We start from the raw sequence: 56,729 nt of genomic DNA, 5'->3' as shown, positions 1-56,729 counted from the left end.
CATCATGCGTGGCAGTCGCAACACCACCACGTTCAGGAAACTGCCAATGCACAGGCCCAGCAGGCCCAGGGCCCAGGGACTGAGCAGGTACTGCCAGTCCGGCGCGATCACGAAGGGCATGTGTCAGACCACCTGACCCAGTTTGAAGATGGGCAGATACATGGCGACCACGATGCCGCCGATCATCCCGCCCAGCAGGACGATGATGAAGGGCTCCATCAGGCTGGACAGCGCCTTCACCGCCTCGTCCACCTCTTCCTCGTAGAACTCGGCCGCCTTGGCCAGCATGTGGTCCAGGGAGCCGGACTCTTCGCCGATGCCAGCCATCTGCAGCACCATCACCGGGAACAGGCCGGTGGACTGCATGGAGGCCGTGAGCGCGGAACCCGTGGAGACGTCGCGCTGGATCTTCTCGGTGGCTTCCGTGAACACGGCATTGCCGGAGGCGCCGCCGACGGAGTCCAGCGCTTCCACCAGCGGGACGCCGGCGGCAAACATGGTGGCCAGGGTGCGCGTCCAGCGGGCGAGGGCCGACTTGAAGAGCAGGTCCCCGAACACCGGGATCTTCAGCAGCAGGCGGTCCATGGTCTTCTGCATCTTTTCGGAGCGTTTCCAGCTCTGGAAGAAGAAGTAGAGCCCCCCGCCAATGGTGCCGAAGACCAGCCACCAGTAGGACACGAAGAACTCGGACAGCGCAATGACGAAGAGGGTCGGCGCCGGCAGGTCGGCGCCGAAGGACGTGAACACATTCTTGAACGAGGGCACCACGAAGATCATGATCACGGCCAGCACCACGAAGGCCACGACCATCACAGCGATCGGGTATGTCAGTGCCGACTTGATCTTCTGCTTGATGGCGACGGTCTTTTCCTGGTACATCGCCAGGCGGTCCAGCAGCTGCTCTAGGATACCGCCCGCTTCGCCGGCCTCTACCAGGTTGCAGTACAGGGCGTCAAAGTAGACCGGGTGCTTGCGGAAGGCTGAGGAGAGGCTGGTGCCGGTCTCGACGTCCTGGCGGATGTCATTGAGCAGCTTGGTCAGGCGTGGATTGGTGGCGCCTCGGCCGACGATGTCGAAGGCCTGCAGCAGCGGCACGCCTGCCCTCATCATGGTGGCCAGCTGGCGGGTGAAGACGGCGATGTCCTTCTGCTTGATGGACCTGCCGCCGCTGGCCCGGCGCTTCTTGACCTTGCTGACCAGGATGCCCTGACGGCGCAGCGAGGCGCTCACCATGGCCTCGCCGCCGGCGCGCATCTCGCCGCGCACGACCTTGCCATTGCGGTCCTTGCCTTCCCATTCGAAGACCTGCTCGTTCACCCCCTTGGTGGTGCTGGGGCTCGCGCTTGTCGCCATATTCACTCCCGGGCGTCAGAGGCCCTGTTGTCGTTGCCGCCGCTGTGGTCAGCGGTACTGCTGTCTGTGTTGGACTGGGTGGCTATTCGTTGGTGGCCGCCAGGACTTCTTCCAGCGTGGTGACGCCCGCCCGGACCTTGACGAGCCCGGACTGACGAAGATCCCGCACGCCTTCCTTTCGTGCCTGGTCGGCAATGTCGATGGCCGTGCCCTGGCTGAGGATGATGCGCTGGATGGCCTCGGTGATGGGCATGACCTGGTACAGGCCCACCCGTCCCTTGTAGCCGTTGTTGCAGGCGGAGCAGCCCACCGCGCGGTAGGGGCGCCAGGAGCCGTCCAGGTCTTCGTCCTTGAAGCCGGCACGCAGCAGGGCTTCGCGGGGATAGTCCGCCTGCGCCTTGCAGTTTTCGCACAAACGACGGGCCAGTCGCTGGGCCGTGATCAGCAGCACGGAGGATGCGATGTTGAACGGCGCCACGCCCATGTTCATCAGGCGGGTCAGCGTCGTCGGGCCGTCGTTGGTGTGCAGGGTGGACATCACCATGTGGCCGGTCTGGGCGGCTTTGATGGCGATGTCGGCCGTCTCCAGGTCCCGGATCTCGCCCACCATGATCACATCCGGATCTTGGCGCAGGAAGGACTTCAGGGCCGCGGAGAAGGTGAGGCCGGCCTTGTCGTTGACGTTGACCTGGTTGATGCCGGGCAGGTTGATTTCGGCAGGGTCCTCCACCGTGGAGATGTTGACGCCCGGCTGGTTCAGGATGTTCAGGCAGGTGTACAGCGACACCGTCTTGCCTGAACCCGTGGGGCCGGTGACCAGGATCATGCCGTAGGGCCTGTTGATGCAGGCCATCAGGCGGTCCTTCTCGGCCTTTTCATAGCCGAGGGCATCGATGCCCAGCTTGGCGGAGGACGAATCCAGGATACGGATCACGATCTTCTCGCCGAAGAGCGTGGGCAGCGTCGAGACCCGGAAGTCGATGGACTTGGAGCCGAACTTCAGCTTCATCCGGCCGTCTTGCGGCACCCGGCGTTCGGCGATGTCCATGCGCGAGATCACCTTGATGCGGGAAGCCAGCTTGTCCTTGATGGCCACGGGCGGCTGCGTGATCTCACGCAGCTCACCATCGACGCGGAAGCGGACGCGGTAGTTGTACTCGTAGGGCTCGAAGTGAAGATCGGAGGCCCGCATGTTGATGGCGTCCACCAGCATCTTCTGCAGGAAGCGCACGACAGGCGCGTCCTCGACATCGGCGATCTCGGGCGTCTCTTCCTGCGGGGAGGCGTCTTCCTCGGCGATGTCGAAGTCGAAATCGCCACCGGCGATCGACTCCAGGGCCTCGACCGTGTTGGTGGTCGTCCCCTGCAGCATCTTCTGCAGCTTGTCATGCTCGACGATCACCCATTCCGGCGAGAGCTGGGTGGCGAACTTGATGCGCTCGACGACTTCCGGTTCGGTGGGGTCCGCCCCACCAATGAAGAGACGGTTGCCGCGACGGCCCAGGGCAAGCACCTGGTACTGCTGCGCCAGCTTGCTGTCGATGATGTTGTGCGGGAGCCGTTGCGCGTCCAGGGCGCTGAGGTCCAGCAAGGGCACGGCCAGCGCGCTGGAGAGCGTGTGCGCCAGCTCGCTGGGCGAGATCAGGTTGGCGCCGATGAGCGCGTTGACGAAGCTGATCTTCTTTTCGCGCGATTGGCGAACGAGATCCTCGGCCTGCTTGGCAGGCAGCTTGCCGGCATGCACGAGCACGCGCGCAACCCCGGACAGCATGGATGATGGATCGACCAGCGGTGATTCGGCTTGCATGACGAGCGGTGAGCTTCCCAACGAATATCAGCGTAGGCCTTTTCGGGGCGCCTGCATGCATGGGCATACAGGCGCAAGGACTGCAACTGGCACTGTAAACCGAGCCCGGACCCTCTGCGGCACTGGAAAGCCCGGGAATTCCTCGCAATCACACCACATTGGCCGGAGATTTGCGACCAGTTGTGTCTCGTGAGTCCAAACGAAAACGGCGCCCGAAGGCGCCGTTTGATGTCGTCTGGGGCTTGAGCTGGCCTGTTGCCCGGCGAACCAGGGGTTCGTGTCCGGAAAAAACAGGCGTCAAGCCAAAAAATCTGGTCGGGGTGAGAGGATTCGAACCTCCGGCCTCTACGTCCCGAACGTAGCGCTCTACCAGGCTAAGCTACACCCCGATGTTCTTATCAGTCTGAACAAGCCCCCTGGTGCAGTGATGCAGCTCAGGCTTTTCAGCCTTTGCTTCTTCTTTGCTTCTCAGTTGGACCTGTTCACCGACAGAAACGCGAATTCTAGCAGAGCTTCCTGCCACTTGTTAAGAGGGAGTAGAGAAAGTTTTTCGCGGGCATGCTCGGCCTCCTGTCGTGCCGCCTCGCGGGTGGCTTCCAGTGCCCCCGTGCTGCGCACGATCTCGATGATGTCCGGCAGGCGTTGCACTTCGCCATGCTGGATGGCGTGGCGAATCAGTTCCCGTTGTGCGGCGCTGCCGCGCTCCATGGCCACCAGCAGGGGCAGGGTGGGTTTGCCTTCGCGCAGGTCGTCGCCCACGTTCTTGCCCAGGGATTGGGTGTCGCCTTCGTAGTCCAGGACGTCGTCGATGAGCTGGAAGGCGGTGCCCAGGGCGCGGCCATAGGCTGCGCAGGCGTCCTCGATGTCGGGCTTGGCATCCGCCAGCACGGCGCCCAGGCGGGCGCTGGCCTCGAAGAGCTTGGCGGTCTTGTAGCGGATGACGCGCAGGTAGTCCTCGACGGAGATGTCGGGGTCGTGCATGTTCATCAGCTGCAGGACCTCACCTTCGGCAATGATGTTGGTGGCCTCGGCCAGCACGTCCAGCACGCGCATCCGGTTGGTGGAGACCATCATCTGGAAGGCGCGCGAATAGAGGAAGTCCCCCACCAGCACGCTGGCAGCGTTGCCGAAGAGTGCGTTGGCGGTCTGCTTGCCTCGGCGCAGCGAGGATTCATCGACGACATCGTCATGCAGCAGTGTGGCGGTGTGGATGAACTCCACCACGGCGGCCAGCTCGAAGCGCTCCGGCCCCTGGAAGCCCAGGGCGTTCGCGAACAGCAGGACGAGCTTGGGTCGCATGCGCTTGCCGCCAGCATGGACGATATAGCCTGCGATCTGGTTGACGAGGGCGACGTCAGAGGTCAGGCGACGGGCGATGACGGCATCCACCTCGCGCATGTCCGCGTCCAGCGCGGCGAGAACCTCTTGAAGGGGGGACGAGGCAGACAGGGCGTGCACTCTGGGCTCACTATTGGGCGAAGCCGGGATTATAGGAAGCGCGGCGGGGGGTGTTCGCCTTGTATCCCGCCGCCCCTGCTGGCGTCGGAAGCTTCCCACGGCAGCATCGGGGTGCTTGAGTAGGGGTAAGCGATCATGTTATAGTCATCGGCTCTGCGCGCAATGCGTGCGGAGGCTTAGGCCTGCGGGCCTGGTGCTGCGGTGCTCAGTTCGAGCGCCTGGTGGTGGTGCCGGCAGGTAGTTTCATTGAAAGGGCTGATATGTACGCGGTCATAAAAACCGGTGGCAAGCAATACAAGGTTGCTGCTGGCGAAAAGATCAAGGTAGAACAGATTGCTGCGGAAGTTGGCCAAGAGATCGTGATCGATCAAGTTCTCGCCGTGGGTAACGGCGCGGAACTGAAGATCGGCACTCCCTTGGTTGCTGGCGCGAGCGTCAAGGCCACTGTCGTGGCCCAGGGCAAGCACGACAAGGTGCGCATCTTCAAGCTGCGTCGTCGCAAGCACTACAAGAAGAGCCAAGGCCATCGCCAGACCTACACCGAGCTGGAAATCAGCGCGGTCAACGGCTGATCCCTCGCTCTAGCAACAGTTCAAGGAGTAATCCATGGCACAGAAAAAGGGCGGCGGCTCGACCCGAAACGGCCGCGATTCCAAACCGAAGATGCTGGGCGTGAAGGTGTACGGCGGCCAGGCCATCTCGGCCGGTTCCATCATCGTGCGTCAGCGCGGTACCAAGTTCCACGCCGGCACCAATGTCGGCATGGGCAAGGACCACACCCTGTTCGCGCTGATCGACGGTACCGTGTCCTTCACCACCAAGGGCGAGAACAACCGCTCGACCGTGGTCGTGACGCCGGTCTGAGTCCTCTGACCCGACCGAATAGACGATGTGGTGGCAGCAGCCGGCCACATCGTTCACACTGAGCGTTCAGACTGAGCCCCGGCATGCCCGGGGCTTTGTTTTTTCGGCTGCAACCCTGGTGAGACCCGTGCTGCGGGCCTGCCTTACCATGGCTCCTTCCGCGAGCCCGAGAAGCAAGACATGAAGTTCGTAGACGAAGCCACCATCGATGTAGTGGCCGGCAATGGTGGTGCCGGCTGTGCAAGCTTTCGCCGCGAAAAGTTCATTCCCTTCGGCGGGCCGGACGGCGGCGATGGCGGCCGCGGCGGCAGTGTATATGCCGTCGGCGACCTCAACCTGAACACGCTCATCGACTACCGCTACGCGCGCCGCCATGAGGCCCGCAATGGCGAGGCCGGGCGCGGCTCCGACCAGTACGGTGCGGCGGCCGAGGACATCGTGCTGCGCATGCCGGTGGGCACCATCATCACCGACGTCGAGACAGGGGCGGTCATCGCCGAGCTGCTCGAGCCTGGCGAGAAGATCATGATCGCCAAGGGGGGCGACGGTGGTTTCGGTAACCTGCACTTCAAGAGCAGCACCAACCGCGCGCCGCGCCAGAAGACCCCCGGCTGGCCGGGGGAGGCCAAGAAGCTGAAGCTGGAGCTGCGCGTGCTGGCCGATGTCGGTCTGCTTGGGCAGCCCAATGCCGGCAAGTCCACGCTGATCACGGCGGTCTCCAATGCCCGCCCCAAGATCGCCGACTACCCCTTCACGACCCTGCACCCGAACCTGGGCGTGGTGCGCGTGGCCCCCGAGAAGAGCTTCGTCGTCGCCGACATCCCCGGCCTCATCGAAGGTGCTGCGGAAGGCGCCGGCCTGGGCCACCAGTTCCTGCGCCATCTGCAGCGCACCCGGCTGCTGCTGCATGTGGTGGACCTGGCTCCCTTCGATCCTGAGGTCGATCCGGTGGCCGAGGCCAAGGCCATCGTCGCCGAACTGAAGAAGTACGACGCCTCGCTGTACGAGAAGCCGCGCTGGCTGGTGCTCAACAAGCTGGACATGGTGCCCGAGGAAGAGCGAGCCAAGCGGGTCAAGGACTTCGTCAAGCGCTACAAATGGAAGGGGCCGGTCTTCGAGATCTCCGCTCTGACGCGCGAGGGCTGCCAGCCGCTGATCCACGCGATCTATGACCACGTGGCTGCCGAGCAGAAGCACCATGTGGAGCCCGATGTGCGCTTCACCTCCGCGGAGGGCGAGGGCGGCGAGGCGAGCGCCTCATGAGTGCCGTGCTGAGGGACGCGCGACGCATCGTCGTCAAGGTGGGCTCCAGCCTGGTGACCAATGAGGGCCGGGGTGTGGATGCCGAAGCCATCGGCAACTGGTGTCGCCAGTTGGCTGCGCTGACCCAGCAGGGGCGCGAGGTGGTGATGGTGTCCAGCGGCGCCATCGCCGAAGGCATGAAGCGCCTGGGCTGGGCTTCGCGGCCCAAGGAAGTGCACGAGTTGCAGGCTGCCGCGGCCGTCGGCCAGATGGGCTTGGCGCAGATGTACGAGAGCAAGTTGCGCGAGCAGGGCCTTGGCAGTGCTCAGGTGCTGCTGACGCACGCCGACCTGGCCGACCGAGAGCGCTACCTCAACGCGCGTTCCACACTGCTGACCCTGCTGCAGCACCGCGTGCTGCCGGTCATCAACGAGAACGACACCGTCGTCAATGACGAGATCAAGTTCGGCGACAACGACACCCTGGGCGCCCTGGTCGCCAATCTGGTGGAAGCCGACGCCCTGGTCATCCTGACGGACCAGAAGGGCCTGTATTCCGCCGACCCCCGCAAGGATCCGGACGCCCGCTTCATCGACGAGGCCATCGCCGGCACGCCCGAGCTGGAGGCCATGGCAGGCGGTGCGGGCTCCAGCATCGGCCGCGGCGGCATGATCACCAAGATTCTGGCTGCCAAGCGCGCCGCGGGTAGCGGAGCCAGTACCGTCATCGCCTGGGGCCGCGAGCCCGACGTGCTGCTGCGCCTGGCGGCTGGCGAGTCCATCGGCACGGCCCTGCTGGCCAGTACCGCCAAGCAAGCAGCACGCAAGCAGTGGATGCTGGACCATCTGCAGATGCGAGGCGCGGTCGTCGTTGATGCCGGTGCGGCGCTCAAGCTGCGCGAGGAAGGCAAGAGCCTCCTGCCCATCGGCGTGCGCGAGGTGCAGGGCGAGTTCCATCGCGGCGACGTGATCGCCGTGCGCGATCCCGCCGGTGCCGAGCTGGGCCGCGGCCTGTCCAACTACTCCAGTGCCGAAGCGCGGCTGATCGCCCGCAAGCCTTCATTCGAGATCGAGGCGGTCCTGGGTTATGCGGCCGAGCCGGAGCTGATCCACCGCGACAACCTCGTGCTGCGCTGAAGCGCCGCGCGGAAGCTCCACAAGACAAAGGCCCGCTTGGCGGGCCTTTGTCATGGAGGCGGACGCTCAGTGCTCGGCAGCGTCCTTGCCGGGGTCCTGTGGCGCCTCAGTGGCGCTGTCGTCGTTGGCCGAGGGGCCGCGACCCGGGCCGTGATCCTGCCGGTGCTGCTGAGGCCGCATGCCTGCGCGCAGGTAGCGGTTGTGGTGGCTGGTGCGAGGCAGGAAGCGCGCCAGCTCGGTGAGCGCCATCTGGTAGACCCCGCGTTTGAATTCGATCACCGCCTCAAGCGGCACCCAATAGTCATTCCAACGCCAGGCGTCGAACTCGGGGTGGTCGGTGGCGCGCAGGTTCATGTCGCTGTCGCGACCCATCAACTGCAGCAGGAACCAGATCTGTTTCTGGCCCCGGTAATGGCCACGGGCGTCGCGGCGTATGTAGTGCTCGGGCACCTCATAGCGCAACCAGTCGCGTGTGCGCGCGATGATGCGCACATGCTCTGACCTCAAGCCCACTTCCTCGTGGAGCTCTCTGAACATCGCCTGCTCGGGCGTTTCGCCATGCTTGATGCCCCCTTGCGGGAACTGCCAGGAGTGCGTGCGAATGCGCTTGCCCCAGAACACTTCGTTCCGGTGGTTGAGCAGGATGATGCCGACGTTGGGCCTGAAGCCTTCACGGTCGAGCATAATCAACCTCAAATCTTTAGTTGGATTGATTATTGCATCGGGCCTCACCCCTTGCATGATCCTCGCTAACCCCAAGCCCAGGCGCGCCAGCCGGGCGCCCGCTGTCAGCTGGGTGCCGGGACGGCGCGCTGCCGGTTCTTACTCCGCAGTCTCCGCGATGAAAGCCACTCAGTTCTTCGTCTCCACGCTCAAGGAAGCCCCCGCCGACGCCGAAGTCGTCAGCCACAAGCTCATGATGCGAGCCGGCATGATCAAGCGCCTGGGCGCCGGCATCTACAACTACATGCCCATGGGCCTGCGCGTGATCCGCAAGGTGGAAGGCATCATCCGCGAGGAGATGAACCGCGCCGGTGCCGTCGAGCTGTTGATGCCCGTGGTGCAGCCGGCCGAGCTTTGGCAGGAGACCGGCCGCTTCGACAAGATGGGCCCCGAGTTGCTGCGCGTGAAGGACCGCCATGGCCGTGACTTCATCATCCAGCCGACCAGCGAGGAGGTGGTGACCGACATCGCCCGCCAGGAGCTGCGCTCTTACAAGCAGCTGCCCAAGAACCTCTATCACATCCAGACCAAGTTCCGCGACGAGCGCCGTCCCCGCTTTGGCGTGATGCGCGGCCGCGAGTTCACCATGAAGGACGCCTACTCCTTCGACCGTGACGTGGAAGCCGCTGGCCGCAGCTACGAGAACATGTTCCAGGCCTACTGCAAGATCTTCGATCGCCTGGGCCTGGAGTACCGTGCCGTGGCCGCCGACACCGGCGCCATCGGCGGCGACCGCTCGCATGAATTCCAGGTGATCGCCGAGACGGGCGAGGACGCCATCGTCTACTGCCCCGACAGCGACTACGCTGCCAACATCGAGCTGGCCGAGGCCCTGCCCCTGCTGGCCGATCGCGCCGCCGCGGCCCTGGCCCTGGCCAAGACGCCTACGCCGGGCAAGAGTACCTGCGAGGATGTGGCCGCCCTGCTGGGCCTGCCCCTGGCGCAGACCGTCAAGTCCCTGGTGCTGGCCACCGACGAGCTCAACGAGCATGGTGAAGTGGCCAAGACTCAGGTCTGGCTGCTGCTGGTGCGCGGGGACCACGAGCTCAACGAGGTCAAGGCTGGCAAGATCGAGGGCCTCAAGGGTGGCTTCCGCTTCGCCACCGTGGGCGAGATCGAATCGCACTTCGGCTGCAAGCCCGGCTACCTGGGCCCCATCGGCCTGAAGCAGCCGGTGAAGATCGTGGCGGACCGCACCGTCGCGCAGATGGCCGATTTCGTCTGCGGCGCCAACGAGGCCGACTTCCACTTCACTGGCGCCAACTGGGGCCGTGACCTGCCCGAGCCCGATCTCGTGGCCGACATCCGCAATGTGGTCGCTGGCGACCCTTCGCCCGATGGCAAGGGCTTGCTGGCCATTCAGCGCGGCATCGAGGTGGGCCATGTGTTCTACCTGGGCACCAAGTATTCGGCAGCCATGAATGCCACCTTCCTCGACGAGACCGGCAAGCCCAAGCCCTTCGAGATGGGGTGCTACGGCATTGGCGTGACCCGCATCCTGGGCGCCGCCATCGAGCAGAACCATGACGAGCGCGGCATCATCTGGCCGGATTCCATCGCCCCCTTCACCGTCGCGATCTGCCCCATCGGCATGGACCGCAGCGAGGAGGTGAAGGCCGCCGCCCAGCAGCTGTACGAGCAGCTGCAGGCGCTGGGTATTGACGTTCTGCTGGACGATCGTGGTGAGCGCCCCGGGGCCATGTTCGCTGACTGGGAGCTGATCGGCGTGCCGCACCGCGTGGTGCTGTCCGACCGTGGTCTGAAGGAAGGCCAGGTCGAGTACCAGGGCCGCCGCGATGCCGAGGCGACCAAGCTGGCCCTGGCCGAGGTGGTGGCACATCTGCAGGCCCGACTGAAGGCCTGAGGTGCCGATGCAGCCAGCATCCCGCGCCCGGCGCGGCCTTCTTGCTGCATCGCTGCTGAGCCTCCTGCCTGCGGGCCGGGCCTGGGCTGGCGCCCAGGTCGAGGAGCCCCTGGCGGATTCGGTGCGTTCGGCGCTGTCGGCCTCGATACGCAACAGCGCGCCACCGCGGCCCCGCTTCGAGAAGATCGACGACCGCCTGGCCTATCTGCGCTGGCTGGGCACCATGAGCGATCGCCTGCGGCCGCGCAAGACCGAGTCCCAGACCCGCATCGAGTTCCTCGAGACCCTCTGGTATGAAGCCACGCGCGCCGGCCTGGATCCCAGCCTGGTGCTGGGCCTGGTCGAGGTGGAGAGCGGCTTCCGCAAGTACGCGATCAGCGTGGTCGGTGCGCGCGGCTACATGCAGGTGATGCCCTTCTGGGCCCGTTTGATCGGGGACGGTCAGGCCTCGCGCCTCTTCCACATGCAGACCAATCTGCGCTTTGGCTGCGTGATCATGCGCCACTACCTGGACCGCGAGAACGGTGATCTCTTCATGGCCCTGGGCCGCTACAACGGCAGCCGCGGGCGGCCGGAGTACCCCAATGCAGTGCTGGGTGCGCGGCGCAAGTGGCTGATGCCGGGCGAGCGCTGAGGCGGGCCGGGGCGGCTCAGCGCGCCTCGCGCAGGCCCTGCCAGCGCTGGGGCCGGGCCCCCGTGATGCCGCAGAGGTCCAGCACACGTTCCACGCCTTCGGCCACCAGCTCGTCCATGCTCTGGGGCTTCAGGTAGAAAGCCGGCAGGGGCGGAAAGATGATGCCGCCCATCTCCGTCACGGCTGTCATGTTGCGCAGGTGGGCCAGGTTGAAGGGGGTCTCGCGCACCATCAGCAGCAGGCATCGACGCTCCTTGAGCGTGACGTCGGCGGCCCGAGTGAGGAGGTTGTCTCCGAAGCCATGGGCGATGGCGGCCAGGCTCTTCATGGAGCAGGGCGCGACCACCATGGCCGTGGCGCCAAAGCTGCCGCTGGCCACGCAGGCGCCGATGTCGCCCGGCGCGTGGGCCTGGGTGGCTTCGGCCTCCAGCGCTTCGCGATCCAGGCCCAGCTCATGGTGCACATTGAGCAGGCCGGCGGGCGTGGCGATCAGATGGGTGTGCACCCCCAGTTCCCGGCATCGACGCAGCAACTGCAGGCCATAGGCAGCGCCGCTGGCACCGCTGATGCCCACGATCAGGCGCTGCGGCGATGCGGGCGTGGCGCTCACTGGCCGCCCAGTGCCTGCTGCAGCTCGCCGCTCTCGTACATCTCCATCATGATGTCCGAGCCGCCGATGAACTCGCCGCCGATATAGAGCTGCGGGATGGTCGGCCAGTTGGCGTACTCCTTGATGCCCTGGCGCACCTCCTCGTCTTCCAGCACGTTGACGGTCTTGAGGTCCGTGACGCCGCAGGCCTTGAGGATTTGCACGGCGCGGCCCGAGAAGCCGCACATGGGGAACTGGGCATTGCCCTTCATGAAGAGCACCACCCGGTTGTTCTTGACCAGGTCGTCAATGCGTTGCTGAACGTCGCTCATGGCTTGATTCCTTGATGAAAAGCTGTGGCCGAAACTGCGGAGGGCGTGGCCCCCGGCCTCGGCGCGATTATCGGGCACAGTGCATGCCCGGCGCCGCGCAAGGGCGTCTGGCGCCCGCCGTGGGGCAGGAATCCAGCGGCGTTCTGACCTAGCGCAGGGGCTCAGTAGCTGTAGCTGAGACCGAACTGCAGCACGGGCATCAGGCGGTTGTCGCGCAGGGCCTCGTCCACTGAGCCCAGGCTGTTGCCCAGGCGAAGGCTGTTGCGGTTGATGAGTCCGAGGTCAGCGCTGAAGCCCCAGCCGCCTCGCGTCGAGATGCCGCTGTAGCCGATGCCGATGTAGGGCAGGGTGCCGCCGGAATCACTCCGGTCGCCCGTGGAGCCCACGGCGCGCAGGCCGACGGCCAGGGACTGGCCCAGGCTCATGGACTGCGCGCTCAGCGTCAGGCCCGAGCCGCTCTGGGTGACGCTCAGGGAGCCCATCATCAGGCCGCCCGTTGCCCGCAGGCCGCCGCGAACGCCTTCGCCAAGCCCAGAGCGGGTGAGGTAGTAATCGCCCAGCAGGGCGGCGCTGAGGGACCGCGAACTGCGGCCCGTGCTGGTGTCCAGGCCGTCCACCTGGCTCAGCTGCACGCGGGCCTGCCAGCGCAGGCCGGGGGCCTCGGCAGTGCTGCCATGGGGCATCAGTTGGGAGGAGGCCTGGGCCTGAGCCCGGGAGGGTGCCGCCAGGGCCAGGGCGCTCACCACCAGCCAGCCCACGGCCGTGGGCCAGCAGGATCCAGTTGGGGCGGGCAGGCTGCGCATGATGGTCTCCTTGCAGCCGAGCGGGCCGGGAGTGTGCCGCTCGGAGGACCATGCTACGCCCGGCGGGATATTTTGTGCAGGATCAATTACCTGGTTTTACAGACTTTGACGGCAGTCCGGCCGCGTCTCCGGAGGGCGGGATCAGGGCCTTAGCGCCGCGCTGCACCGGGGCTGGCCGCCCAGGTCCCGCTCGCAGCCCCGGTATTGAAGGCCGGCAGCGCGTAGCAGATCCGCCACGGCCTGCTCCTGGTCGTAGCCATGCTCCAGCAGCAGCAGGCCGCCCGGCCGCAGGTGGGCGGGCGCACCCCCGATGATCTGCCGAAGGTCCGCCAGGCCGGCCTCCGGAGCGGCCAGGGCGCTCAGCGGCTCGTGTCGCAGGGCCGGCAGGTGCTCGTCTTGGGGGGCGATGTAGGGCGGGTTGCTCATCACCAGGTCGAAGCCTTCCTCACCCAGGGGTTGCCACCAGGCTCCCAGGAGGAAGCGGACCTCCAGGCCCAGTTGGCGTGCATTGGCCTCGGCGATGCCCAGGGCCGCGGCGCTGAAGTCGGTGGCCGTCACGTCGGCTCGCGGATGGCGCTTCTTCACGGCCAGCGCGATGGCGCCGCTGCCTGTGCCCAGATCCAGCACGCGCGGCGCTGCCAGGCCGCAGGAGGCCAGCCAGCGCAGTGCTGCATCGACAAGCACCTCGGTGTCGGGCCGCGGCACCAGGGTGGCTGGGCTCACCTGCAGGCGCAGGCCGTGAAACTCCTTGTGGCCGGTGAGGTAGGCCAGGGGGACCTCGTCCAGCCGCTGGCGGAGCCAGTCCTCGAAGCGCTCGCCCGTGCCGGGCGGCAGCGGATCTTCATCATGGCTGATCAGCCAGCCGCGGTCCTTGTCCAGCAGGGCGCACAGCAGCAGTTGGGCCTCCAGGCGAGGCAGGCCGGCCTGCGCGGCGCGCCGCTGAAGGTCACGGACGGTGACGCTCATCCACGCCCTTCCAGTGCAGCCAGTTGCTCGGCGGCCTGCGCCTGCTGCAGGCCGCTGATGACGTCGTTCAGATCGCCGTCCATGATGGCGCCGAGCTTGTAGAGCGTCAGGTTGATGCGGTGGTCCGTCAGCCGGCCTTGGGGGAAGTTGTAGGTGCGGATGCGGTCGCTGCGGTCCCCGCTGCCGATGAGGCTCTTGCGCGTGGCGGCTTCCTTGGCGGCGCGCTCGCTGCGTTCCTTGTCGCGCAGCCGGGCGGCCAGCACGGCCAGCGCCTTGGCCTTGTTGCGGTGCTGGCTGCGGTCGTCCTGGCATTCGGCGACAAGGCCCGTGGGCAGGTGGGTGATGCGGATGGCGGAGTCCGTCTTGTTGACGTGCTGACCGCCAGCGCCGCTGGCGCGGAAGGTGTCGATGCGCAGCTCCGCGGGGTTGAGCTGGACCTCCTCGGCCTCGTCGGGCTCGGGCATCACGGCCACGGTGCAGGCGCTGGTGTGGATGCGGCCCTGTGATTCCGTGGCGGGTACGCGCTGCACGCGGTGGCCGCCGGACTCGAACTTGAGCCGGCCGTACACCTGATCGCCCTCGATGCGCAGCACCAGCTCCTTGTAGCCGCCCAGGTCTGACTCGTTGGCGGACAGGGTCTCCGCGCGCCAGCCCTGTGACTCGGCATAGCGCAGGTACATGCGGGCGAGGTCGGCCGCGAAGAGCGCGCTCTCGTCGCCGCCAGCGCCGGCCCGGATTTCTAGGAAGGCAGGCCGGACGTCGTCCGGATCCTTGGGCAGCAGGGCCAGCTGCAGCTCCTCGTGCAGGCGGGCCATGTCGGCCTCGGCGCCGGTGATCTCCTCGCGGGCCATCTCGGCCATCTCGGGGTCGGCCAGCAGCTCGCGCGCGGCGGCCAGATCCTGCTCGCGCTGCAGATAGCGCTGGTAGCGGCTCACGAGCTCGGAGACTTCGGCCTGCTCGCGCGTCAGTGCGCGGTAGCGCTTCATATCGGCGGCGATGCTGCCGTCGGCGAGCGTGGTGTCGAGCTCATGCAGTCGATGGCCCAGGCGTTCGAACTGCTGGCGCAGGCTGTCTTTCATGGAGGGGCATTCACAAGGAGAGGAAACCAGGCCGCGTGCATCCACGACGGGGCCTGGGCGGGCGAGCATGGCGAAGCGCAGCGCTAATGCTCGGCCGGGTCCTTGGCGCTCTTGCGCAGGAAGAGGCGGGAAACCGTGTGGGCCAGGGCCACGCGGTGCTCGCCATCGGCGGCGTGCAGCTCGGCCAGGGTGCCGTGCAGCATCTTCTGGGTCAGCCCCTTGGACAGTGCCTCAAGGACGGCCTCGACGTCCTCGCCGCGCGCCAGCAGCTTGCGGGCACGCTGCAACTCGGCGCTGCGCCAGTCGTCCGCCTGGGCATGCAGGGCCTGGATCAAGGGCACGGTGTTGCGTTGCCCCAGCCAGTGCACGAAGCTCTGCACGCCGGTCTCGATGATGGCCTCGGCCTGCTGCACGGCGGCCTGGCGTTTTTCGCCAGCGGACTGCACCAGTTGGGCGAGGTCGTCCACGGCGTAGAGGTAGACGTCGTCCAACTGGGCGACTTCCTGCTCGATGTCACGCGGCACGGCGAGATCGACCATGAACATGGGCTTGTGGCGGCGCTTTTTCAGCGCGCTTTCCACGGCGCCCAGGCCGATCAGGGGCAGGCTGGAGGCTGTGCAGGAGATGACGGCATCGAATTCATGCAGACGCTGCGGCAGGTCGCTGAGGCGCAGGGCCTCAGCGCCGAGGTGCGATGCGAGCTTCTCGCCGCGCTCCAGGGTGCGGTTGGCCACGGCCATGCCCTTGGGATTGCGGGCCGCGAAATGCGTGGCGACCAGCTCGATCATCTCTCCCGCACCCACGAAGAGCACCTGGATCCGTGCCAGGTCCTCGAAGAGCTGGCCGGCCAGGCGCACCGCGGCGGCGGCCATGCTGATGGAATGGGCGCCGATCTCGGTGGAACTGCGTACCTCCTTGGCCACCGAGAAGCTGCGCTGGAAGAGCTGGTGCAGCGTGGTGCCCAGGGTGCCGGCCTCGTCGGCCTCGCGCACGGCCTGCTTCATCTGGCCCAGGATCTGGGGCTCGCCCAGCACCATGGAATCCAGGCCGCTGGCCACGCGGAAGGCATGGCGCGCCGCGGCGCTGCCCTCCTTGACGTAGGCATGGTTGAGCAGCGCGTTGGAGGCGACGCCGCCGACCTCCGCCAGCCACTCCACGGTGGGCTGCACCAGCTCCCGGCCGCCGGCCACATAGAGCTCGGTGCGGTTACAGGTGGACAGCATGGCGGCCTCGGCGCCGATGCGGGTGCGCTGCTTCAGCTGCTCGCGCAGGCCCAACAGGGCGGGCGCCAACTGCTCGGCCGAAAGGGCGAACCGGCCGCGCAGATCCAGGGGCGCGGATTCGTGATTCAGGCCGAGGGCAAAGACCGACATGGCGCGATTATAAAATTCCAAGGCTTGCGGACAGGGCGGCTTGCTGCGTCGTCCGTATAGAAATACTTGATAAGCATCAATTGGCGCCGCATTTCGCGGCGGACGCACCGTGCGGGACGGCCGCGCGGCTACATGGCGGGAACCCTGTGAGCCCTCTCGACGCCTTCTGGCACCTTGGCAATTTCCTTCTTCCCGCGTGGTTCGTCGCCGGTGTGGTCGCAGCGCTGATGAAGCTGCTGTGGCGTGCCGAGCTCAAGGGCCGCAACTGGGGCCAGTTGTGGCTCTGGGGCGGCGCCGGCGGCACGCTGGGCCTGGCGGTGGCGCTGGCGCTGCTGGGGCACGACGGCAAGATGCTGGGCTACGGCCTGATGCTGCTGGCCATCGCGCTGCCGCAGGCCTGGCTGAGCCTGCGGCGCTGATCAGGCAGCAGCCGTCTCGCTGGTCAGCACCTCGGCGCGCAGGGAATGCGCGAAGGCCTCGGTGATGCGCACATCGATCAGCTGGTGCATGAGCCGCGCGTTGCCCTTGAAATTGACGATGCGATTGCACTCGGTGCGTCCCATCAGCTCGCTCGGGTCCTTCTTGGCATGGCCGCACACGAGGATGCGCTGCGTCTGGCCGACCAGGGTCTTGCTGATGCTGACAGCATGGGCCTCGATGGCGGCCTGCAGCTCCTGTAGGCGGCGCACCTTGGTCTCGTAGGGCGTGGTGTCTTCGAGATTGGCCGCGGGGGTGCCCGGGCGCGGGCTGTAAATGAAGCTGAAGGAAGCATCGAAGCCGACGTCGTCCACCAGCTTCATCAGCTTGGCGTGGTCCTCCTCGGTCTCCCCGGGGAAACCGACGATGAAGTCGCTGGCGATGCGGATGTCCGGGCGGATGGCGCGCAGCTTGCGGATGATGCTCTTGAACTCCAGGGCCGTGTAGCCGCGCTTCATGGCCATCAGGATGCGGTCGCTGCCATGTTGCACAGGCAGGTGCAGGTGGTTCACCAGCTGAGGCACCTTGCCGTAGGCCTCAATCAGGCGCGGGCTGAACTCATTGGGGTGGCTCGTCGTGAAGCGCAGGCGCTCGATGCCGGGGATCTCGGCGCAGTATTCCAGCAGCAGGGCGAGGTCGGCGATCTCGTCGGTGTCGCCCATTCGGCCGCGATAGGCATTGACGTTCTGGCCCAGCAGGTTGATCTCCTTGACGCCCTGGTCGGCCAGGCCGGCGATCTCGGTGAGCACGTCCTCGAAGGGGCGGCTCATCTCGGCGCCGCGGGTGTAGGGCACCACGCAGTAGGAGCAGTACTTGGAGCAGCCTTCCATGATGGACACGAAGGCGCTGCCGCCCTCGACCTTGGCCGGCGGCAGGTTGTCGAACTTCTCGATTTCGGGGAAGCTGATGTCCACCTGGGGCCGGGCGGCCTCGCGGCGCGCGGCCAGCATCTGCGGCAGGCGGTGCAGGGTCTGCGGGCCGAAGACCACATCGACGTAAGGCGCACGCTCGATGATGGTCGCGCCCTCCTGGCTGGCCACGCAGCCGCCCACGCCGATCATCACGCCCTTGGCCTTCAGGTGCTTGATGCGGCCGAGGTCGGAGAAGACCTTCTCCTGGGCCTTTTCGCGCACCGAGCAGGTGTTGAACAGCACCAGGTCGGCCTCATCGACATTGGTGGTGGGCTCGTAGCCTTCGGCGGCGCGCAGCACGTCGGCCATCTTGTCCGAGTCGTACTCGTTCATCTGGCAGCCAAAGGTCTTGATGAATACTTTTTTGCTCATGGCGGGCTCCGGCGCCCCGCGTCCCGGGGGCACGGCGAATCGGAAAGGAATGTCGGAAGGAAATGGCGGGTGCCGGGCCGGCCTGTCGGACAGGCGGCAGGCCTCGGTTCAGGCAGGGCTCAGGGCTTGGTCCAGACCTGGGAGGCCAGGTCGAAACTCCAGCTCGCGGCCTGCTCGGGCGTGCGGGGCCAGGTCTTGTTCGCCAGCTCGGCCTCGTTGAGCAGCCAAATGTCGCGCACCAGGCCGGCGAAGTCCTGGGTGTAGTGCACGGTCAGCTTCTGGCCTACGAGGGCGGAGGCGAACACCAGCAGGTTGTCCGCGCTGCGGATGCGGGTGCCGGGCGCCAGCCGGGCATCCCTGCCATCCAGTTGCAGATCGGGTGGCGTGCCGACGAGCATTTCGGCGCGCAAGGCGTCGGGGGGGAACTGGCGGTGGGTCTGGGCCTGGACGCTGGAAGCGCCCAGCGTGGCCAGGCCGGCAAGCCCCATGAAGGCCAGGCGCAGGGCCAGGCGGCGGGGCAGGGTGTGTGCACAGCGGGACATGGTATCAATCCAGTGGCTGCGGGGCAGGGCGGAGCCCGACCCGGGTTGAACAAGGCCTGCATCATCGCATGCTGGCTGGGCTGCTGCCTGGCGGCGAGGCTTTATCGCCAGGTGCCATGTGCCAGGTGCCAGGTGCCAGGTGCCAGGTGCCAGGTGCCAGGTCTTGCCGCGATTTCTGCTGGCCCATGAAAAGCCAGCAAACTTGACGCTTGCTGGGTTTTCTTGGTTGGTGGCGCTTCGGGGAGTCACCTCCCAATCCAGCATTCCATTCCAAAAAGGCTTGTCGAGTCAACCACTTAGCAATCTCAGGCTTTGGTGGCGGGTGAGTTGGAAGTGGACACCATAAGTGTACACCTGACCGGCCTGTTGTTGGGGTGGGCTGCAAGCCAGAGCAAGCAAGGGGTCGGCTGGCGGCTGTTTTTGTCAACCGGCTCAGGCTGTGCCGTTTGTGGGTTGACCCCAACCAATCACTATCTTGTGGCTATTCGGCATTTCGTGTGGGGCGACGACTGCGCTTCGCCTTCAGCACATCGCTATCGAACTCAGATCTGCAAGTCCGGCAGACCATGGTCTGAATGGCGGGCTGCCCTGCGACCATCGGTGGCATAGACACCTCGCTCATCTCGGATGCCGAAAACTGTTCGTGGCAGTAGCCGCAAAAGTTCCCCTCAGGGAGCAGCAGTTGGCTGAGCTTCACCTCTTTGCGCGGATCCAACGCATGCTTGGCCAGGATGCGGGCCCGCACAACATCGAACTTGTACCCGTTTCCGTTCCGCACAATGGTCTGAATGGCGCCATTGATCGACTCGGTGTAGGCGTTGGTCTGCGGATGGTCGAGGATGGCCAGCATCTCCGACCGCCACACCTTCATCTTGGCCAACAACTGCCTGAAGTCTTTGCGAACAGCCCTGTGCACCGTTTCCCGGAAGTGGTCGAACGCCTGGATCGCCTGATCCCTTGGCAGGTCAAAGATGGCGTAGAACGCCTCCTTGGCCTTGTATGCGGCCGCAATGTCTTCGTCCTCGCGCAGCCATTGCTTCAGATCCTGCTCCTGCGTTTCGGTGAGCTTTGCTGGGCGCTTGAGCAGCGTGAACTTTGATCGCCTGAATGGCTGTATGGCGCTGCTGTCTGGCTTTGCGACTTTGCGACGTTCATAGACCTTGACCAGTGCGTCGCTTGCCAGCCGCAATACATGGAACTTGTCTGCGACGACAGCGGACCGGTGGAGTGCCTGGGGCAGAAGTTTCCCAGCGATCAAGCGCGGCGCGAGCACTACCTGAAGCTGCTGGCTGAGAAGTTGAAGGAACCGGCTTTTCGCCAGCAGGTGGGATTTCCGAAGGGGACTGACGAGGCCATCTTGGCGATGTCGGATCCACCTTACTACACGGCTTGTCCGAATCCCTGGCTGACCGAATTCGTCCGGCACTACGGTAAACCGTACGACCCTTCGGTCAAGTACAGCCGCGAGCCGCTTGCTATTGACGTCTCCGTGGGTAAGACAGACGTCCTCTACAAGGCTCATGCATATCACACCAAGGTGCCGCATCTGGCGATCGTTCCTTCGATCTTGCACTATACGCAGCCCGGCGATGTGGTTTTCGATGGGTTCTCGGGGTCTGGTATGACCGGCGTCGCGGCTCAGTGGTGTGAGACAGCGCCGGCTTCCTTCAGGCACCAACTCGAACTTGCATGGCGAGCGGCAGGCCGTGCGGCGCCCAAATGGGGTGCGAGAAAGGCAGTGCTCAACGATCTTTCGCCAGCGGCATCATTCATTGCAGCCAACTACAACCTACCTTTTGACATCGAAGAATTTTCCGCAGCCGGAGAAAAACTGCTGAGTGAGCTTCAATCCGAAATTGGTTGGATGTACGAGACCACGCACAGTGATGGAAAAACAAAAGGACGGATTGAGTACACGGTTTGGGCGCAACTGTACGGTTGCCCGGAGTGTTCCGGTGAACTGAACTTTACCGAAGAAGCGCTTGATAATGACACCAAGCGTGTCAAGGAAGAATTTCCGTGCCCGCATTGCGGCGCAGAGTTGACGAAGCCGCGGCTTACAAAGCTATACACCAGTAAGCTAGATAAGGCCTTGGGAAGGGTGATTCAGACTCCGCGGCGAGCCGCGACGATCATTTCCTATGTGGTTCGCGGTCAAAAATTTGAGAAGAAGCCGGATGCAGACGATATGGAGGTGCTGCGCCGGATCGACGAAATGGAGATCCCGTTATCTGTGCCCAAGATCGAAATACCGCGAATGCATATGACGCATGAGCGTGCACGGATGGATTACGCTGGAGTCACTCACATTCATCACTTCTTCCTCCCCCGCGCAGCACAGGCACTTGGGCGGATGTGGCAGAAGGCGAATGACCACACGAACCATCGAACGAGGTTGTTCCTGCTCTTCATGGTTGAGCAGGCGATTTGGGGCATGTCGGTCTTAAATCGCTACAAAACCATCATGCATGGGAAAACTCAGAGCTCAAACGTCAACCAGTATCTCTCCGGGGTTTACTACGTTGCCTCACAGCACTCTGAGGTTTCCCCATGGTATAACCTTGAAAATCGGCTCGGCCGACTTTCGACCAAAGCATTTGCGAGCAATTATTCCAGGGCTGATGGCGCAGTTGTCACTGTGGGTTCTGCCGCGCGAAATGGGCTCGCAGAGTCGAGTGTTGATTATATTTTCACCGATCCGCCATTCGGGGAGAATATCTACTATTCAGATCTAAATTTCCTTGTTGAATCCTGGCATGGTGTAACGACTGACTCAGAGCCGGAGGCGATTATTGATCGCTGCAAAAACAAGGCGTTGCCTGAATATCAGCGGCTGATGCAAGAGTGCTTTTCGGAGTATCACCGTGTTCTTAAGCCTGGCCGATGGATGACAGTAGTCTTCTCAAACAGCAAGGCGGCGGTGTGGAATGCCATTCAAGTAGCACTGCAACAGGCTGGTTTCGTTGTTGCAGAGGTTACGGCTCTAGACAAGGTACAGGGCAGCTACCGCCAAGTTACGTCGACCACGGCAGTTAAGCAGGACTTGGTGATTTCGGCTTATAAGCCAGATGGTGATCTGGAGGAGCGCCTGGCTTTGAAAGGAGCGACGCCCGATTCGGCTTGGGATTTCGTCCAGAGCCACTTGGCACAGCTCTCGGTTGTGAAGGTGCGTGATGGCGAGCTCGAATTCATCGTCGAGCGGGATCCCCGCCGGGTCTATGACCGCCTAATCGCCTGGTTCATTCGCCACGACGCGCCGGTACCGCTGTCGAGTGACGAGTTCCTGAGTGGGATGCGCAGCCGATTCCCGGAGCGGGATGGCATGGTGTTCTTACCTGACCAGGTAGCGGCCTATGACCGCAAGCGTGCGCAGGTCACCAAGTCCCCGCAGATGGACCTCTTCGTCAGCGATGAGCGCAGCGCGATTGACTGGCTGTCTGACTTCCTGAAATCGAAGCCGTCTACCTACCAGGAGCTGCACCCCGACTTCATCACCCAGGTGGGCGCTGGCTGGAAGAAGCACGAAGCCAAGCCCGAACTGTCGGCGCTGCTGGAAAACAATTTCCTGAAGTACGACGGCACCGGCGAAGTGCCGAGCCAGATCCACACCTACCTGTCGAGCAACTACCGCGAGTTCCGTGGCCTGGAGAAGTCCGACCCCGCACTGCGAGCCAAGGCGCAAGACCGTTGGTTCGTGCCCGACCCCAACAAGGCGCAAGATCTGGAGAAGAAGCGCGAGAAGGCGCTGCTGAAGGAGTTTGACGGCTACGTGGCTGCCACCGGCCGCAAGCTTAAGGAGTTCAGGTTGGAAGTGCTGCGCGCGGGCTTCAAGACGGCGTGGGCCAGCCGCGACTACCAGACCATCATCAAGGTGGCGCAAAAGATCCCTGAGGAGGCGCTGCAGGAAGACGAGAAGCTGCTGCTCTGGTACGACCAAGCGCTGACCCGCGTCGACGCTGCGAGCTGACAGGCGCATGGCCGTGCCGGACTACCGCGTGGGCGATTGGTGCTGGATGCCCCGGCAGGCTTCGGCCAGCCGTGTGGTTGACCGGCAGGAGGTGTGGGGCCATGTGTCGTTTCGGGTGTGGTTGCCTGGTAAGGACACGGTGCTGCGTGCCCGCGCTGATGACCTGACGGCGCTGGAGGCCGTGCAGCCGACGGCCGACCAGGTGCTGCACGCGGTGGCGGCGGCCAAGCTGCAGGATGCGCTGGAAGACAACCTGCTGCTGGCGCCGATTCAAGGCAGCGTGGTGCCGCTGCCGCACCAGCTCTATGCCCTGAACCGGGCGATGAGCCGCGAGCGCATCCGCTACCTGTGCGCGGACGAGGTGGGCCTGGGCAAGACCATCGAGGCTGGCCTGGTGTTGCGTGAGTTGAAACTGCGCGGCCGCATCCAGCGCGTGTTGGTGGTGGCACCGAAGGGGCTGATCCGCCAGTGGCAGGCCGAAATGCGCCAGCACTTCGGCGAGCACCTGCAGCACATCGAGCCGGCCGAACTGGCCGCCTTCAAGCAGTGGCGCACCGACGAGGAAAACCTGTGGCGGGCCCATGACCAGGTGATCTGCTCGCTGGACTCGGTGAAGCCCATCGAGGGCCGACGCGGGTGGAGCCACGAGCAGGTGTCCACTTTCAACCGCGATCGGTTCGAGGACCTGATCGCGGCCGGCTGGGACCTGGTGATCATCGACGAAGCCCACCGCATGGGGGGCAGCACCGAGCAGGTGGCCCGCTACAAGCTGGGCGCAGCCTTGGCCGAGGCCTCGCCCTACCTTCTGCTGTTGAGCGCCACGCCCCACCAGGGCAAGACCGACCAGTTCATGCGGCTGATGCAGCTGCTGGACCGGGACGCTTTCCCCGACGAAGGCAGTGTCACTCGTGAGCGGGTGCAGCCCTTCGTGATCCGCACCGAGAAGCGGGTGGCGATCAATGCCGAAGGCCAGCCGCTGTTCAAGCCAAGGCTCACGCGCCTGCAGGCCGTGGCCTGGGAATCCCGGCATGGCGCCCAGCGCCGGCTGTACGAGGCGGTGACCGACTACGTACGGCACGGCTACAACCAAGCCATGGCGGCCAAGCAGCGGCATGTGGGCTTCCTGATGATCCTGATGCAGCGGTTGGTGACGTCCAGCACGGCAGCCATTCGGGCCACGCTGGAGAAGCGGCAGGCCGCGTTGGAGAACCCGCCGGCGCAAATGGATCTGGCCCCGGCAGACCTGGCCGAGTGGGCGGAGCTGGACGGCCAAGCGCAGGCCGATGTGGCGTTCGATGCGGCGGGGTGGGCGCTGGAGAAAGGCGAGGTGGAAACCTTGCTCGAACTGGCCCGCGCGACCGAGGCCGTCGGCACCGATGCCAAGGCCGAGGCCCTGGTGGAGCTGGTCTACAAGCTGCAGCAGGAAGAGAACGACCCGGCGCTGAAGGTGCTGGTGTTCACTGAGTTCGTGCCCACGCAGGCGATGCTGGCTGCCTTCCTGGAGAGCCGCGGGTTCTCGGTGGTCACGCTCAATGGCGGCATGGACCTGGATGCGCGGACGCGGGCGCAGGGGGCGTTCGCGGGTGATGCCCGCGTGCTGATCTCGACCGATGCCGGTGGCGAAGGTTTGAACCTGCAGTTCTGCCACGTCATCGTGAACTTCGACGTACCTTGGAACCCCATGCGGCTGGAGCAGCGCATCGGCCGCGTGGACCGTATCGGCCAGCGCAAGGTGGTGCGCGCCTTCAACTTCGTGCTCGAGGACACGGTGGAGCACCGGGTGCGGGATGTGCTGGAGCACAAGCTGGCCGTCATCGCCGAGGAATTCGGCGTTGACAAAGCCGCGGACGTGATGGATTCCGTGGACGTGGAACCCGCTTTCGACGCCGTGTTTGTGGCAGCCATTCAGAACCCGGACGGCATCGACCAGGCTTGCGATGCCGTCGTGGATGTCGTCCGCGAGACGGTGTCGGATGCGAAGAAGCACGCCGATTTGCTGGCCGACAGCCACGAGCTGGACGCCAGCAGCGCCAAGCAGTGGCGTGACCACCCGGCCCAGTTCTGGCTGGAACGGGCGCTGCGGCACGGTTTGGTGGAGCAAGGCGGTGCCATCGAGGCGGCCGGCCAAGGGTGGCGGGTGCAGTGGGCCGATGGCTCGGTATCGCCCCAGGCGTGCTTTGACGCCCGGCTGGGCGAAGAAGCGCCGGGGCTGGAATGGATCACGCTGGAAGACCCGCGTGCGCGTGCCGTCATCGACCGCCTGCCGCGCTGTGTGGCGGGCCAGCCGGTGGCCACGGTGCAGGTGGCTGGGCTGCCGGCAACGGTGCAGGGCTACTGGTCGCTGTGGCAGATCAGCCTGGCAGCCGATGGCCGGACCCGGCGCCGGTACCTGCCGGTGTTCGTCAACGATGCGGGGCGAAGCTTTGTGCCCACGGCCCGCCGTGTGTGGGATTTGCTGCTCACCGAAGCGGTGAAGGTGGTGGGCGCGGTGGTGGGTGACCAGGCGGTGGCGGCGTTCGAGGCGTCGCACGAGGCTGCGCGCATCAACGGCGAGCGGGTGTTCCAGGAGCTGGCCACCGACAACCAGAACCGGGTGCGCGAGGAACGTGAACGGGCGGACTACGCCTTCGATGCTCGCCGGCAGGCGGTGGGCCGCCTGGGCTTGCCTACGGTACGCGAGCACCGGCTCAAGCGCCTGACCCAGGAGCATGAGGCCCGCTTGGCCGCCTTGGAACAGGGCGCCGCGGCGACACCTGACCTGCACGCCGTGCTGATGGTGCGTGTGGATGCGACGGCAGGTTCTACAGGGGGTGCGGCATGAGTGCGTTTGCAGATCACATCCTCTCGTCCTTCACCGCTGACCTGGCCCGGCTTTGGATCGCCGTTGACCCGGACGATGTTCTGCTGGACGAGGCCATCCTGGCTGGGTTGCGTGAGCGCGGCTTCGAGCTGGTGCCGTTCGAAGACTCGATCGCGTTTCGGCTGATCTACGAAGACGAGTACCTGCGCCGTTGGCAGGCTGGCGATGCCGATGCGCCCAAATCGCTGGTGTTGCACCTGCGCGCCGAGGACGCATCGGCGCTGCCGGCGGACTACCTGGCCGATGGCCGGCTGGTGACGTTGTCCTTGGCCGAGCTGTTTCCGCGCATGAGCTACGCGGTCATGCGTCAGCTGGACCCGGCGGTGCTGTCGGGTCTCTATGACGCCCAGGTGCACGCCACCCAGGATCTGGGCGACGCGGCGACCAAGGAGTTCGTGCTGCTGCACACCTACCGCCTGAGCCCGCACTTGATCAGCCGGCCAGAGGAGCTGTGGGGCGCGCTGTTCAAGCTCCACTACCGTGGTGACGGCCTGCCTGAGCTGTTGGCCGAGCATCTTGCTGCGGTGCTCGGGCGGCAAGGTGCGTTCGCGAAGCTGCCACTGAAGGCGCTGTTTGCTTCGCGCACTGAGATGCTGCGGGCGGTTCAAGCAGCCTGGGAGCAGTACGTCGATGCCTTTGGTCTGAAGGGGCAGCGGGTGGGCGAGCGGGATGTCCGTTGGGCGGAGCCGCCGGCGATTCCGTTCGAGCATGCGGAGGTGCGCGTCTACGTGGACTCGATGTTCCTAGACGGCGCGCTGCATCCGGTGGATGTCCAGGGATCTTCCGACGCCCTGCCCGAGTGGGCGCGCGTTGGCGTGGTGGCGGACCCCTTGGCTCGGCGCAATCTGGTGGCTCAGGGCATCAACACCCTGGCCAAGGAGATTCCAGGGGCCGAGGCTTCACATCGGGATTGGACCGAGTGGGCACGTCGCTATGGTGAAGTGTCATCACGTCACCATGTCCTCGATTCATCACGCGCCGAGTCCCTGCGGACGGCGATGACGGAGCTGCGCGCAGCCGCTGACGCGGCGTTGTTGACCTGGTGCCAGAAGCACTACGGCGACCTGCCATCGCTACCGGCCGTGAAGTCGCCAGCAATGGTGCATCACGTTCCGCGCTACCTGGCCATGCGTCGCGGTGCGGGCGTGCCGAAGGTGGCCCTGGTGGTGTTCGACGGTTTGGCGGTGGACCAGTGGGTGACGATCCGGGAACTGCTGGTTCAGGCCAAGGCGCCTTTCAAGTTCGAGGAGTCGGCCTGCTTTGCCTGGCTGCCGACGCTGACGTCCGTGTCGCGCCAGGCGCTGTTCTCCGGGCTTCGGCCGCGTGAGTTCGCCGACAATATCGAGTCCACTGCGGCCGAGCCGCAGCTGTGGTCGCGCTTCTGGCAAGACCATGAGTTGAAGTCGCCAGAGGTGCTGTACCGCAAGGGCTTGCGACGCAACGACCAGCTCGATGAGTTAGAAGCGGCGTTGAGTGCCCCTGGCATCAAGGCGGCTGGGCTGGTGGTCGACACCGTTGACGAGATCATCCACGGTGCCGTGCTGGGCAAGCGCGGTGTCGCGGGGCAGATCACGGAGTGGTGCTCCACGGGCTTCGTCCAAACGCTCTTCGGCAAGCTGCTGGACCTGGGGTTCGACGTCTACCTGACGGCGGACCATGGGAACTGCGATGCCACAGGCATTGGACGGCCGAGCCAAGGTGTTCTGGCGGAGACGCGTGGCGAGCGGGTTCGCACCTACCGGGGCGAGGCCGTTCGCGCCGAGACGGCCACGACCTGGCCGGGGACCGTTGTGCTGGATGTGCCTGGGCTGCCAGCTGGGTTTATGCCGTTGTATGCCGGCCAGGCTGCGGCTTTCGTGACGGCCGGCGATCCGGTGGTCGTGCACGGTGGGCCGTCGGTGGAAGAGTTGATTGTTCCGTTCGTGAGAGTGAGTAGTACTGAGTGACTTCGGTGAGCGCATCGGCGCCTCGTATCGGTTTTGACCGCTTCCTGGCACTCGATTGGGTGTCGGCGGCCATGCGCGTGCGCGCCGGCATCGGCAGCCGGGAGGAGCTGGTTCAGCAGTTGGACGAGGCCGGCCTGACGCTGGCCGCCCGCAAGAAGACCCTGACCTTGCTGAACCGCCTCTGGCTCGAGCCGCGCGCCGAGCTGGCGGCCTTCAGTGACCGTGGCATCGAGGCCTGGAAGGCCGGGCAAGGTATTCCGCCTGCTGCGATGGCCTGGGCGATGACCGTGGCCGCGTACCCCTTCTTCGCGAAGGTGGCGGAGCTGGTGGGGCGCCTGACAGCGCTGCAGGGTGATTGCCGGGCGTCCGAGGTGCACCGACGTATGGAAGAGCTGTTCGGTCAGCGTGAGGGTACCCGCCGCATGACCAACATGGCGCTGCAGACCCAAGCCGACTGGGGTGCGATCGAGCGCTTGGAGCGCGGGCAGAAGATCGTTCGCCGAGACCCGATTCGGCTGAGTGACGATCGCCTCGTCGGCTGGCTGCTCGAGTCAGCGCTGCTGTATGCCGGCCGGGCGGTCCCAGCGGCGAGCGCCGGATCCATGGCGGTGCTCTACCCCTTCGCGCTCGAGCGCCCGCTGGCGATGGTGATCGCCCAAGCCGACCAGCTGGAGCTGCGGTATCACGGGCCTGGGGAGCAGGTATTGGGACTTCGCGGCTAATTTGCCGTGTGAATCTCGATCGAGCATCGACTGCGGGCTATTCGACAGTCTGCCAATAAATAATATGAGGGGCCGGCACAAAGCCGACCCCTCGAAGCGCTTCTTCAACGCCTGTCGCGAAACACCTGTGAGGGTGTATCCCGCGCAATCCACCTATATGGTGGCGAACTGATCTGCAACCCGAAGGTCGGCAGAACTTCTACTTCTAAGCCACCGATGTGGTGGCGAACTCGCATTCCCCGCGAAGGAATGCATCTCACAGCCACCTGTATGGTGGCGAATCCCGCAAGCGGGTGCCATGAGCGGGCCGAAGCCCATTCATGGCGTGAGACAACACGTTACTTTCCTGGCGGAAGCATCCCCGCAAGCGGGGAGAAAAGATCGTCGGTGGCTCGAACGTCATGATGGAGATCGAAACATCCCCGATGTCGGGGAGAAAGGTATCTCAATACTCCAATAGTCTGCTCTAGTCACTTTCGGAGGCATCCCCGAAAACGGGGAGAGAATTGCCAGTTGGCGAGTGCTGTCTCACTGCCTTTGCTGATCGAAATCAGCATCGACAGGAATGAACTGTACAGAAGTTGATGCCTGCGGAAAGGGGAATTTTCGCTGGGTTGAAAGGTTGATCTGGGTTCCGCCAGTCCACCCGGATCATGGCCTTTCGCAGCGCCCGCCATACTAGCGCTGCAATATGATCAGGATAGGTTGCATATTGACCTTCAACTGAATGACTGAATCGCGCATCGCGTGTGTCCGGGACGGCTGGTCGCATCGCTGCAGTGGCCACAGGATGGAGTTCGTGTTGTCTCGTTTATGCAACGGTTAGTCGTGCGTGCGGCGCAATGGGACGGCCCCGGGCCCGATGGTCACTGATGATCGGACGAGGAGTCGCGTCATGGATGACCTTCGGTTTCTCGCGTTGGTGCGAGCAAGACAGTGCGGACCGGAACGCGTAGCGAAGGCTCTGGCGCGTGATGTCGAGGCGCTGGAGCACCTGCGCGCCAGCCATGACGCACAGCCCAGCGCCGCCCTCGCCGACTTGCTGCGCGCTGCCGATGCTGTCCGCACAGCGGACGCCGTCGGCGACATGGGGAACCGTCCTGTCGCGGCTGGTCGCGTTGTGATGCCAGCGCCGGCACCATCGATCGAGAACAATCGAACATGACGCACGGCATCCGTACACAGCCGTACTTGTCGCTGATGACGGCCGCGGACTTGGCCAGGGCGATCGGTGAACACTTGCGCTTGGCGCGTGTCGGCAAGCAGTGGAGCGCCGCTGACCTGACCGAACGGGCGGGAGTCTCGGTCAGTGCCGTCAGCGCGGTGGAAGCCGGCGATGGGCGGCTACATGACTATGTGGCGGCCAGCATGGTTTTGGGCTTTGGCCACGAGCTCTGGAACGCATCGCGGCCACGGCCGACGAGTCTGGACGAACTGGAGCGCATAGAGCTCGCCCGCTGTGAGCACCCGATGGGTTGACGCCCGGCGAGGGAGATCGTGCCGACGTGACCTTTGGCGGATTGCCTACAGGACCGTTCTGAAACCCGCGAGGTTCTTCACCGTGCGGATCAGGCCCTGCTTCTGCAGGATCTCCAGGTAGCGGTCGGCATCGATGGGGGGATTTTTGAGTGTGTGGCGTTGCTTCTGCGCGGCAGCCACCACCGCGGCCTGGTCGAGATCGAAGAGGTTGTCGATGAACTCGTCAGGATGCTGAACTTCGATCCCAAAGGGAGCCAGTCGATCCTCCGGGAAGTCTCGTTCGTTGAAGGTGACGATGACGCTGGCGCCGCAGCGGATGGCGGCGGCGAGGACGTGCCGATCGTCAGGGTCGGGCAGGGTCAACCCATCGATCAATGCCTCGTGACCTGTAACGAGTGCGTCCGGAACGGCGGCGTTCATGCGCTCGACGGTGCGCTGCAGATTGGCGGGGTCTAGCTCGGGGCGGTTCTTCAGCAGGTTTCTCACCCACTCATCGTGGATGAGGTCGGTCCATCGTGCGCGGAACCGCCCCGACAAGGCCAACCACATCAGGAAGTCCCGCAACGGCGCGGGGTAGAGAACGCAGGCGTCGAAGACGGCCGTGAACGGCGAGCTCTTCATTCGTAGCCCATCTGCAGAGCCTGTGCCTGCGCAGCAAGCTCTTCCATGGCCGCGGCGCTACGTTCTTCCTGGGCTGCCTTGTAGGCCATCAGGTCAGAGAAACGAACTCGACGATGCTTGCCCGCCTTGTGGAAGGACAGCGCACCCGACTCAAGTAGCTTGACCAGGTGAGGGCGCGACACGTTGAGCATGTCGGCGGCTTCCTGGGTGGTCAGCTCCGCATGGATCGGGACCACCTTGACGGCGTTGCCATCGGCCAGCTCCGACAAGATGTCGACCAGCAGACGTAGTGCAGAGGTCGGCAGCTCGACGGCGTGAGCCTCGTTCTTCTCGTCGAAGATCTGGATCCGCTGGGTCTCGAACTGCGTCGATAGAAACGCTGCCAGTGCGCGCTGACCCTGCGTGGCCGCGGCGACCTCTCGTGCAACCGGCAGGGATGCTTCGAAGGTGGTGGACTGGGTCATGGTGTGTTGCTCCGCTTGGCTAGTGTCTAGTGCGCATCGTAGTCGAAACAAACGAAAAACGCAACAAACGAAACGGCGGTTGGTCGGCACGCAACTCCGGTTGCTACGGGATGCGGCATCGAGGTGGCTCGCAGTGCCCGCGGCAGGAGCCCGTCCCGCGACATGTTGTGCTGACGATCCACAACCGATCTTCGTTGCTCCGTCGACGAGCAATGACTGGAAATGGCATCGAGTGGTCAGCAGACCCTACCGCTCAAGTCGACAAGTTTCCGGCGCCAACCAGTCACCAGGAGATCGCTGGAGCCGGTGCTTGCCCGGCCAAGCGAACCAGCGGACAGTGCGCGGTGCCGCCCTCGAGGAGCAGGAAGCGTGGCTACCAGCGGTCGACCGCGCAAATGAGGCCCTGGGGCGTCCACACCAGCGATACCGCTGGCAACCCTCGGCCATCAGTGGCGATCTTCCTCAGCGTGTTTTTGTCGATCCCTGAGTGGTTTCCGCCCATGGGGTGACTGTGCCAGGTACCTACAAACATCAGGTGTCCAACGCTTGCCGCATGCGCTTCCGTGAGGGTTTGGGCCAGGCCCTGGGTGCCCAGGATGAAGGCGGCTTCGCTACGAACGCTATCGGGTGGCGCCGCCACCATGCCGGCGATAGTGATCGTGCGCGCCTCATAGGACACGCGTCCCACCAACGCGCCGCCGGTTTCAAGACGACCCCAACGACGCGCGTCTTCGTCGATGGCGTGCGCGACGTGGGCCAGCACACGGATCTGCCAGCCGCCATCGTCAGGGATATCAAGAACGGTCGTTTCGCCTGCTTCGAACACCTTCCAGCTGCTACCGATATTTGACGGGTCACTGACGCCCACGCAAAGCTGGCCGCTTGATGGTTTGCCGTCCGAGATCCATTGCTGAGTCTGCATTGCCACCATGGAAGCCGACCGCGAGATCAGCGAGTCGGCCATGGGCGTCGTGAGGGATCTGCAGTTGTCGCCGACAAAAACCTTCCTGGGGTCAGAGGATGTGCCTGCCATCCCCGCGCGGAGAGCGGGGAGCCAACGGCATAACTCAAACAGGAAGGCCGTGATGTCGTCCACACGGGCCTTCCGACCTTCCGCTTCCAGTATTAGCACGGCGCATCGCCCTTGCCCGAATAGCGCTGCCCGCGCGAGCCGAACTTGGCTGGCGGTCAGTACAGCGGAAACTGATGCGGCGATGAGAACCTGCAGTGACGCCGTAGTCTCGATGATTAGTGCCGCATCGGCAGGCACCACCTCCGCAAACTTCTGGTCGTTCCTGAAGAGGTCAACGGCGTCGAGGTCGTACGCCTTGGCGTCGAGGTGAGACAGTCGTTCGAGCGCGACTCTCATTTGCTCTGCCTTGTATGGGACCAGCGTGCGCTCGTCTTCCAGCAAGGCGTGCCGGGCAAAGTTGTGCGGCGACATGACTTCGTTGTCCACGAACGTCTGCTGTCCGATGCCGGCGCGTGCTAGATGCATGCCAATCTTGGAGCCCAGGCTGCCGCAGCCGATCAGCACAGCCTTCGCCTGCGTCACGGCCTGTGGCAATCCTGACGTGCGCGCGAGCAGCTCAGGCGATACGGCGTGCGAGTGGAACGCTGCGTGCACGCTGCTCGTGAATTTGAAGGCCGACGTCGGGTCGATGTCGTACCTGATCACATAGGGCAGGACCTCCACGTCGCGGCCTTCCGACCCAACGAGTCGGGCCGGACGCTTCACCACGAGCACGACGAGGGCCAATAAGCCCTTTTGCCAGCTCTTGTAGTTCTGAACCAGGCCGAAGACCGATGCGCGGTAGTAGTCTGACAGCGCCGTATCCAGGGCCGTTCGATCGATGCCTAAGGCACCCGCCAAATCGAGAAGAGAGGTGAGGTCAACGACCGTATCGGGCTGGTACTTTCCGATCACCGGGAACTGATCGTCGATGGCGGCGGCTCGGGCTATGAAGGCAGGGAACAAGCCTGCCCCAAACTGCCGTTCTGGCTTGCCGCGCAGTTCCTGAGTGAAGGGTACATGCGCCTGGGGTGTCAGCTCGGGCTGCACACGACAGTACATCCCGTCTCCGACGGTCACGTAGCTTGCAGCGGTCGTCAGGACTGCGCCGTCGGCCGGTGTTGCGGCGATCAGGCGCTCGGCACTGAACTCGACCGTGGAAGGACAGGAATCGCGGCGCGTGGGCTCCCACCCTTGGCTCAGGTCGATGAGCGTGCCACCGGCAGCTTTACCCAGCCAGTCGATGATCTGATCGATGACCGCATCCAAGCCGAGACGGTGAAGCAACTCGTCTAGCGACCCTTCGAATACGCAGGGCGGCACGGGGCTGCCCTCGCGGTGAGGGTTGATGTGCGGCAGATCCCGTGGGAAATCGGACCGCAGGTAGGGCTTGGGCGCCCGCAGCGGCCAGCGGTTGAAGGCCAGTGTGCAGGTCTCGACGGACTTGACGCCGGTGGCAGAAACCCCGGCAGCGCGCGCTCGGCTGGGCAACTCCACCGGGATATCGATCTCCACGAGCCAACCTCCATCGCCACCTCCGACGATCTCCGGGTCGCCGACCCGTGAGATCCCGCGGTGCCGACGCAACTGATCGATGGCGTCGTCGAGCGCGGTCATGCCGCGCCGTGGGGCAGGGGCGTGAGCGTCGTCGATGTGAAGGCGGCCGCCTTGGAGCCGGCCTCGCGACGCTGCGCCAGGGCCACGCCCTGGGATGTAACGGTGAAGGCCATGGGTTCCTCTTCACCGGCCTTGGGGTACTCGCCGGTGCAATAGAACTTGCCCTCGGCATCGTCCACGATCGCCACGTACTCGCGCTTGGCCCGAATGCACGGCGGGTCGCTGTCGTCGTCCTTGATGGGCTTGCAACTGGCCACGATGACGGCGCCGCTGCGGGTCTGGGACAACGCCTTGCGTGCGTCCGCTTCCAGTTTGGCGTCCTCACCCTTGTCCGACCAGCTGTCGTACGACAGCGAGTGCCAGGAGCAGTGGTGGGGCGTCTGCATCAGGTCGTACTCGAGGACCGAAGGGGCCTTCTTGTGGCGATCCCACAGGAGGTTCCAGATGAAGACTTCCGCATCTCCGCCACTGAGGAACTTGGCGCCGTCCGGCGTGTTGTCGTCAGCGGCCAGCGTGAAGTTGATGATGACGCTCGACTCATTCTTCGAGAGGCACTCCTCGATTTCCGCGTCGGCGCTGGCATCGATGGGCGCCAACAAGAAGGCGCTGAAGAACTTCGAGGTGCGGCCGCAGATGGTGCTAAACGCCTCGTCCACCGGGCGAACGATCGGCACCAGGTCGTCCGTCTTGCCGTCGATGTCCTTGCCCATGAGTTGGATGCGGTCGCCGTCCGATACGGCGAAATAGTGGTCCTTGTGCACCTGGACGCGGCGGCGGGCCTCTTTGCTGAAGGCCTTGGCGTCGTCGCACAGTGTGTGGTTCTTGCTGGCACGACGGAACACGATCGGGGACGACCACAGCTCGCGGATGACGATCTTCTTGTCCTTGTGCTCCTTTGCGTCGTCGGGGTAGTCCGACAGGGGCCCCAGGTGAAAGTGGCGGGTCAGGCCGCGGCAGTGGTCTTGGTCAGGGTGGCTCAGCAAGAACGCGTCCACATACGGGCGGCCGTTGGCGTCCTTCTTCAGATGCCCGCGCAGATCCTTCGCGACGTCCCGGACCTTGCTGTTCGGGTCGTCCGCATCGACGCGGATGTTCACGTCAATCAGGATGGTGGTGGCGTCGACGTCGCCCAGGCGGATCAGCGTCATGTCGCCGTTATCGACGGGGAAAAAGGTAACGGTAGTCGGCATCTTGAGTCCCTTGGCATGCCCGGAAGTCTTGGGTGCGTACAAAAAGTATACGACTATCTTTTGTTCGCGTCTATAAAGTAGACTTGAGGCATGGGCAACACCACACATTCGCCGGATGCCAGCGCAACTGGTGCCCCTAGCGTGAGCTGGGGCCTTGAACGCCGTCTTCAATTCATAGATTTCCGGTTGCGGTGGGAGGGGCGGTTGAACCGAACCGATCTCATCGAGCACTTCAGCATCTCGACGCCGCAGGCGTCTCTGGACATTGCCCGATACCTCGAGCTGGCCCCGGGCAACTTGGAGTACGACCGAAGTTCACGGACCTACGTGGCGGGCACAAGCTTCAAGCCCTTGTTTCCCCGAAGCTCGGCCCCGCGGTATCTGGCGGAGCTTCACGCAAAGACCACTGGCCTGCTGGAGTCTGGGGCCAGCTTTATCGGCCACGCCCCCGCCGTCGGAACTGCCCCATCGCCTTGGCGCGCTGTCAGCGACCAAGTCGTGCACGCAGTGGTTCGCGCCATCCAGGACAAGGCGGCTGTCACGGTCCTCTACCAGTCGATGACGTCGATAGATGCCAGCAGCCGCACGATCTCACCCCACGCACTTGGCTTCGATGGGTTTCGTTGGCATGTGCGGGCGTACTGCCACAAGCGAGAGCGCTTCAGCGATTTCGTGCTGGCGCGCATCTTGGACCTGAAGAGTGCAGGGCCCAGCACCATTGACCCAGGCACCGATGTGTTCTGGCACACCATCCTCACATTGGTTCTCGTGCCTCACCCGGGTCTTTCTGCTGCGAAGAAGCGCGTGATTGAGCTGGACTACTGCATGGAGGAAGGCCAGGTCGCGCTGGAGTGCCGGCAGGCGTTTCTGTACTACACCCTCCGCCGCCTCGGTCTCCATACGGATGCTCCAAGCGACCCCACCGCCCAGCAGATCAGCCTCAGCAATCGCGCCGAGCTGCAACCCTACATCGACGCGCTCACCGCATCCAACTGAGGACATCGAATGCTCGCTCTGGTCGAACTCGCCAAGGACCCGTATGAACGCAAAGCACGGCTTGCGCCCGGCCTCCTCGTCGCGCTGCCATTGCTGGTGCCGCTGGTGTGCGTCTACGGCGTGCGGCACCCGATCTTGACCGCATTGGTCGGCTTGCTGGCGGGCTGCGGTGCGATGTACACGCTGGCCAGCGTTGCGCGTGTGCGCGGCAAGCAGCTTGAGGAAAGGCTGGTTAAGAGTTGGGGCGGGATGCCCACCACCCTGGCGCTGCGCCATTCCGATCAGACCCTGGACAGTGTCAGCAAGCGTCGTTACCACGATGCCATCGTCTCCAAGCTCGGCATCGAGATGCCGACGGCCGAAGAGGAGGCAGCGGCCCCGGCGAAGGCCGACGATACCTACATTGGGGCCACCAAGCGCCTGCGTGAGCTGACGCGGAGCAATAAGAGCTTGCTGCTGAAGGAGAACATTGCGTATGGGTTCCACCGCAACATGCTGGCCATGAAGCCCATTGGCATCGCGACATCCCTGCTCGGGCTGCTTTATGGACTGGTATTGGCGGGCGTGCTTGGCCTCGATCCACTCAACGTGAATTTGGTCAACTTCGCAAATCCCGGGTTGGCTGCTGCGATGACGTTGGTCATCTCTGTGGCGCTGCTGGCAAGCTGGCTGTTCTATTTCAATGCCGACGCCGTTAGGCGCGTTGGTGTTGCATACGCTGAGCGCCTCTTTGAATGTTTGCCTTCCCTGCCTTCCGTGGTCAAAAAGAAGAAGGCTCAAGCAGCCTGACAGTTGCCCGCCTCTGCGCACGGTTGGTCGGCGGGTGCGGTAACAGGCGACAGGCGTTTCCGATCGAGACCTCGCATGGCTTGGCAGCTCGCGCGCAAACTGCCAGCCTTTATCGGTCAGCGGACTGGGTAAACCACCGTCGTCAGCTTGTCCTCATCGTTGACACGAACGAGTGTCGGATGGAGCCACTTCATGTGCGCCTGCAGGTCGGTGCGGGGTAGGCGCTGACCATCGGCGGTTCTGGGGCCAGTGAGGTAGGTATGCCAGTGTGCCCGGCGGATGTGTGGCCTGGGGCCCCTGCGGCCGGTGATCACGGCGGCGTCTTCCCGGATTGACCGTGCCTTGCGCAGCGCCGATCCCAAACGTGCGCCCACCAGCCATTCGCGAGTGTGCTGGGCCGCAAAGACCTTCATACCTTTCCTGGTCTTGGTGGGCTGCGGGTTGCTCGGGCGGCCGTGGCTGCCTGAGATATCCGAAGCCTGGCTGCAAACAAAGAGAACCATGTTCACGACGGCCCGGGTCGCCACCTCGAACGCCTGCTTGATCTTCTGTGCATCCGGCAGCCCTGACACATTCCTGAGCGATTCACGGTCAGCCGTGGCCTTGTTCGCGCGATCCAGGGCCTCGTGCAGAGTCCAGTCCCCGAGATGCAAGGTCACCGGGTAGACGACTTGGCAATCGTCGCCGACGTCGAACAGGAGGCGCAATTCCGCCCGCCCGTTGCTGAGGTTGTGTTCCAGGTGAACAAAGCACCCATAGATCCTGGTGCTCAGAACGTTCATGTCAGGGGTCGGCAGGTAGATGCACCACCCCGGCATTCGGAACAGCATGTCGATGGGAAGCTTCCCATCGAGAGAGGTCTCGCAGACTTCTTCATAGACGTCGGGGTCAAATGTGTAGACGCCCCGAGTCTTGCGCCACGCCGCAAGTGCAGCGAGGGTCGTTGCATCCATCGAATCCAGTACGCCCCACTCCCGCATGTGATCGACGCAGAGCTGATGGTGACTGGCAATCGCTGCCACGCTGCAAGCGATCGGTGCGTAGCACCAGTCAGGCCAGTAAGGAAAGCCGAGGCGCCCCTTGTCCATACGCATTGCATCGATGTCGCGGTGCGCGTTCGGGTAGCGCTGCGTGTATGCGGCCAGCAGTTCGTTGGGGCGGTTCGCGTGCCCCAGGTGGTTCGTTTCGCTCATGATCCCGGTGTGGTTGCCGGGCTGCGGAAACCATCGAGCTCACGAAAACGTTAGTCGCGATCTGGTTGGCGCCCACAGCCCCAATGACTCAGTGACGAGCACTGAGTCGCGAGGTCACGGGGGCCAATCACCGCGGAACGAGTAGCTGGGCCTCGCGGTTCACACCGCAAAGTGATCTGGCGAGCCAGACCCGGGAGCAAATCCCGATGTTGAGTAGTTGCTGCTCTCAGCCCCATAACGTGGGGTCTGATCAGCTCGCTGACAAGCTGCGACCTTACCCCCTACATTGAGGGGGTGCCCGGAGATCAACTGCCGGACAACGGTGGCAGGCCTCGCTGCTCCATCACTGCACTGAGACCCGCAACGATGAGGGCCTGCAGTGACGTGTGCTCGCGCACAGCCAGGTCATGGAGGCGGTACCAGTCTTCGTGGCCCAACCGGACGGCGATGCCCACCCGCTTGTTCTTCCCGCGGCCTCGGCCCTTGAGTTCAGCCGCTGCGTGCGGGTCGGACTCCGTGGGTCCTGCGACCGCAGGGGCTACGGGCGTGGTCGGCTTGATTGCGAACTTCGTCAGGCTGCTGCTCGGTTGCATCGTTCTATCTCCAGAAGGTGGCTGTCCAGCCACAGGTAGTACCGAAGAATTTCCAGGACGGCTTTGTCCTCATCCTTGGCCCTCTCGCTCACCGCTAGGCCGTCGGTGAGCGCGCGCGAGAACGCGCGGCGATCGCCAATGGTCACAGGCGCCACCGGTCCAGCCGGTGTGAGGGCGTCAATCGCCTGCTGCACCTCCAGCGCTCGGGCCGGTGCGCGATTGATCACAAACGAATGCGGCTTGCCGGCAGCCGTCGTCAACGCAACCGTCCGGCGCGTGGCCGCGATGTCGGGCATCGACGACTGGACTGGGATGACGATGTGATCGGCAACGCGCAGCGGAGCGGCCGTGCCGGCGGCGGCGTGGGGCGGGCAGTCCACGATCACCAACTCAAACCGCTCGGCCGTGGCATGGCTGACGATTTCGGTGATGGAGCTGGGATCCGCCCGAACCACAAGGGGGTCTGGTCGCTGTCGTGTCTCGGCCCATGCCGAGACCGTGCCCTGCGGATCGGCATCGACGAGCAGCACCTTGCGTCCTCTGGCGGCCAGCACCGACAGATGGATGGCCAAGGTCGACTTGCCGCTGCCACCCTTCTGCGAAAAGACGGCAAGCGTGCGAGTGCCCTGGGCGCGGTCATGGTGACGTGATGACATGCTGACGCTCATGGGGTCATCGCCCATCAATGCTTGAGGTCGGGGTCTGAGCCGTTTGCGCGGCGCACGGCGTCCATGTCCCGGTCGCTGGCTCGCACTTTGAGTGCGCCGCCGCCCTGCGCGTAACGACCTTCGAGGTAGCTCTGCGCTGCGCTGGCGATGCTGCGATGCCCCATCAGCGCGGCCACTTCGATGCGGGTGAGCTCGCGTTTGGCCTCCGCGGCGAACAGATGCCGGGCGGAATAGAGGGTCGGGTAGGTGGACCGCTTGGTCAGGCTGGCTCGTCCGACGTCTGCCACCAGATCTCGCACACGGTTGTAGAGGTCCACGAAGGCACCCTCGGGCAGCATGGCCATGACATCCAGCAGGCTGTCAATGATGCGCAACTGCATAGGTTCGAGACCGCCTACGAAGATCTCGCGCGTGGGGCCGTGGGAGCGACCATTGGTGGCCTTTGCGTTCTGGACGATCAGCGTCACCCCTTGTCGGCGCGCGGTCGCCCATTCGCACGGGCGCAGTCCCGTGGCTCGAGTGGATGCCAGCCAGACGGCAGCCAGTTTGCCCACCTGCGAGCTGGATGCGCAGAGCGCCGTGATCAGGGTGTGCCAGTCTTCCGGGCTGACGTACCGCGCCCGCTGCTGGGACCCGCGGCGCGCCACGAGGTTGCGTTTGCGCTGCTCAGCCAGCCTATCGTCGTGTTCGATCTCGGAGATCCCCTGCTCGGGATCCAACAGCTCCATCACGACCCGGTCGATGTCTTCCTCGCTCGGGTGCTCGCGCAGATGCTGCATCAGCGCCGCTTTGTACTGGCGGTCAGTCGATGCAGAGATGAACGGGCGCAGGTCGTGCCAAGTGATGGCCAGTTGCAGATTCCGGTCGTCCAGGTGCCGCAGATCGCCTACGGCCAAGCGCCGGGCGAGGTGGTTCTCCAGGGTTCGCATGACCCGCTGGTAGGACAGCAGGGTCTCCGGCGTTCGGCTTGGTGTACGCAGCAGCATTTCGAGCTCTCCCATGTAGTTGTTAACGCGTGAAGGTGCTGTCCTGGAAATGCGTGTTACGGCGAGCCCGGAAATGCTGCTTCTAGGCAGCGGTGTCTGAGTCACCCGGTGTTGTTGCCGCGGCCACAGCGCGCGACCTGCGGAGCTCGTCGAGCATCTGCTGCGCGTAGTCCTTGGCGTTCGTATGCCAGCCTGACTTGAACACCGCCGCGCCGTCGCGGGTTTGCTTGGTCGTGTTTTTCCGGACTATCTCGGCTGCGCAGCGCAGACCGGGGTAGTCGAGGTTGAAGTCGAGCGCGTTGTCGATGTGACGCTGCAGGCGCTTGAGGAGTGGTTCACCCTCCTCGGTAAACAGCGTTGCGTGGGCGTAGGTGGACGCTTGGGTGGCGCTCCAAGCGCGCCTGGCGCCCGAGATGCTCTCAGCCCTCATGGCCAGATCCTGCGCCGCATGTCCGGCGATCAGTTCTGAATCCATCGGCGGCACCCCGCGCCCGAGCATCGTCGTGATTGCAGTGTGGCGAAAGCTGTGGAAGACCAGGTCTTCGTCCGTGATTCCCAAGTCGGTCAGATACCGACCGAACTGGCGGCTTTGGTTCTTGCTGGGGTCACTGGCGCGGGTGGCGCCTTGCTTGAGATGAGGGAACAAAGCCAAGGCACCCAAGGTGTGCACATGTTCCACGTACTCCCGGAAGCCAATCTCGATCAGCCGGCGCGACACCGGGACGATGCGTTCGGAGTTCCTGTTCTTGACGCGCCGGCCTGACTCCTCATCCTCTCTGATTCGGAAGACCAACACGCCTGAGGCGGGGTCAACGTAAATGTCTGCCAGGCTGAGGGTGACGATCTCACCGAGCCGGGCGGCGGTGAACAGGGCTATCAGTGCGCACCAGAAGTAGTCTGCAGCCGAGTTGGCTGCCAGGCACTTTTCGGGATCGAAGATGAGCTTGAGTTGATCCGGGCTGAACGGTCGGTAGCCGTTGTGCTTGCGGGCCGTGGCCGCTTCGTCCTTGATCCCTTTCAGGGCTTTGCGGAAGTCTTCGTCAATCGGATTGGATGCCATCACCTCGCTGGTGACGCAGTAGGTGCAGAAGTCCTCAAGGTGACCGATGGCCTTGAGCAAAGTGCGGGCGGCAACGCCGCTGTTGGACTTGGCGGGACGGCCGTCTTTGCCTTTGCCGGTGTCTTTGCCATCAACAGTCTTGTCCCAGACGGCGTCGGATGTGACGGCGCCATACTTGGCGTAGAAGTTGACGAACTTGAGCAGCGTGGCCCGGGTCAGCTCGTGAACGTGCGTCTTGCTGATGTCGACCTCAAGGCTGCGCTTGAGAAACATCAGCAGGCTGTCCAGCGACCGCTTCTTTTCGGCCCCGGTGGACTCGCTGTTGCGCCCGACACCGTCGCGGGACTCGATGTACTCGTCGACGGCGGCGGTCAACCTCTGCGGCTTGATCGAGCCGAAGGCAGGTTGGCCTGCTGCTTTGACCACGGATTGGGACAGCGTGCGAACGATGGCCTGGGGATCGCTGAGGCTGCCAGCAGCCTTCTCCAGCATGTCCTTGAGCTGCGGCTGCGCTTTGAGCAGCTCATTGAACAGGGTGAGATCGTTCAGGTCCTTGATGTCGATCTTCAGGTCGCCGGCTTGCAGCGTCATCTGCTGCAGCAGGTCGCGTGGGTCGATGTTCGAACTCATCTCGCAGATCCTTTCCAGGGCCAAGTTCACAGACATGGCCAGGATGCGAGCATGACGTGCGTCGCGGGTGCGAAGCGACACACGGATCTCCCGAGGCTTCCCTTGCTCGTCTCGAAGTCGAGTGGGCACGATCCAACGGAAGCTGAACACGCCGTGGCGGTTCAGCTGGAGCCGTGCGGGACGACGAGTGGCCAAGGTGGATACCTCAAGTGGACACCCGGCCAAAGAAAAAAGGCCACTAAGTCGTTGACTCGTGGCCTTTTCTAGGATTTGGTGGCGCTTCAGGGATTCGAACCCCGGACCTGCGGATTATGATTCCGTCGCTCTAACCGGCTGAGCTAAAGCGCCTTGCGAAGACCGCTATTCTAGACAGCTTTTGGGCGACAATGCAAGCGTTGCTCAAAAAAAGTTTCCTCGGCCTTCAGCAGGCCCGGGCTGGTCGCGGATCAGTCTGCGGATCCGGACACTTCTCGCGAGCCGTCGCCGGGCATTGTTGCGGCCCGACCAACCCATCTGCCATGTTCAGTTTTTTCAAGAAGAAGTTCGGTGGCGGCGCAGCCAGCCCGGCGCCAGCACCGGCTGCGGAGGCCGCACCGGCGGTTGTTGCCGCCGAAGTGGTGGCACCTGCAGCTGCACCTGTGGGGGCACCTGTTTCGGTGCCTGAGTCTGCTCCCGCAGCAGCGCCCGTGGCTGCCGGGTCCTCGGTGCTGCCCTCGCAGGTGCCGGCCCCCGCGCCTCTCGCCGCCACTGCGCCTGTGCCGCAGAAGGTGGAGGCACAAGTCGCGGTGCCGGTCGCCGCAACTGCCGTCGCACATGCACCCGCAACTGCACCCACAACTGCAGCCGAGCCGGCCCCGCGCAAGAGCTGGCTGGACAAGCTCCGCCAGGGCCTGCGCAAGACCGGCAGCAGCATCGCCCAGGTCTTCACCGGCACGCGCATCGATGACGATCTCTACGAGGAGCTCGAGGCCGCGCTGCTGATGGCGGACACCGGTGTCAAGGCCACGGAGTTCCTGCTGGACGACCTCAAGCGTCGCGTCAAGGAGTCCAAGGCCACCGATCCCCAGGCCGTGCGCGGCCTGCTGGTCGCGGCCCTGGCCGAGTTGCTGAAGCCGCTGGAGAAAAGCCTGCAGGTGGGTGAACACACGCCCACCGTGATGATGGTCGTGGGTGTCAACGGCGCCGGCAAGACCACCAGCATCGGCAAGCTCACCCGCCATCTCGCCGAGGCCCAGCAGCGCGTGCTTCTGGCCGCGGCCGACACCTTCCGCGCCGCGGCCCGCGAGCAGTTGGCGGTGTGGGCAGACCGCACGCAGGTGGAGATCGTCAGCCAGGAAGGGGGCGACCCCTCGGCCGTCACCTTCGATGCCGTGGTGGCGGGCCGTGCGCGGGGCTGCGATGTGGTGATTGCCGACACCGCCGGCCGCCTGCCCACGCAGCTGCACCTGATGGAGGAGCTCAAGAAGATCCGCCGCGTGATCGGCAAGGCACAGGAGGGGGCGCCGCACGAGGTGCTGCTGGTCGTGGACGGCAACACCGGCCAGAACGCGCTGAACCAGGTCAAGGCCTTCGACGACGCCCTGGGTCTGACCGGCCTCGTGGTGACCAAGCTGGACGGCACGGCCAAGGGCGGCGTGCTGGCGGCCATCGCGCGAGAGCGCCCCATCCCCGTCTACTTCATCGGCGTGGGCGAGAAGCTGGAAGACCTGCAGACCTTCAGTGCGCAGGAGTTCGCGCAGGCGCTGCTGGAGTGAGCGGTGTGTCCGCGAGCCGGACGCCGCAAAAACAAAGGGCCGCAACTGCGGCCCTTTTGCATTTGGCGATGGTGAAGGCCGCAGGGTTCAGAGCCCCATGCCCTTCATGCCCTTCATGCCGCCCATGCGCTTCATCATCTTGAAGAGGCCGCCGCCCTTCATCTTTTTCATCATGCCCTGCATCTGGTCGTACTGGTTCAGGACGCGGTTGACCTCCTGGATCTGCACGCCGGCGCCGGCGGCGATGCGGCGCTTGCGGCTGGCCTTGCTCTTGTCGTCCAAAAGCAGGCGGGGGTGGGCGCGCTCCTTGGCGCTCATGGCATTGAGGATGCCCTCCATGCGTCGCATGTCGCGCTCGGCGCGGTCCATGTCGCCCTGGCCGGCCTTGCTGGCAATCTGCGTGGGCAGCTTGTCCATCAGACTGGAGAGGCCGCCCATCTTCTTCATCTGGGAGATCTGGGCGAGGAAGTCGTTGAGGTCGAAGCCGTCGCCGGACTTGAGTTTCTCGGCCAGCTTCTGGGCAGCGGCCATGTCCACGCCCTTGGTGACTTCCTCCACCAGAGCCACGATGTCGCCCATGCCCAGCACGCGGCCGGCATGGCGCTCGGCGTCGAAGACCTCCAGGCCGTCGATCTTCTCGGAGACGCCTGCAAACTTGATCGGCGCGCCGGTGACCTGGCGCACGGAAAGCGCGGCGCCGCCGCGCGAGTCGCCGTCCAGCTTGGTCAGGATCACGCCGGACAGGGGCAGGGCCTCCTTGAAGGCGCGCGCCGTGTTGACGGCATCCTGGCCTTGCATGGCGTCAACGACGAAGAGCGTCTCGATCGGGTTCAGCGTGGCGTGCAGCTCGCGGATCTCGGCCATCAGCGCTTCGTCGATGGCCAGGCGCCCGGCCGTGTCGACCAGTAGCACGTCGAAGTAGTGCTTCTTCGCGTAGTCCAGGGCTGCCAGGGCGATGTCGCGCGGCTTCTGGTCGGGGCTGGAGGGGAACCACTCGCCGCCGGCTTGGGCCGTGACGGTCTTGAGCTGCTCGATGGCGGCGGGACGGTAGACGTCAGCCGAAACGGTCAGCACCTTCTTCTTGCGCTTCTCGATCAGGTGCTTGGTCAGCTTGCCGGTGGTGGTGGTCTTGCCCGCGCCCTGCAGGCCGGCCATCAGGATGACGGCGGGCGGCTGGGCGGCGAGGTTGATGTCGGCCAAGCCCTCGCCCATGGTGGCGGCGAGTTCCTTGTGCACCACCGAGACCAGCACCTGGCCCGGATTCAGCGAGCCCACGACCTCCTGGCCCAGCGCCTTGTCCTTGACCCGCGCGATGAAGTCGCGCACCACCGGCAGGGCCACGTCGGCCTCCAGCAGGGCCATGCGCACTTCGCGCAGCATGTCCTGCACATTGCTTTCGGTGATGCGGGCCTGGCCCCGCATCGTTTTCACGAGCTGGCTCAGGCGGTCGGTGAGGGTGGATGCCATAAAGACGGCCTCACCGCGGAGGTGAGCGCGCAAATTACACTGTGGCGATGATTTTATCGTCCGTGTCTGCTGCGACCGCGAGCGGGGCCCTGGCGGCCGCTTCTGCTGTCGCCCTGCTGAGCTATGCCGTGGTGGCACTTCGCGCGCAGTTCCACGCGAACAGGCTGCATCCGCTGGTGCCTCTGGCCTTCTCCGCCCATCTCGCCGCGCTGCTGATCGACATCGCCGGCCTCGGCCTGGACCAGCCCGGCGCGCGCTTCGGCTTTGCGCCGGCGCTCTCGATGACGGCCTGGCTGATCCTGGCCGTCTATCTGGTCGAGAGCCGCCTGCTGCCACTGCCCCAGCTGCGGCGGGTCCTCTCACTGCTGGCGGCGGGCGCTGTGGCCCTGGCATGGGCCTTCCCGGGTGAAAGCCGTCCCGCGGCGGCCTCGCCCTGGGCACCGCTGCACTGGGTGCTGGGCCTGGCGTCCTACGGCCTCTTCGGCGTGGCGGTGCTGCATGCGGCCCTGCTGAACCGTGCCGAGCGCCAGATGCGCCAGATGGGCCAGCACAAGGGGCAAGGCCTGACCCTGGGTCTGCCCTTGTTGCGCCTGGAACGGCTGACCTTCCAGTTCGTCGGTGCCGGCGTGGTCGTGCTCTCCCTGGCCATCGTGCTGGGCTGGCTCTTCACGCCGCAGTGGCGCTGGGACCACAAGACACTGCTGTCCGTGCTGGGCTGGCTGGTCCTGGTGGGTCTGCTGACCGGCCGGCGCATCTTCGGCTGGCGCGGCCGCCGCGCGACGCGCTGGCTCTACCTGGGCGCCGCGCTGTTGCTGCTCTCGTATGCCGGCACCCGCTTCGTGCTGGAAGTGGTGCTGCAGCGTCCCATGGGAGTCTGAATGAAGTACCTGCTGCTCCTGCTGGTGGTGATGGGCCTGGTCTTTCTCAGCGGCGTCCGCAAGGGGCGGGCGGGCACTGGCAGCGCGCCGAGCCCGGGGGAGGATGCCAGGCCGCGCGGTCAGGCCGCGGGGGCCGGCGCAGCGATGATGGTGTCCTGCGCCGAATGCGGCACCCACCTTCCGGAGTCCGAGGCCTTCCCCGGACGGGGCGGACACTTCTGCAGTGCCGAGCACCGTCAGCGCCACGAGGCCCGCCAGAGCCATGGCTGATCGCTCCCTGGCGCCGGACACCATCTCCTGGTTCGGCCCTCACCAGGATAGCGGCTGGGACGGGGGCGAGCCCGAGAGTTCGGGCGCCGATCCGCATTTCTTCGATCGACGGGCCGTTGCAGGCAGCACGACCTTCCAGCGCATGCTGCGCGCCTTCCTGGCCGCGCGTGCCGCACTGGGCCTGGCTCTGGTGGCCGCCCTGCTGCTGGGGCAGGTGCTGGGTTCGGTGATGCCGCTGCGCCTGCTGGGCCTCTGTGTGGCCTACGCCCTGGTGGCGGTGTTCACCTGGTGGTGGGTGGGCTTTCGGGGGCAGCCCGTGCCGCGGCAACTGGCCAGCCCAGTGCACCTGCTCTGGTGGAGCAGTGTGGGCCTGGACCTGATCAGCTTCGGCCTGCTCAACGTGCTGGACGCCAGCGCTGGCGTTGGCTTCAGCGCGCTGTTCATCCTGCCGGTGCTGATGGCGGGCGTGCTGTCGCCGCGGCGCATGGCCCTGGCCACGGCGGCGGCGGCCTCGCTGCTGCTGCTGGGGCATGCGGGCTGGCGGGTCTGGGCGGGGCAGGAGAGCGGCCTCCGAATCAGCCAACTGGGCCTGGTGAGCTGCGGCTTCTTCGTGATCGGTGTGCTGGCCTCGGAGCTGGCAGGTCGCCTGGCCCGCGAGGAGCGCGCCGCCCGCGGCAGCCTCGAGTTCGCGCGCCAGCAGGCCGAGCTGAACCGGCTGGTGATCGACGAGATGCAGGAGGGCGTGCTGGTCGTGGATCGCCGCGGCCGCGTGCGCGCCGCCAATCCCGCCGCGCAAGCCCTGCTGGCGCATGGCCAGCATGCACCGGCCGCGCCCTTCCAGCTACGCAGTGTGGCGGCCTGGTCCGGACTTGTGGCGGCCGTGGAGGAGGCCTTCTCTCGCGGCGGCTGGCCGGAAGGCGGGCAAGACGTGACCCTCACCTTCGAGGGCGGCGGCCCGCGCAGCCTGCGTGTGCGCATGCGCTTCACGCGGCGGCGCGAGTCCAGCGCGGAAGAGGACCTCTGCGTGCTGCTGCTTGAGGACAACCGCAAGGTCATGGCGCGCAACCGCCAGGAGAAGCTGGCCGCGATGGGGCGGGTATCGGCGGGCATCGCCCATGAGATCCGCAACCCGCTGGCCGCTATTGACCAGGCCAACGCCCTGCTGTCCGAGGACATGCCCGACCCGCGCTCGCAGCAGCTGACGCGCATGGTGGCGTCCAATGTGCAGCGCCTCAAGCGCATTGTGGATGACGTGATGGAGGTCGCCCCCGGCGTCGCGCCCGAGCCGGTGGCTTTCGATGCGGCCAGCCTGGTGCGGACCTGCTGCGAGGACTGGATCAGTACCAACCAGCTGCCCATGGGCGGCATGAGCCCCATGAAGCTGGACCTGCCCAGCCAACCGGTGATGGTGCTCTTCGAGCCCGAGCACCTGCGCCGCGTGCTGGTCAACCTGCTGGACAACGCGCTGCGCCACGCGCCCTCGGGGGCGGATACCGTGCGCGTGCGCCTCGACGCCCATCCTGGCCATGAGGCGCGGCCGGTGCTGCTGAGTGTCTTCAGCCTGGGCGAGCCTATTCCTGCAGACATCGAGCGCCATCTCTTCGAGCCCTTCTTCTCGACCCGCAGCCGCGGTTCCGGACTGGGGCTCTACATCTGCCGCGAACTGTGCGAACGTTACGGCGCCCGCATCGACTACCGCAGCCATCGCAGCGGTGAGCGGGGCGGCAATGAATTCCGAGTCCAGCTGCGGCGGCCCAGCCTCGCCGAGGGCACGGTCCCCGCAGACCTTTTCTCCCCAACTTCATGAGCGCTTCCACACCCTACAGCCTCCTGGTCATCGACGACGAGCCGGACCTGCGCACCCTTTACGAACTGACCCTGGTTCGCGAGGGCTATGAGCTGGAGACCGCCGGCTCGGTGGAGGAGGCCCTGCAACGCCTGCAGCTGCGCCGCTACAGCGCCGTCATCACCGACATGCGCCTGCCTGACGGCAGCGGCCTGGACGTGCTGGCCTGGCTGGAGGCCCAGGGTCGGCGCGAAAAGGCCATCGTGATCACCGCCTTCGGCTCCTCGGAGAACGCGGTTGAGGCGCTGAAGGCGGGCGCCTTTGACTACCTCACCAAGCCCGTCGACCTGCGCCAGTTCCGCATGGTCGTGGCCTCTGCGCTGGGGCGCGTGCCGCAGCAGCCGCCTTCGGTCGTGCCTTCGCGCCTGCCCTCCGAGCGTGGTGGCGCCGAATCGCCCCAGGCCACGCTGCCGCCTGCGCCCGCCAAGCCGCGCGCGGAAGCCGTGACCCCGCGGCGGGTGGCTGAGCGCCTGGCCGGCGATTCCGTGGCCATGCAGCAGGTGCGCGACCTGATCGAGAAGGTCGCGCGCAGCATGGCCCCGGTCCTGCTGCAGGGCGAGTCGGGCACCGGCAAGGAGCTGGTCGCCCGCTCCATCCATGAGGCGGGCTCGCGGGCGGGCGAGAAGTTCATCGCCGTCAACTGTGGCGCCATCCCCGAGCAGTTGCTGGAGGCCGAGTTCTTCGGCTATCGCAAGGGCGCCTTCACAGGGGCCAATGAGGACCGCGAGGGCTTCTTCCAAGCCGCGCATGGCGGCACCCTGTTCCTGGACGAGATCGGCGACCTGCCCCTGGCCATGCAGTCCAAGCTGCTGCGGGCCATCCAGGAGCGCTCGGTCCGGCCGGTGGGCGCGGTGAGCGAGCTGCCGGTCAATGTGCGCATCCTCAGCGCCACGCACAAGGACCTGGCCAGCGAGGTGGGCGCCGGGCGTTTCCGCCAGGATCTGTTCTACCGCCTCAATGTGATCCAGATCCGCGTGCCGCCGCTGCGCGAGCGCATCGAAGACCTGGGGGCCATCGCCTCGCGCGTGCTGCGCCGCATCGCACAGGATGCTGGCGTCAGCCCGGCTCCGCAGCTGGACGCCGACGCCATGCAGCAGCTGCGCCGCTACAGCTTCCCCGGCAATGTGCGAGAGCTGGAGAACATCCTCCACCGCGCGGTGGCTCTGTCCGGCGGCGAATGGATCCATGCCGACGAGCTGGACTTGCCCGACCAGGACCTCGAGTCCGGCGAGCCGGCCGTGGATGTGGAGATTGACCTCGACCCCAGCGCCATCACCCGGCAACTGCCGGGGCTGCACGAGGCGCCGCTGCCCTCCGACCTGGCGGCCTACCTCGATGCGGTGGAGCGCGACATCCTCGTGCGGGCGCTGGAGCAGCACCGTAACAACCGCACGGCCGCTGGCGCCAGCCTCGGCCTCTCGCTGCGGCAGATGCGCTATCGCATGGCCCGTCTGCAGATCAGCGTGGGTGAGGGCGGTGACGGCGCCTGAGCGGCCGGGCTGGGACGCGGGCTGGCTGAGCTGGGCCCGTGCGGTGCCCTCGCCCAACTTCGGGCCGCGCCCCGGGGCCGAGCGGCCCAGTCTGCTGGTGCTGCATTCCATCAGCCTGCCGCCCGGCGTGTTCGGGGGCCCGGAGATCGAGGCGCTGTTCACCAACTGCCTGGACTGCGCCGCCCATCCTAGCTTCGAGGCCCTGCGCGGCCTGGAGGTCTCGGCGCATTTCCTGATCCGGCGCGATGGCGAGCTGCTGCAGTTCGTCAGCACCGATGAGCGGGCCTGGCATGCGGGGGCATCCAGCTTCCGGGGGCGCGAGCGCTGCAACGACTTTTCCATCGGCATCGAGCTGGAAGGCGTGGAAGGCGGGGTCTTCGATGAGCGGCAATACCTGGCCCTGGGCCACTTGCTGCCGCAGCTGCGCGAGCGCTACCCGCTGGTGGCCGTCGTGGGCCACGAGCACATCGCGCCGGGGCGAAAGGCGGATCCGGGGTCGGGTTTTGACTGGCTGCGCCTGCGCCAGGACCTGGGCTGGGCGGCCGAGCTGTTTCCGTTTGTTTAGCCACTGTCCCTTGCACAAGGGATAGCCGTTCGGCCTGCGCCCCGATTGACGGAAAGCCTGCCCCCGTCGATCCGGCAAGGCCTGACCCCAGCCCCTGTTTCAGCCGCCTCCGGCATCGCGATCCCATGCGGGCCCGGGGCCCGAATCGCCCTGCGAGCCCGCGCCATTGCTGGGTCTGCGTCCGCGAGGTCCCTGTTCATGGGGCCTGTGCGCCGATCCAGGCTTTTTCGGGGCCTGTGGGTGCCCTTTTCCGGAGGGCCCGCTTAGTCATTTGCGCCGGCCTGGTCAATGGGGGTAGGACGCTATCGGTAGTGCTTGAAGAGGGTGGGTGCCCTAGATATAGTGTTCTTTCATGCTATCCTGCTGACTTGGCAAACCACTGAGATGCCTCGCGTTCAAGCCCTGCCAACCTTCGTCGCCGCTTCCTGGGAAGCCGGCCTCGGGGACTTCACACCAGGGTTCGCAGGATGCCGCCGGAGTTCGCTCCGCATGGCATCGGCCGGAACGGAAAGCGCAGTGGAGCCCAGTCGCCAGCGGCGGCAGGGCGGGCATACCGGCTGCATGAGCCGGCCCGTCGTGACGCAGCTGTCGGCATCTGGGCGTGAGCCATCCAAACCAAAAAAAGAATCTTGGGAACGCTGAGGCGGGCCCGGGCTTTTTGTTCTCTGCAGTAACGATTTCCAGACAAGGACTCTTCATGCAAACCGTTGTCGCCAGCACGCTCGCCGAAGGCGCCGTGGCCCACGCTGCCACCGCTGACACGCCTCGTCAGTCGGCCTTCCAGGCTTACCAGATCATCCGCCGCAATGGTGCTGTGGTGTCCTTCGAGCCCAGCAAGATTGCCATCGCGCTGATGAAGGCCTTCCTGGCCGTGCATGGCACCAGCGGCGCAGCTTCGGCCAGCGTGCGCGAGACGGTGGACGCCTTGACCGAGGCCGTGGTGCGCGCCCTGCTGCGCTCGCGCCCCAGCGGTGGCACCTTCCATATTGAAGATGTGCAGGACCAGGTCGAGCTGGGCCTGATGCGTGGCGGCCATCATGAAGTGGCCCGTGCCTATGTGCTGTACCGCGAGCGCCGCTCCCAGGAGCGCCTGCGCCAGGGCGAGGTGGCCCAGGCAGCCGCGCCCGAAACGACCCTGATGGTCACCGACGGCGGCCTCCGCGTGCCCCTGGATCTGGGCCAGCTCACCGCCCTGATCCGTTCCAGTTGCGAAGACCTGGGCGCTGACGTCAAGCCCGAGCCCATCCTGGCCGAGACCAAGCGCAATCTGTACGACGGCGTGCCGATCGATGAGGTCTACAAGGCCGCCATTCTGGCCTCGCGCACCCTGATCGAGAAGGACCCCGGCTACACCCGCGCCACCGCCCGCCTGCTGATGCACACCATCCGCAAGGAGATCCTGGGCGAGGAAGTGACGCAGGCCGAGATGCAGACGCGCTACGCCGACTACTTCCCGCAGTTCATCAAGAAGGGCATCCAGGCCGAGCTGCTGGACGAGAAGCTGGGTCAGTACGACCTCGCCAAGTTGGGCGCCGCCTTGAAGGCCGAGCGCGACTTCCAGTTCGACTACCTGGGCCTGCAGACCCTGTTCGACCGCTACTTCCTGCACACCGAGGGCAAGCGCATCGAGATGCCCCAGGCCTTCTTCATGCGCGTGGCCATGGGCCTGGCGCTGAACGAGATCGACCGCGAGACGCGCGCCATCGAGTTCTATGAAGTGCTGTCGAGCTTCGACTTCATGAGCTCCACGCCCACGCTGTTCAACTCGGGTACCCGCCGCTCGCAGCTCTCCAGCTGCTACCTGACGACCGTCGCTGACGACCTCGACGGCATCTACGAGGCCCTGAAGGAAAACGCGCTGCTGTCCAAGTTCGCCGGCGGCCTGGGCAATGACTGGACCCCCGTGCGCGCCCTGGGCTCGCACATCAAGGGCACCAACGGCAAGTCGCAAGGCGTCGTGCCCTTCCTCAAGGTGGTCAACGACACGGCAGTGGCCGTCAACCAGGGCGGCAAGCGCAAGGGCGCTGTCTGCGCCTACCTGGAGTCCTGGCACCTGGACATCGAGGAGTTCCTGGAGCTGCGCAAGAACACCGGCGATGACCGCCGCCGCACCCACGACATGAACACCGCGAACTGGATCCCCGATCTGTTCATGCGCCGTGTCGTGGAAGGCGGTGACTGGACCCTGTTCAGCCCCTCCACCTGCCCGGACCTGCACGACCTCTTCGGCCAGGCCTTCGAGAAGGCCTACGTCGAGTACGAGGCCAAGGCGGACCGCGGCGAGATCAAGCTCTTCAAGCGCATGCCCGCCAAGGACCTGTGGCGCAAGATGCTCTCGATGCTGTTCGAGACCGGCCACCCCTGGATCACCTTCAAGGACGCCTGCAATGTGCGCTCGCCGCAGCAGCACGTGGGCGTGGTGCACTCGTCCAACCTCTGCACCGAGATCACGCTGAACACCAATGACAGCGAGATCGCCGTGTGCAATCTGGGCTCGGTCAACCTGGTCCAGCATCTGAAGGACGGCCCGGATGGCAAGAAGGTCATCGACCACGACAAGCTGAAGATGACCGTCCGCACGGCCATGCGCATGCTGGACAACGTCATCGACATCAACTACTACGCCGTCAAGAAGGCGCGCGACTCCAACCTGCGCCACCGCCCCGTGGGCCTGGGCCTGATGGGCTTCCAGGACGCGCTGTATGCGCTGCGCACGCCCTATGCCTCCGCCGAAGCCGTGGAGTTCGCCGACCGCTCGATGGAAGCCATCTGCTACTACGCCTACTGGGCCTCGACCGAACTGGCCGAGGAGCGCGGCCGCTACAGCAGCTACCGCGGCTCGCTGTGGGACCGCGGCATCCTGCCGATCGACTCCCTGGACCTGCTGCTGCAGGAGCGCGGCGGCTATGTCGAGGTCGACCGTTCCTCGTCCATGGACTGGGACAGCCTGCGCCAGCGCATCGCCACCTACGGCATGCGCAACAGCAACTGCGTGGCCATCGCCCCGACCGCGACCATCTCCAACATCATCGGCGTGGACGCCTCGATCGAGCCCTGCTTCGGCAACCTCTCGGTGAAGTCCAACCTGTCCGGCGAGTTCACGGTGATCAACGAGTCCCTGGTGCGCGACCTCAAGCAACTGGGCCTGTGGGACGACGTGATGGTCATGGACCTGAAGCACTTCGACGGTTCGCTGCGCCGCATCGACCGCGTGCCCGAAGAGCTCAAGGCCCTGTACGCCACCGCCTTCGAGGTGGAGCCGCAGTGGCTGGTCGAGGCTGCCTCGCGCCGCCAGAAGTGGATCGACCAGGCGCAGAGCCTGAACATCTACATGGCCGGTGCCTCCGGCAAGAAGCTGGACGAGACCTACAAGCTGGCCTGGCAGCGTGGCCTCAAGACCACCTACTACCTGCGCACGATCGGCGCCACGCACGCTGAGAAGAGCACGGTCAGCAAGGCAGGCCAGCTCAATGCGGTGCCGGGGGGCATGTCGGGCATGAATGCCGCCCCGGTGGCCGCGGCCCCCGCCGTGCAGACCGCGCCGGCGGTCGAGGTGGACAGCACCCCGGCCACCGACATCAAGTTCTGCTCCATCGACAACCCCGACTGCGAGGCCTGCCAGTAAGGCTTGCAGCAAGACCGCGCCGGCGACGTCCGTCGCGGTCGCATTCAGAAGCGAGCGTTCATCGCTGCCCGCGTTCGGCGGGCATCCGTGAATGCTTCAGCACAGGACTTCGGCGCCATCGCGCGCCGCCGCGGGCTGAAATAGTCACGCACATTTGCGGCGTTAGCGATGCGGTCCAGCAACAGCGCATTTGTGTCGCTGTCAAGAAGTCCTTGGTGTTTTAGACACAACACTCCGATAATCCGCAAGATAGGAAGTCCACCATGTTGGTTTGGGAAGAAGACCGTAAGCCCGCGCCTAGCGCCTCGAATCATGGCCTGAGCGCCACCCACTCCAGCGGCCTGCAAAAGGCCGTGGCGGCAGCGACGCCGCCGGCTTCTGCTTCCGCCCCCGCCGCAGCCAGCGAGCGCCGCGTCAACATCGCCGACAAGCGCATCATCAACGGCCAGACCGACGTCAACCAACTGGTGCCCTTCAAGTACAAGTGGGCCTGGGACAAGTACCTCGCCACCTGCGCCAACCACTGGATGCCGCAGGAAGTGAACATGTCCCGCGACATCGCCCTCTGGAAGGATCCCAACGGCCTGAGCGAGGACGAGCGCCGCATCATCAAGCGCAACCTGGGCTTCTTCGTGACGGCTGATTCCCTGGCCGCCAACAACATCGTCCTGGGCACCTACCGCCACATCACGGCCCCCGAGTGCCGCCAGTTCCTGCTGCGCCAGGCCTTCGAGGAAGCGATCCACACGCATGCCTACCAGTACATCGTCGAGTCCCTGGGCCTCGACGAGAGCGAGATCTTCAATGCCTATCACGAGGTGGCCTCCATCCGTGACAAGGACGAGTTCCTGATCCCCTTCATTGACGCGATCATGGACCCGAACTTCCACACGGGCACGCTGGCTGCCGATCAGACGCTGCTGAAGTCACTGATCGTCTTCGCCTGCCTGATGGAAGGGCTGTTCTTCTACGTGGGCTTCACCCAGATCCTGGCCATGGGTCGCCAGAACAAGATGACCGGTGCCGCCGAGCAGTACCAGTACATCCTGCGCGACGAGTCCATGCACTGCAATTTCGGTATCGACCTGATCAACCAGATCAAGCTCGAGAACCCGCAGCTCTGGACGCCCGAGTTCAAGGCCGAGATCAAGGCCCTGTTCCTGAAGGCCGTGGAGCTCGAGTACCGCTATGCCGAGGACACCATGCCGCGTGGCGTGCTGGGCCTCAATGCCGCGATGTTCAAGGGCTATCTGCGCTACATCGCCAACCGTCGTGCCACCCAGATCGGGCTGGAGGAGCTCTTCCCCAATGAAGAGAACCCCTTCCCCTGGATGAGCGAAATGATCGACCTGAAGAAGGAACGCAACTTCTTCGAAACCCGCGTCATCGAATACCAATCCGGTGGCGCCCTGTCCTGGGATTGAGCGGGCTGCCTGGTCAGCGGCCTGTGTCCTTCCCGATTTGAGTGCTCGTCAATGAGATCAAGACAAGCGATGCCAATGAACCGTCAGACGCGGAAAAGCGCGGCGGTGCATCGCGACCCCATTCACCGTACCGTGGCGCTGCTCCAAAGCGACTCTCGGGCGGTGGATAGCTGCGCTGAGGTGGACCGGTCCGCCGCAGGCAGTGCTTTGTTCACTTGATCAAGGAGAAAACCATGGCAACTGCAAAGACCACGGCCAAGAAGGCCGCTACCGCCAAGAAGGCAGCGCCGGCCAAGAAGGCTGCTGCTCCGGCAAAGAAGGCCGCTCCGGCCAAGAAGGCTGCTGCTCCGGCAAAGAAGGCCGCTCCGGCCAAGAAGGCTGCTGCTCCGGCAAAGAAGGCCGCTCCGGCCAAGAAGGCTGCCGCTCCGGCAAAGAAGGCCGCTCCGGCCAAGAAGGCTGCCGCTCCGGCAAAGAAGGCCGCTCCGGCCAAGAAGGCTGCTGCTCCGGCGAAGAAGGCCGCTCCGGCCAAGAAGGCTGCTGCTCCGGCGAAGAAGGCCGCTCCGGCCAAGAAGGCTGCTGCTCCGGCAAAGAAGGCCTCCGCGACCAAGAAGCCGCCGATCAAGGCTGCTCCCAAGGCCGCTGCGAAGCCCGCTGCCAAGGCAGCAAAGCCCGCTGCCAAGGCTGCGAAGCCTGCCGCCAAGGCTGCGAAGCCGGCTGCCAAGGCTGCGAAGCCGGCTGCCAAGGCTGCGAAGCCGGCTGCGAAGCCCGCTGCGAAGCCGGCTGCGAAGCCTGCCGCCAAGAAGGCCGCAGCTGCTCCTGCCGCTGCCAAGCCTGCTGCAGCACCGGCCGCCAAGACGGCCCTGAGCCCGCAAGCCGCGTGGCCCTTCCCGACTGGCAACAAGCCCTGAGCTTGAGTCCGGGCGAGCACCTTCGGGTGCTCCCCATCAAAGCAGAAAACCCGGCCTCGGCCGGGTTTTTTCATGCCTGTCTCGCGGGGAGCTGGGGTGCAGCCGTGAGTGATGGGGCCCGCGCTGAAGCCAGGGCCGGGCCGCAGCAGCGCGGAGGCGCGCCTGGGTCAATCGACGGCATGCAGGACAGGTCGGCGAGCACCTCGCGAGCGCGCTCAGGGATAGAAGATCTCGACCGTGTAGCCGTTGACTCGCTGCCGGCCGGTGCTGAACACCAGCTGCAGGGCCTGCTCGCTGTTGGCACTCGTGCTGGCGCGGCCATTGGCGAAGTCCTCGGGCTTCAGGGCCTTTTTCATCAGCACTTTGCCATTGCCGTCGTTGAGGCTCAGTTCGACCCAGGGCGTGGCCAGCTCCCAGGGGCTCTTGTTGCGCAGGCTGAGGCTGAACTTGTAGTGGTTGCCGCTGGCGGCTTCCGACAGGCCCGTGCTCTCGACACTGAAGGCATCGAGCCGGCGCCAGGGCTGCAGCTCGCAGCCCAGCTTCTCGCAGACGCCACCCAGCCATTGACGAGCCAGGGGTGACTGCGTGGAGAGGGCATCGCGGTAATGCCAGGTCAGCTGCGCGGCCGCCGTCAGCAGCAGCAGCAGGCTGCCCAGCCCCAGGGCCAGGCGCACCCCGGGACGCTGCCAGCGCGCCTCGCCTTCTGCGCGGCGCAAAAAGCCCGGCTTGCGGGACGGCGTGGCAGGCATGGCCGCCGTGGTGCTGGCGGGCGCAGGGGAGGGCTCCTGCAATGCCTGCGCCTGAGCCTGGGCCGACTGCAGACGCGGCGAGAGCACGACGTCAGGGCCCAAGTCCGCAGCAGCTGAAGACTGGGGTTCGAGTGATGCGGGAGAGCGGGCGAAGATGGGCCCCGAGGCCGCCTCGGAGGGCTCGAACTTCATCCCCTTGGGCTCGGGCAGATCCTCCCGGGTATCGACGGGCATTGCCGGCGTGGAGGGCTCCTCCCAGAAGGGCTCGCGGCGGTCGCCTGGTCGCTCGCTGGGGGCGGACCAGGCGGGTGCCTGGGGCAGCTGGCCGGCATCCCCGTGCGGGGCCGTGCCGGTGTTCGTGGCCCTCGCCATGGCGGACGGCACGGCAGGCGGCGGTGCCATCGGCGCGGGATCGCGGGCCAGGGGCCGGCTGGG

The 56,729-nt window shown here is 65.2% G+C and carries 49 protein-coding genes, 2 tRNA genes and 1 pseudogene (1 of these 52 running past the window's edge); 24 read left to right on the top strand and 28 right to left on the bottom strand.

Annotation, left to right across the window (positions count from 1 at the left end; translation table 11 throughout):
- The 5 genes from H5407_RS06475 to H5407_RS06455 form a co-directional block, all read right to left on the bottom strand.
- A protein-coding gene (locus H5407_RS06475) for an A24 family peptidase (protein ID WP_183103626.1) crosses the window boundary here: on the bottom strand, positions 1-120 show its start. 825 nt of this gene lie to the left of the window's left edge; 120 of the gene's 945 nt are visible here — the first part of the coding sequence; its start codon is at positions 118-120; its stop codon lies off the left edge, out of view.
- A gap of 3 nt (positions 121-123) precedes the next feature.
- Positions 124-1,353 (bottom strand): type II secretion system F family protein, encoded by a 1,230-nt coding sequence (locus H5407_RS06470; RefSeq protein WP_183103625.1) that lies wholly within the window; start codon positions 1,351-1,353, stop codon positions 124-126.
- 82 nt (positions 1,354-1,435) lie between these two features.
- Positions 1,436-3,160 carry a type IV-A pilus assembly ATPase PilB gene (pilB, locus tag H5407_RS06465; RefSeq protein ID WP_183103624.1) on the bottom strand — a complete coding sequence of 575 codons (1,725 nt, stop codon included), beginning with the start codon at positions 3,158-3,160 and terminating at the stop codon, positions 1,436-1,438.
- 312 nt (positions 3,161-3,472) lie between these two features.
- Positions 3,473-3,549, bottom strand: a tRNA-Pro gene (locus H5407_RS06460).
- A 79-nt stretch (positions 3,550-3,628) separates the two neighbouring features.
- Positions 3,629-4,558 carry a polyprenyl synthetase family protein gene (locus H5407_RS06455; RefSeq protein ID WP_183103741.1) on the bottom strand — a complete coding sequence of 310 codons (930 nt, stop codon included), beginning with the start codon at positions 4,556-4,558 and terminating at the stop codon, positions 3,629-3,631.
- Positions 4,559-4,878: 320 nt separating this feature from the next.
- On the opposite strand from H5407_RS06455, the gene rplU reads away from it, so the two are divergent.
- From rplU to proB, 4 genes are all read left to right on the top strand, one after another.
- Positions 4,879-5,190 (top strand): 50S ribosomal protein L21, encoded by a 312-nt coding sequence (gene rplU / locus H5407_RS06450; protein ID WP_183103740.1) that lies wholly within the window; start codon positions 4,879-4,881, stop codon positions 5,188-5,190.
- A 34-nt stretch (positions 5,191-5,224) separates the two neighbouring features.
- Positions 5,225-5,482: a 50S ribosomal protein L27 gene (rpmA, locus tag H5407_RS06445; protein ID WP_183103623.1), complete on the top strand. Its 258-nt coding sequence runs from the start codon at positions 5,225-5,227 to the stop codon at positions 5,480-5,482.
- 180 nt (positions 5,483-5,662) lie between these two features.
- Positions 5,663-6,745, top strand: coding sequence for an Obg family GTPase CgtA (gene cgtA / locus H5407_RS06440; protein WP_183103622.1), 1,083 nt, complete (start codon positions 5,663-5,665; stop codon positions 6,743-6,745).
- Positions 6,742-7,860, top strand: a complete 1,119-nt coding sequence (gene proB, locus H5407_RS06435; RefSeq protein WP_183103621.1) for a glutamate 5-kinase — start codon at positions 6,742-6,744, stop codon at positions 7,858-7,860. Before cgtA ends, proB begins: the two co-directional genes overlap by 4 nt.
- Before the next feature lie 66 nt (positions 7,861-7,926).
- Here proB and H5407_RS06430 read toward each other — a convergent pair whose 3' ends face one another.
- Positions 7,927-8,544 (bottom strand): RNA pyrophosphohydrolase, encoded by a 618-nt coding sequence (locus H5407_RS06430; protein ID WP_183103620.1) that lies wholly within the window; start codon positions 8,542-8,544, stop codon positions 7,927-7,929.
- A gap of 157 nt (positions 8,545-8,701) precedes the next feature.
- On the opposite strand from H5407_RS06430, the gene H5407_RS06425 reads away from it, so the two are divergent.
- Both H5407_RS06425 and H5407_RS06420 read left to right on the top strand, forming a co-directional pair.
- Entirely contained in the window at positions 8,702-10,447 is a 1,746-nt protein-coding gene (locus H5407_RS06425) for a proline--tRNA ligase (RefSeq protein WP_183103619.1), read from the top strand.
- Positions 10,448-10,454: 7 nt separating this feature from the next.
- Complete coding sequence (locus H5407_RS06420) at positions 10,455-11,081, top strand: lytic transglycosylase domain-containing protein (RefSeq protein WP_183103618.1); 627 nt, start codon at positions 10,455-10,457, stop codon at positions 11,079-11,081.
- A gap of 16 nt (positions 11,082-11,097) precedes the next feature.
- On the opposite strand, the gene H5407_RS06415 is transcribed toward H5407_RS06420, so the two are convergent.
- The 6 genes from H5407_RS06415 to hemA form a co-directional block, all read right to left on the bottom strand.
- On the bottom strand, positions 11,098-11,691 hold the full coding sequence (locus H5407_RS06415; protein WP_183103617.1) for a UbiX family flavin prenyltransferase: 594 nt from the start codon (positions 11,689-11,691) through the stop codon (positions 11,098-11,100).
- The gene (gene grxD, locus H5407_RS06410) at positions 11,688-12,002 is read right to left on the bottom strand and encodes a Grx4 family monothiol glutaredoxin (RefSeq protein WP_183103616.1); all 315 of its coding nucleotides are present in this window, start codon (positions 12,000-12,002) and stop codon (positions 11,688-11,690) included. The genes H5407_RS06415 and grxD overlap by 4 nt, the downstream gene beginning before the upstream one ends.
- A 161-nt stretch (positions 12,003-12,163) precedes the next feature.
- Positions 12,164-12,805 carry a hypothetical protein gene (locus H5407_RS06405; RefSeq protein ID WP_183103615.1) on the bottom strand — a complete coding sequence of 214 codons (642 nt, stop codon included), beginning with the start codon at positions 12,803-12,805 and terminating at the stop codon, positions 12,164-12,166.
- Between the two features lie 141 nt (positions 12,806-12,946).
- Entirely contained in the window at positions 12,947-13,771 is an 825-nt protein-coding gene (gene prmC / locus H5407_RS06400) for a peptide chain release factor N(5)-glutamine methyltransferase (RefSeq protein ID WP_183103614.1), read from the bottom strand.
- Complete coding sequence (gene prfA, locus H5407_RS06395; RefSeq protein WP_183103613.1) at positions 13,768-14,850, bottom strand: peptide chain release factor 1; 1,083 nt, start codon at positions 14,848-14,850, stop codon at positions 13,768-13,770. The genes prmC and prfA overlap by 4 nt, the downstream gene beginning before the upstream one ends.
- 83 nt (positions 14,851-14,933) lie before the next feature.
- Positions 14,934-16,223, bottom strand: a complete 1,290-nt coding sequence (gene hemA / locus H5407_RS06390; protein ID WP_183103612.1) for a glutamyl-tRNA reductase — start codon at positions 16,221-16,223, stop codon at positions 14,934-14,936.
- Positions 16,224-16,369: 146 nt separating this feature from the next.
- Here hemA and H5407_RS06385 point away from each other — a divergent pair, with 146 nt between their 5' ends.
- Complete coding sequence (locus H5407_RS06385; protein WP_183103611.1) at positions 16,370-16,642, top strand: hypothetical protein; 273 nt, start codon at positions 16,370-16,372, stop codon at positions 16,640-16,642.
- Here the strand turns inward: H5407_RS06385 and miaB are convergent, their stop codons facing one another.
- The 3 genes from miaB to H5407_RS06370 form a co-directional block, all read right to left on the bottom strand.
- Positions 16,643-17,983, bottom strand: a complete 1,341-nt coding sequence (gene miaB, locus H5407_RS06380; protein ID WP_183103610.1) for a tRNA (N6-isopentenyl adenosine(37)-C2)-methylthiotransferase MiaB — start codon at positions 17,981-17,983, stop codon at positions 16,643-16,645. It abuts the gene before it with no gap.
- A gap of 119 nt (positions 17,984-18,102) precedes the next feature.
- Positions 18,103-18,525, bottom strand: coding sequence for a hypothetical protein (locus H5407_RS06375; protein ID WP_255501106.1), 423 nt, complete (start codon positions 18,523-18,525; stop codon positions 18,103-18,105).
- 481 nt (positions 18,526-19,006) lie between these two features.
- Entirely contained in the window at positions 19,007-19,714 is a 708-nt protein-coding gene (locus H5407_RS06370; RefSeq protein WP_255501105.1) for a transposase, read from the bottom strand.
- 3 nt (positions 19,715-19,717) lie between these two features.
- Between H5407_RS06370 and H5407_RS06365 the strand changes: the two genes are divergently transcribed.
- The 6 genes from H5407_RS06365 (at position 19,718) to H5407_RS06340 (ending at position 29,499) form a co-directional block, all read left to right on the top strand.
- Positions 19,718-22,492, top strand: a complete 2,775-nt coding sequence (locus H5407_RS06365) for a DNA methyltransferase (protein ID WP_183103608.1) — start codon at positions 19,718-19,720, stop codon at positions 22,490-22,492.
- 7 nt (positions 22,493-22,499) lie between these two features.
- Positions 22,500-25,313: a DEAD/DEAH box helicase gene (locus H5407_RS06360; protein ID WP_183103607.1), complete on the top strand. Its 2,814-nt coding sequence runs from the start codon at positions 22,500-22,502 to the stop codon at positions 25,311-25,313.
- On the top strand, positions 25,310-27,298 hold the full coding sequence (gene pglZ, locus H5407_RS06355; protein WP_183103606.1) for a BREX-3 system phosphatase PglZ: 1,989 nt from the start codon (positions 25,310-25,312) through the stop codon (positions 27,296-27,298). Before H5407_RS06360 ends, pglZ begins: the two co-directional genes overlap by 4 nt.
- The gene (locus tag H5407_RS06350) at positions 27,295-28,020 is read left to right on the top strand and encodes a hypothetical protein (protein ID WP_310737624.1); all 726 of its coding nucleotides are present in this window, start codon (positions 27,295-27,297) and stop codon (positions 28,018-28,020) included. Before pglZ ends, H5407_RS06350 begins: the two co-directional genes overlap by 4 nt.
- A gap of 895 nt (positions 28,021-28,915) precedes the next feature.
- Positions 28,916-29,185, top strand: coding sequence for a hypothetical protein (locus tag H5407_RS06345; RefSeq protein ID WP_183103605.1), 270 nt, complete (start codon positions 28,916-28,918; stop codon positions 29,183-29,185).
- Entirely contained in the window at positions 29,182-29,499 is a 318-nt protein-coding gene (locus H5407_RS06340) for a helix-turn-helix domain-containing protein (RefSeq protein ID WP_183103604.1), read from the top strand. Before H5407_RS06345 ends, H5407_RS06340 begins: the two co-directional genes overlap by 4 nt.
- 45 nt (positions 29,500-29,544) lie before the next feature.
- Here the strand turns inward: H5407_RS06340 and H5407_RS06335 are convergent, their stop codons facing one another.
- The 4 genes from H5407_RS06335 to H5407_RS06320 all read right to left on the bottom strand — a co-directional run bounded on the left by H5407_RS06335 (position 29,545) and on the right by H5407_RS06320 (position 34,403).
- Positions 29,545-30,120 (bottom strand): putative toxin-antitoxin system toxin component, PIN family, encoded by a 576-nt coding sequence (locus H5407_RS06335; protein WP_183103603.1) that lies wholly within the window; start codon positions 30,118-30,120, stop codon positions 29,545-29,547.
- Positions 30,117-30,584, bottom strand: a complete 468-nt coding sequence (locus tag H5407_RS06330) for a helix-turn-helix domain-containing protein (RefSeq protein ID WP_183103602.1) — start codon at positions 30,582-30,584, stop codon at positions 30,117-30,119. Before H5407_RS06330 ends, H5407_RS06335 begins: the two co-directional genes overlap by 4 nt.
- Positions 30,585-30,957: 373 nt before the next feature.
- A complete protein-coding gene (locus tag H5407_RS06325) occupies positions 30,958-33,213 on the bottom strand; it encodes a ThiF family adenylyltransferase (RefSeq protein WP_183103601.1) in 2,256 nt (751 codons plus the stop codon).
- Positions 33,210-34,403, bottom strand: a complete 1,194-nt coding sequence (locus H5407_RS06320; RefSeq protein WP_183103600.1) for a metallohydrolase — start codon at positions 34,401-34,403, stop codon at positions 33,210-33,212. Before H5407_RS06320 ends, H5407_RS06325 begins: the two co-directional genes overlap by 4 nt.
- Before the next feature lie 90 nt (positions 34,404-34,493).
- Between H5407_RS06320 and H5407_RS06315 the strand changes: the two genes are divergently transcribed.
- Entirely contained in the window at positions 34,494-35,399 is a 906-nt protein-coding gene (locus H5407_RS06315; RefSeq protein WP_183103599.1) for a WYL domain-containing protein, read from the top strand.
- A gap of 9 nt (positions 35,400-35,408) precedes the next feature.
- Entirely contained in the window at positions 35,409-36,188 is a 780-nt protein-coding gene (locus H5407_RS06310; RefSeq protein ID WP_183103598.1) for a hypothetical protein, read from the top strand.
- Positions 36,189-36,304: 116 nt separating this feature from the next.
- Here the strand turns inward: H5407_RS06310 and H5407_RS06305 are convergent, their stop codons facing one another.
- From H5407_RS06305 to H5407_RS06280, 7 genes and pseudogenes are all read right to left on the bottom strand, one after another.
- Positions 36,305-37,381 carry a hypothetical protein gene (locus H5407_RS06305; RefSeq protein WP_183103597.1) on the bottom strand — a complete coding sequence of 359 codons (1,077 nt, stop codon included), beginning with the start codon at positions 37,379-37,381 and terminating at the stop codon, positions 36,305-36,307.
- Between the two features lie 305 nt (positions 37,382-37,686).
- A complete protein-coding gene (locus H5407_RS06300; RefSeq protein WP_183103596.1) occupies positions 37,687-37,974 on the bottom strand; it encodes a hypothetical protein in 288 nt (95 codons plus the stop codon).
- Positions 37,953-38,630, bottom strand: a complete 678-nt coding sequence (locus H5407_RS06295) for a ParA family protein (RefSeq protein ID WP_183103595.1) — start codon at positions 38,628-38,630, stop codon at positions 37,953-37,955. The genes H5407_RS06300 and H5407_RS06295 overlap by 22 nt, the downstream gene beginning before the upstream one ends.
- A gap of 26 nt (positions 38,631-38,656) precedes the next feature.
- Positions 38,657-39,643, bottom strand: coding sequence for a hypothetical protein (locus H5407_RS06290; RefSeq protein WP_183103594.1), 987 nt, complete (start codon positions 39,641-39,643; stop codon positions 38,657-38,659).
- Positions 39,644-39,710: 67 nt separating this feature from the next.
- Positions 39,711-41,318, bottom strand: a complete 1,608-nt coding sequence (locus H5407_RS06285) for a site-specific integrase (RefSeq protein ID WP_183103593.1) — start codon at positions 41,316-41,318, stop codon at positions 39,711-39,713.
- Positions 41,319-41,339: 21 nt separating this feature from the next.
- A pseudogene (locus H5407_RS24835) lies at positions 41,340-41,468 on the bottom strand (DUF6538 domain-containing protein); the annotation flags it as partial.
- 121 nt (positions 41,469-41,589) lie between these two features.
- Positions 41,590-41,666 (bottom strand) — tRNA-Met (locus H5407_RS06280).
- Between the two features lie 170 nt (positions 41,667-41,836).
- Here H5407_RS06280 and ftsY point away from each other — a divergent pair.
- Entirely contained in the window at positions 41,837-43,072 is a 1,236-nt protein-coding gene (gene ftsY / locus H5407_RS06275) for a signal recognition particle-docking protein FtsY (RefSeq protein WP_183103592.1), read from the top strand.
- A gap of 87 nt (positions 43,073-43,159) precedes the next feature.
- Here the strand turns inward: ftsY and ffh are convergent, their stop codons facing one another.
- Positions 43,160-44,539, bottom strand: a complete 1,380-nt coding sequence (gene ffh, locus H5407_RS06270) for a signal recognition particle protein (protein ID WP_183103591.1) — start codon at positions 44,537-44,539, stop codon at positions 43,160-43,162.
- 47 nt (positions 44,540-44,586) lie between these two features.
- On the opposite strand from ffh, the gene H5407_RS06265 reads away from it, so the two are divergent.
- From H5407_RS06265 to H5407_RS24195, 8 genes are all read left to right on the top strand, one after another.
- A complete protein-coding gene (locus H5407_RS06265; protein WP_183103590.1) occupies positions 44,587-45,417 on the top strand; it encodes a cytochrome c biogenesis protein CcsA in 831 nt (276 codons plus the stop codon).
- Positions 45,418-45,687, top strand: coding sequence for a PP0621 family protein (locus H5407_RS06260; protein WP_183103589.1), 270 nt, complete (start codon positions 45,418-45,420; stop codon positions 45,685-45,687).
- Positions 45,680-47,494, top strand: a complete 1,815-nt coding sequence (locus H5407_RS06255; protein ID WP_183103588.1) for a PAS domain-containing sensor histidine kinase — start codon at positions 45,680-45,682, stop codon at positions 47,492-47,494. Before H5407_RS06260 ends, H5407_RS06255 begins: the two co-directional genes overlap by 8 nt.
- Complete coding sequence (locus tag H5407_RS06250) at positions 47,491-49,023, top strand: sigma-54 dependent transcriptional regulator (RefSeq protein WP_183103587.1); 1,533 nt, start codon at positions 47,491-47,493, stop codon at positions 49,021-49,023. Before H5407_RS06255 ends, H5407_RS06250 begins: the two co-directional genes overlap by 4 nt.
- Positions 49,001-49,588: a 1,6-anhydro-N-acetylmuramyl-L-alanine amidase AmpD gene (ampD, locus tag H5407_RS06245; protein ID WP_404935596.1), complete on the top strand. Its 588-nt coding sequence runs from the start codon at positions 49,001-49,003 to the stop codon at positions 49,586-49,588. The genes H5407_RS06250 and ampD overlap by 23 nt, the downstream gene beginning before the upstream one ends.
- A 697-nt stretch (positions 49,589-50,285) precedes the next feature.
- On the top strand, positions 50,286-53,213 hold the full coding sequence (locus tag H5407_RS06240) for a ribonucleoside-diphosphate reductase subunit alpha (protein ID WP_183103585.1): 2,928 nt from the start codon (positions 50,286-50,288) through the stop codon (positions 53,211-53,213).
- A gap of 263 nt (positions 53,214-53,476) precedes the next feature.
- Positions 53,477-54,637 (top strand): ribonucleotide-diphosphate reductase subunit beta, encoded by a 1,161-nt coding sequence (locus tag H5407_RS06235; RefSeq protein ID WP_183103584.1) that lies wholly within the window; start codon positions 53,477-53,479, stop codon positions 54,635-54,637.
- 233 nt (positions 54,638-54,870) lie between these two features.
- Positions 54,871-55,545 carry a histone gene (locus H5407_RS24195; protein ID WP_255501103.1) on the top strand — a complete coding sequence of 225 codons (675 nt, stop codon included), beginning with the start codon at positions 54,871-54,873 and terminating at the stop codon, positions 55,543-55,545.
- A gap of 215 nt (positions 55,546-55,760) precedes the next feature.
- Here the strand turns inward: H5407_RS24195 and H5407_RS06225 are convergent.
- On the bottom strand, positions 55,761-56,729 hold a 969-nt coding region (locus tag H5407_RS06225), incomplete at its 5' end, for a DUF3426 domain-containing protein (RefSeq protein WP_183103582.1).

Source organism: Mitsuaria sp. WAJ17 (assembly GCF_014174515.1).
Classification (GTDB): Bacteria; Pseudomonadota; Gammaproteobacteria; order Burkholderiales; family Burkholderiaceae_C; genus Roseateles_B.
This window is presented reverse-complemented; position numbering and strand designations above follow the sequence as displayed.

Excerpts from the sequence above, each read along its gene's own strand:
- H5407_RS06470 (WP_183103625.1), bottom strand. The coding sequence starts at position 1,353 with ATGGCGACAAGCGCGAGCCCCAGCACCACCAAGGGGGTGAACGAGCAG.
- pilB (WP_183103624.1), bottom strand. The coding sequence starts at position 3,160 with ATGCAAGCCGAATCACCGCTGGTCGATCCATCATCCATGCTGTCCGGG.
- H5407_RS06455 (WP_183103741.1), bottom strand. The coding sequence starts at position 4,558 with ATGCGCGAGGTGGATGCCGTCATCGCCCGTCGCCTGACCTCTGACGTC.
- rplU (WP_183103740.1), top strand. The coding sequence starts at position 4,879 with ATGTACGCGGTCATAAAAACCGGTGGCAAGCAATACAAGGTTGCTGCT.
- rpmA (WP_183103623.1), top strand. The coding sequence starts at position 5,225 with ATGGCACAGAAAAAGGGCGGCGGCTCGACCCGAAACGGCCGCGATTCC.
- cgtA (WP_183103622.1), top strand. The coding sequence starts at position 5,663 with ATGAAGTTCGTAGACGAAGCCACCATCGATGTAGTGGCCGGCAATGGT.
- proB (WP_183103621.1), top strand. The coding sequence starts at position 6,742 with ATGAGTGCCGTGCTGAGGGACGCGCGACGCATCGTCGTCAAGGTGGGC.
- H5407_RS06430 (WP_183103620.1), bottom strand. The coding sequence starts at position 8,544 with ATGCTCGACCGTGAAGGCTTCAGGCCCAACGTCGGCATCATCCTGCTC.
- H5407_RS06425 (WP_183103619.1), top strand. The coding sequence starts at position 8,702 with ATGAAAGCCACTCAGTTCTTCGTCTCCACGCTCAAGGAAGCCCCCGCC.
- H5407_RS06420 (WP_183103618.1), top strand. The coding sequence starts at position 10,455 with ATGCAGCCAGCATCCCGCGCCCGGCGCGGCCTTCTTGCTGCATCGCTG.
- grxD (WP_183103616.1), bottom strand. The coding sequence starts at position 12,002 with ATGAGCGACGTTCAGCAACGCATTGACGACCTGGTCAAGAACAACCGG.
- H5407_RS06405 (WP_183103615.1), bottom strand. The coding sequence starts at position 12,805 with ATGCGCAGCCTGCCCGCCCCAACTGGATCCTGCTGGCCCACGGCCGTG.
- prmC (WP_183103614.1), bottom strand. The coding sequence starts at position 13,771 with ATGAGCGTCACCGTCCGTGACCTTCAGCGGCGCGCCGCGCAGGCCGGC.
- prfA (WP_183103613.1), bottom strand. The coding sequence starts at position 14,850 with ATGAAAGACAGCCTGCGCCAGCAGTTCGAACGCCTGGGCCATCGACTG.
- hemA (WP_183103612.1), bottom strand. The coding sequence starts at position 16,223 with ATGTCGGTCTTTGCCCTCGGCCTGAATCACGAATCCGCGCCCCTGGAT.
- miaB (WP_183103610.1), bottom strand. The coding sequence starts at position 17,983 with ATGAGCAAAAAAGTATTCATCAAGACCTTTGGCTGCCAGATGAACGAG.
- H5407_RS06375 (WP_255501106.1), bottom strand. The coding sequence starts at position 18,525 with ATGTCCCGCTGTGCACACACCCTGCCCCGCCGCCTGGCCCTGCGCCTG.
- H5407_RS06365 (WP_183103608.1), top strand. The coding sequence starts at position 19,718 with ATGGAACTTGTCTGCGACGACAGCGGACCGGTGGAGTGCCTGGGGCAG.
- H5407_RS06360 (WP_183103607.1), top strand. The coding sequence starts at position 22,500 with ATGGCCGTGCCGGACTACCGCGTGGGCGATTGGTGCTGGATGCCCCGG.
- pglZ (WP_183103606.1), top strand. The coding sequence starts at position 25,310 with ATGAGTGCGTTTGCAGATCACATCCTCTCGTCCTTCACCGCTGACCTG.
- H5407_RS06345 (WP_183103605.1), top strand. The coding sequence starts at position 28,916 with ATGGATGACCTTCGGTTTCTCGCGTTGGTGCGAGCAAGACAGTGCGGA.
- H5407_RS06340 (WP_183103604.1), top strand. The coding sequence starts at position 29,182 with ATGACGCACGGCATCCGTACACAGCCGTACTTGTCGCTGATGACGGCC.
- H5407_RS06335 (WP_183103603.1), bottom strand. The coding sequence starts at position 30,120 with ATGAAGAGCTCGCCGTTCACGGCCGTCTTCGACGCCTGCGTTCTCTAC.
- H5407_RS06330 (WP_183103602.1), bottom strand. The coding sequence starts at position 30,584 with ATGACCCAGTCCACCACCTTCGAAGCATCCCTGCCGGTTGCACGAGAG.
- H5407_RS06325 (WP_183103601.1), bottom strand. The coding sequence starts at position 33,213 with ATGACCGCGCTCGACGACGCCATCGATCAGTTGCGTCGGCACCGCGGG.
- H5407_RS06320 (WP_183103600.1), bottom strand. The coding sequence starts at position 34,403 with ATGCCGACTACCGTTACCTTTTTCCCCGTCGATAACGGCGACATGACG.
- H5407_RS06315 (WP_183103599.1), top strand. The coding sequence starts at position 34,494 with ATGGGCAACACCACACATTCGCCGGATGCCAGCGCAACTGGTGCCCCT.
- H5407_RS06310 (WP_183103598.1), top strand. The coding sequence starts at position 35,409 with ATGCTCGCTCTGGTCGAACTCGCCAAGGACCCGTATGAACGCAAAGCA.
- H5407_RS06305 (WP_183103597.1), bottom strand. The coding sequence starts at position 37,381 with ATGAGCGAAACGAACCACCTGGGGCACGCGAACCGCCCCAACGAACTG.
- H5407_RS06300 (WP_183103596.1), bottom strand. The coding sequence starts at position 37,974 with ATGCAACCGAGCAGCAGCCTGACGAAGTTCGCAATCAAGCCGACCACG.
- H5407_RS06295 (WP_183103595.1), bottom strand. The coding sequence starts at position 38,630 with ATGTCATCACGTCACCATGACCGCGCCCAGGGCACTCGCACGCTTGCC.
- H5407_RS06290 (WP_183103594.1), bottom strand. The coding sequence starts at position 39,643 with ATGGGAGAGCTCGAAATGCTGCTGCGTACACCAAGCCGAACGCCGGAG.
- H5407_RS06285 (WP_183103593.1), bottom strand. The coding sequence starts at position 41,318 with ATGAGTTCGAACATCGACCCACGCGACCTGCTGCAGCAGATGACGCTG.
- ftsY (WP_183103592.1), top strand. The coding sequence starts at position 41,837 with ATGTTCAGTTTTTTCAAGAAGAAGTTCGGTGGCGGCGCAGCCAGCCCG.
- ffh (WP_183103591.1), bottom strand. The coding sequence starts at position 44,539 with ATGGCATCCACCCTCACCGACCGCCTGAGCCAGCTCGTGAAAACGATG.
- H5407_RS06265 (WP_183103590.1), top strand. The coding sequence starts at position 44,587 with ATGATTTTATCGTCCGTGTCTGCTGCGACCGCGAGCGGGGCCCTGGCG.
- H5407_RS06260 (WP_183103589.1), top strand. The coding sequence starts at position 45,418 with ATGAAGTACCTGCTGCTCCTGCTGGTGGTGATGGGCCTGGTCTTTCTC.
- H5407_RS06255 (WP_183103588.1), top strand. The coding sequence starts at position 45,680 with ATGGCTGATCGCTCCCTGGCGCCGGACACCATCTCCTGGTTCGGCCCT.
- H5407_RS06250 (WP_183103587.1), top strand. The coding sequence starts at position 47,491 with ATGAGCGCTTCCACACCCTACAGCCTCCTGGTCATCGACGACGAGCCG.
- H5407_RS06240 (WP_183103585.1), top strand. The coding sequence starts at position 50,286 with ATGCAAACCGTTGTCGCCAGCACGCTCGCCGAAGGCGCCGTGGCCCAC.
- H5407_RS06235 (WP_183103584.1), top strand. The coding sequence starts at position 53,477 with ATGTTGGTTTGGGAAGAAGACCGTAAGCCCGCGCCTAGCGCCTCGAAT.
- H5407_RS24195 (WP_255501103.1), top strand. The coding sequence starts at position 54,871 with ATGGCAACTGCAAAGACCACGGCCAAGAAGGCCGCTACCGCCAAGAAG.